Genomic DNA, 56547 nt, shown 5'->3' with positions numbered 1-56547 from the left:
CCTGGCAGGACGCTCGCGCGCGCTTCGTGCGCAACAAGGCGGCGGTGGTCAGTCTCGCGTTGCTCGCGGTCATCACGCTTATCTGCATAGTCGGACCGTGGTTCTTGCCGAATCAGTTCGATTCCGCCGACTGGAACGCCATGAGCGCCGCGCCCACGTTCGAAAACTGGCACCTCTTCGGCACCGATGAAACCGGGCGCGATCTGCTCGTGCGCTGTCTCATCGGCGGACGCGTGTCGCTCGTGATCGGCGCGCTCGCCACGTTGACATCGGTCACGCTCGGCATCGTGTGGGGCGCGCTGGCGGGATTCATCGGCGGGAAGATCGATAACGCGATGATGCGTTTCGTCGACATGATGTACGCCATTCCGTACCTGCTGATCGCCATTCTCATGGTCACGCTGCTCGGCCGCGAGTTCTATCTCGTCGTGCTCACCATCACCGTGTTCTCGTGGATGGACATGGCGCGCGTGGTACGCGGCCAGACGCTCGCTATTCGCTCGAAGGAATACGTGGAAGCGGCGCGCGCCATCGGCGTGCCGACCTCGCGCATCATCGTGCGGCATGTGGTGCCGAATCTGCTCGGCATCGTCGCGATCTATACCACCGTCACGGTGCCCGGCGTCATTCTCACCGAATCCGTGCTGTCGTTTCTCGGGCTCGGCGTGCAGGAACCGATGACGAGCTGGGGCGTGCTGATTCAGGACGGCGTAGGGGTGATGGAAACCTCGCCGTGGATTTTGCTGTGTCCGGCGGCGCTGCTTTCGATCACGCTCTATTGCATCAACTTCGTCGGCGACGGTTTGCGCGACGCACTCGATCCGAAGGACAGGTGAGTCATGCCGCTACTTCATGTCAGCGATCTTCAGGTCGAGTTCAAGACCAACGACGCCACCGTGCGCGCGGTCAACGGCGTGAACTTCACGCTGGAAGCGGGCGAAACGCTCGGTATCGTCGGCGAATCGGGTTCGGGCAAGAGCCAGAGCGTGCTCGCCATGCTTGGGCTGCTTGCATCGAACGGACGCGCAAGCGGGCAGGCGCTGTATCGCGGGGAAAATTTGCTCGGGCTGTCGGGCAAGGCGCTGAACCGCATTCGCGGCAACCGTCTCTCGATGATCTTTCAGGACCCGATGAGTTCGCTCAATCCGTACCTGAGCATCGAACGGCAGATGACCGAAGTGCTCGAACTGCACAAGAACATGACGCGCCGCGCGGCGAAAAAGCGTGCCATCGGCATGCTCGAAGCGGTACGCATCCCGGAAGCGGCGCATCGTATCGGACAATATCCGCATGAGTTGTCGGGCGGCATGCGTCAGCGCGTGATGATCGCCATGGCGCTGCTCTGCGAGCCCGAAGTGCTTTTCGCCGATGAACCGACCACCGCGCTCGACGTCACCGTGCAGGCGCAAGTGCTGCAATTGCTGCGCGATCTGCAGCGCGACTTCGGCACGTCGATCGTGTTGATCACGCACGACCTCGGCGTGGTGGCCGGTCTCTGCGAAAAGGTCATGGTGATGTACGGCGGCCGCGTGATGGAGCAGTGCGATGCGAGCACGCTGTTCGCAAAGCCGTCGCATCCGTACACCATCGGGCTCTTGCGCGCGCTGCCGCGTCTCGACAAGAGCGGCGGCGAACTGACCGGCATTCCGGGCAATCCGCCGAACATGGCGCATCCGCCCGCGGGCTGCCCGTTTCACGAACGATGCGCGCATGCCGCCGAAGACTGCGTGCAGCACGTGCCCGCGTTGCGGCCGGTCGATGGCGTGCACTGGCTGCGCGCCTGCCATCGTTCCGCCGAAGACATGATCACCCGCTATCAGGAGGCGAGCCATGTCTGATGCATCGGCCCCGACGATACTTTCCGTGCGCGATGTCCGCGTGCATTTTCAGGTGAAGTCGAAGAAGCGCTTGCCGTGGGCGCCGTCGCGCACGCTCAAGGCCGTCGACGGCGTGAGCTTCGATCTGAAGGCGGGCGAAACGCTCGGCGTGGTCGGCGAATCGGGCTGCGGCAAGTCCACGCTCTCGCGCGCCATTCTCAACCTCATTCCCGCGACCGCTGGCGATATCGTGTGGATGGGCGCGCCATTGCGCGAAGCATCGACGCGCGAATGGCATCGCGTACGCGGCGACGTGCAGATGATCTTTCAGGACCCGCTGGCATCGCTCGATCCGCGCATGACGGTCGGGCAGATCATCGCGGAGCCTTTGCTCGAACATCGGCCGGGCATGAGCCGGCACGAGATCGACGTTAAGGTGCGCGCGTTGATGTCGAAGGTGGGTCTGCGCGAACAGATGATCAACCGCTATCCGCACGAGTTTTCGGGCGGGCAGTGTCAGCGCATCGGCATTGCGCGCGCGCTGATCGTCGAGCCGAAACTCGTGATCTGCGACGAGCCGGTGTCCGCGCTCGATGTCTCCATCCAGGCGCAAATCGTCAATTTGCTGAAGTCGCTTCAGAAGGAGATGAAGCTCTCGCTGATCTTCATCGCGCACGATCTCGCCGTGGTGCGCCATATCTCCGACCGCGTGATGGTGATGTACCTCGGCCGCGTAATGGAGCTTGCCGACAAACACGCACTTTATGAAACGCCGCGCCATCCGTACACGCGCGCGCTGCTTTCGGCCGTGCCGGTGCCGGACCCGTCGGTCGAGCGCGCCAAGGTCGTGCAGATTCTTTCCGGCGATATTCCGAGCCCGATCGACCCGCCATCGGGCTGCGTGTTTCATACGCGCTGTCCCATGGCCGAGTCGCGTTGTTCGCTGGAGACGCCCACGTTGCGCGCGTTGGCGGAGGGATCCTCCGCCGCCTGCTTCTTTGCTTGATTTACATCTAAACACGTCGAATAGAGGAACCCGGAAACTCGCCCTAAAGCACTATCAATTTCGCTCGCGCGCAGCATGGCGCGTCTTCTGTTCGCCCTAGCCGTTTGCCACGTTCGTCCCGACCGTTTGTATCGCCGGACGTGGCTTTTCGCATCCGTTCGTTTCGGAATCCTTCATGGATTTCGATGGAGCAATCAACAGGTTGAGTCAGTAGTTGGAGATACTTTTCATGAAAAAACAAAAACGTTCCCTCGCGCTTTCTATTTTGCTTTTCAGCGGCTTCATGGCCGCTTCGGTCGCGTCCTACGGGCAACAAGCCCCGGCACCGACCGACGATACCGACCCGCCGTCGCGGCACACCGAGGCGCCGCCTTCATCGCCGCCCAATACCGAGGCAGATGCGCCCGTGAGCAATCAGGCGAAATCGAAAGGGCTGATCGAAGACTCGCATCTGAACTTGCTCACGCGCTCTTACACCGAGCATTTCGAAGCGAAGGGCGCGGAGAGGAAGGACGCGTGGGTGCTCGGCGAGCAAGCGGTATTCGAATCGGGTTACACGCGCGGTCTCGTCGGTCTGGGTTTCGATCTGACGATGTTCGGCGCGCTCAAGCTCAACGGCGGCAGCGGCGCGGGCAACCGCGTGCGAATTGGTGCGCCGGGCGAAGCGGGGCGCACGCAACTCGCGTGGGCGTATCCCGGCGTGTGGGACGTGAAGGCGCGTGTTTCGAACACCGTGTTCAAATACGGCCAGCAACTCTTCGATAACCCGTTCCTCGTGCCGCACGACAATCGCGCGCTGCCGCCGACATATCGCGGCTTCTCGCTTGCCAGCGACGAGATCAAGAACCTGACCTTGAAGGCCGGTACCGTGGATGGCGTGATCGCGCGCGGCATGGCGAGCGTTACGAGCCTGACCACCGAGTACGGCGGAACGCACATGTCGCAGTTCACGTATTTCGGCGGCGACTGGACCCATGGCGACGATACCGCCGTCACGCTCTACGGCAGCGTCGCGAACAACGTGTGGCAGCAGTACTACCTCTCGGCGACGCAAAGTATCGGCGACCCGAAAACCGTGCGCTGGACCGGCGCGCTGAACTACTACTACACGGGCGCGATCGGCGACAAGCGCCAAGGCTCGATCAACAACAACGCGTACAGCCTGGCGCTTGCCGGCACGCACGGCGCGCATACGCTTCAATTCGCATTTCAGCAGATTGCAAGCGATCAGTTCTTCGACTACGTGGGCCAATCCGCGGGCGACTATCTCTCGAATTCGCTGGATGTCGACTACAACGCGCCGCACGAAAAGTCCGTGAGTCTGTCGTATTCGCTCAACATGAAGGAGTACGGCGTGCCCGGCCTGAAGTTCACGCTGTGGGGCGCGTATGGCTGGGACGCGGATGCGACAGCCATGGCCAACCAATATGCCAACCCGGATAGCAGCCAGCACGGGCTTTACTGGAAGGACGGGCAGCCGGTGCATGGCACGCACTATGAAATTGGCGTGATACCGAGCTATACGGTGCCGGACGGCAAGTTCAAGAACACGTCGGTCAAGTTCTACTACATGCACCATCACGGCAGCCAATACTATTCGGACGGAACGAGCGACGTGTATCGACTCATGGTCAACGTCCCAGTGAACGTGTTCTGACGCGAAGCGAGAATCCTACAAAATCTTCTCTTTACATTACGTATAGCTTTCATATATAAAGAGAGTGCGTGTTGCGGATTGCCATGTCTCGCCCACGCCCATCGCCCGGCAGCCTCGTGACTGCCGGGCTTTTTTTCGTTCGTTCAACGCGCGGCGGTTAGCTTTCATGCGCTTACGGTATGCATTGTCCTAAGTGAAAACCCCGCCGTTTCTTTCGCTTGACTTACTTGATATATCAAATACTGTGTATATGCGATGGCGGTCGAAGCGTCATCGCAGGAGGCGCCGCTCGGCGTCCGATTACACAAGGCAAGGAGACATGCATGGGAACCGACCGGATGGATCGCGAGAAGGAGACGTCGCGCCTGGCGTCGCCGTGGGTGCAGTTGGTGTTCGGCGTGATTTGCATGGCGATGATCGCCAACATGCAGTACGGGTGGACGCTCTTCGTCAATCCGATCGACGAGAAGTATCACTGGGGCCGCGCGTCGATTCAGGTCGCGTTCACTATCTTCGTGGTTACCGAGACGTGGCTCGTGCCCGTGGAGGGGTATCTCGTCGACAAATACGGTCCGCGTCCTGTCGTCGTGTGCGGCGGCTTGCTGTGCGCGATTGCCTGGGCGATCAACTCGGTGGCGTCGTCACTGCCGCTCTTGTACTTCGCGGCGGCGGTGGGCGGCATCGGCGCGGGCGCGGTGTATGGAACATGCGTCGGTAACGCGCTCAAGTGGTTCCCCGAGCGACGCGGCCTCGCGGCGGGCATCACGGCGGCGGGCTTCGGCATGGGGTCGGCCGCGACTGTCGTGCCGATTGCGCACATGATCAAGTCGAGCGGATACGAAGCCACGTTCCTATGGTTCGGACTCGGTCAGGGACTCGTGGTGTTCCTGCTCGGCATGGCGCTTTACGCGCCGCCCGCGCAGATGCTCGCCGCGGTCAAGAGCAAGTTGAAGCGCGCCGTCTACAACGCGAGCCCGAAGCAGGTGTTGAGTTCGCCGATCTTCTGGGTGATGTACATCATGTTCGTGATGATGGCCGCCGGCGGATTGATGGCAACCGCGCAACTCGGGCCAATCGCGAAGGACTTCGGGTTGCACGATTCGCCGGTGTCGCTGCTCGGCCTGACGTTGCCGGCGCTGACTTTTGCGCTGACCATCGACCGCGTGCTCAATGGCTTGACTCGACCGTTTTTCGGTTGGGTATCGGACCGTATCGGACGCGAGAACACCATGTTCATCGCCTTTGCGATCGAAGCGGTGGGCATCGTCGCGTTATCGCGATACGGGCAGAGTCCGGTGGCGTTCGTGGTGCTGACGGGTATCGTGTTCTTCGCGTGGGGGGAAATCTACAGCCTCTTTCCCGCGACATGTGGCGATACCTTCGGCCCGAAGTTCGCGGCCACCAATGCCGGCTTGCTGTACACGGCGAAGGGAACGGCTGCGTTGCTGGTGCCGTTCTCGAGCGTGATCACATCGATGACGGGAAGCTGGCACGCGGTCTTCATGCTGGCGGCGGGCATGGCGGCAATATCCGCGCTGCTCGCGCTGTTCGTACTCAAGCCGATGCGCAATGCCCATTCGCAGAGGCATGCGCACGCGGCGGGGTTGGAGATGGGGTATTCGCCGGTGAAGGAGTAGAGCGCAAGGCGCGGGCGGGTGGCGTTAGGCGTCGCCCGTCTCGTCTCGTTGGCGCTTTATCGCATGGTGCATCAGCATGGCGGCGACGGCTTCGGGTGCCTCTCGAAGAAGCGAATGAAGCGCCAAGTCGGCGCACCCGCGCCGACGCTAGAACCGCATGCCCATGTTGCACATGCCGAAGCCAATGCCATTGGTGGCGAAGCCGGCGCATCCCAGAATGCCGCATCCGCCAAGCGCGGATAAGACTGCGAAAACCGCGGCGGCGGCAAGAAAAGTACGAACCTGCTTCATGATGTCGAAACGGAATAAACGTGGCGCCGCGATTGTCGCTCAATGGTTAGGCACGTTTGTCACAAAGCGTGAATGCCGAATGAATCACGCTTAACCGCCAGGACATCGCTCAATGCGGAATCGGCAGCTTGACCGGATCGCCGTCGCCTGCCACCGCAAAGACCAGCAGCTTCGCCGGCTTGGTCGCGCTCGCATTCTTCGATACGAGGTGATGCGCGCCGGGCGGCTCGTACCACGATTCGCCCGGCCCGTAGGTCTTCGCGGAGGACCCTTCGAGTTGTGACGTGACATGACCTTCCAGCACATACGCGAAGATCGAGCCGGGGTGCATATGCGCCTCGGATGCCTGCCCCGGCTTATACGAGACAGTCGCCATCAGCACGTTCTTGCCCGCGATCTCGGGAATCGCCTGCTTCATCACGGGCGTGACGACTTCCGCGGCTGCATCGTGCGCGAACACCCTGGACGCGCTCAACGCCAGCGCCGCCGTCAACATCATGATCTTGCGAAGGTTCATGGTTTTTACCTCACGCGGGAATCTTGCGGAACGCGATCGAAAAGCGGTTCCAGCTATTGATCGCGGCGATGAGAAGCGTCAGATCGACGATTTCCTCGTCGCTGAAATGCGGCTTCACGGCGGTCCAGACGGCATCGGGTACGTGCTCCTCGGACACGAGCGTGAGCGCCTCGGTCCATTCCAGCGCGGCACGTTCGCGGTCGGTGAAGAACGGCGTTTCGCGCCAGACGACGACCGTCGCCAGCCGGCGATCCGTTTCGCCGCCCTTGCGCGCGTCGGTGGTATGCATGTCGACGCAAAACGCGCAGCCGTTGATCTGCGATGCGCGCAGGCGCACCAGCTCGGTCAGCGATTTCTCGAGTCCGCATTTGGCGATGCGCTCTTCGACACCAACGAGCGCCTTGATCGCGGCGGGGCTGGCTTTGTAGAAGTCGAGACGTGATTCCATGATGATTTCCTCTTCGCTTGGGGTTTGAAAGAGCGTCCTGGGTGACGCAACAGATGTAGATTAGTCGCCGGATTGGTTTTATGAAATGGCCGATTTTTGGTAATTTCAGGTGACCAGCGCCGGATGAAAAAAAGCCCGAGACGATGAGTCGCGGGCTCGATGACAGCGCTCATTCCAGCGCGGAAGCCGGTCCGAAAAACTCGTAGCGGCTCTGCGCATCCGGCACGCCGAGCGTCTTCAGATGCTTTTTCACCGCCTTCATGAAAGGCTTCGGCCCGAGAAAATAGGCATCGACGTCGCGAGTCACGGGCAGCCATCGCGCGAGCAGGGTTTCATCAACGAAACCCGTGCCGTGCGCTTCCTGGTCGCCATCGCGCTGCTGTTCATAGCAGTAGAAACGCTTCAGTTGCGGATGCTGCGCCGCCAGCTCATCCACCACCTCGCGAAACGCATGCACGCCGCCGTGGCGCGCCGAATGAATGAAGTGCACCGGTCGATTCGGATTGGCGACGAGCGCGGCATGCAGCATGGCAAGCGTCGGCGTGATCCCGACGCCACCGCTGATCAGCACGAGCGGCTTCTCGTTATGTTCGAGCCTGAAGTCGCCAGCGGGCGGATAAAGCTCGATGACATCGTTTTCACGTACGTTCGCATGCAGAAAACCGGACACGCGGCCGTTCGCTTCGCGCTTTACGCTGATGCGGTACTCGCGACCATTCGGCGCGGCGGACAGCGAGTAGTTGCGGCGCATTTCTTCGCCATCGATATAAACGCGCAGCCCGATGTATTGACCCGGATGAAAGTCGAGCAGGGCGCCGCCATCTTCGGGCACGAGATAGAACGACACGATCTCCTCGCTCTCCGCGACCTTGCGCGTAACCACGAATCGCCGCGTGCCGCGCCAGCCCCCCGGCGCCTTCTCGCGTTCGCTGTACATGCCTTCTTCCAAGTCGATCAAAAGATCCGCGAGTTGCCGATACGCGGCGGACCATGCCTCGATCACGGCATCGGTGGCGATTTCCTCGCCGAGCACTTCACGGATCGACCTGAGCAGGCAGCGTCCCACGATCGGATAATGTTCCGCGCGGATATCGAGCGCGACGTGCTTATTGATGATCTGCCCGACGAGTCCGCCGAGCTGTTCCAGTTGGTCGATGTGCCGCGCGTACATCAAGACGCCGTTGGCAAGGGCACGCTGCTGCGCGCCGCTCGCCTGATGCGCCTGGTTGAACATCGGACGCACTTCGGGATTCTCGTCGATGAGCATTTTGTAGAAGTGCGTGGTGAGCGCCTCGCCGCCGCTTTCCAGAAGCGGCACGGTGGCTTTGACGATGGCGCGGTGTTCGGGTGACAGCATGGTCGGAGTCCTCGTTCCAGGGCGAAGCAGGGAGCGCTTCGTCTCGCAATTTGCAATACAGGTTCCGTGCCAGAGTAGAATGGTTGTTAAATCAATTGCTTACCTTCGTATATGGTCGATTCGACTCTAGTCAGAAAGACTGCTGAAGTAGTCGCAATGACTTCGCGTGTGTTGCTCGACGCGCTCGTTCCGCTGATCGAAGACCTGTCGCACGAGATGCCGGACACCGAGCGCTACCGTCGCCTTTTGCGTACGCTGCGCGCGCTTTTTCCGGGCGACGCCGCCGCGCTCCTGCGACTCGATGGCGACATGCTCGTGCCGCTCGCGATCGACGGATTGTCTGGCGATACGCTCGGCAGGCGCTTCCGCGTCGGCGATCATCCGCGTTTTGCCCGCATCCTCGCGCGCAGCGAACCGACGCGCTTCGCCGCCAACTCCGATCTGCCCGATCCTTATGACGGCCTCGTCAAGGGCGTGGACGGTCATCTCGAAGTACACGATTGCCTCGGCTGCACGCTTTTCATCGACGAACGGCCTTGGGGTTTGCTCACACTCGACGCACTCGATCCCGCGCGCTTCGACGACATCGACATGGCTTCGCTTCAGGCGTTTCTCAGTCTCGCGGCGGCGACCGTGAGTGTGGCCGAACGCATCGATACGCTCGCGCGCACGGGCGAAGCCGAACGGCAGCGCGCGGAGTCGTATCGGCAGGCGAACGGGACGCGTCGCCGCGAGATGATCGGCAATAGCGAGCCGCACAAGCGCTTGCTGGAAGACATCGCGATCGTCGCTACGAGCGAGCTGACCGTGCTCATTACCGGTGAAACGGGCGTCGGCAAGGAACTCGTCGCGAGCGAGATTCATGCGCTCTCGTCGCGGGCCGACAAGCCGCTCGTGAGCCTCAATTGCGCGGCGCTGCCGGATACGCTCGTCGAAAGCGAACTCTTCGGGCACGTGCGCGGTGCGTTCTCGGGCGCGTCGTCGGACCGGCGCGGCAAATTCGAACTGGCCGACGGCGGCACGCTTTTTCTCGATGAAGTCGGCGAACTGCCGCTCGTCGTGCAGGCCAAGCTCTTGCGCGTGCTGCAGAACGGGCAGTTGCAGCGCATTGGGTCGGACAGCGAGCATAAGGTCGATGTGCGGCTCATCGCCGCGACCAATCGCGATCTCGTCGAGGAAGTCCGGGCGGGACGGTTTCGCGCGGATTTTTATCATCGGTTGTCGGTTTATCCGCTCGTCGTGCCGCCGTTGCGTGAGCGCGGACGCGACGTCCTGTTGCTCGCGGGCTTCTTTCTGGAGGAGAACCGCGCGCGCCTCGGCCTTCTGAGCCTGCGCCTTTCCGCCGATGCGCAAGCCGCGCTGCTTGCTTACGACTGGCCGGGAAATGTCCGCGAACTTGAGCATCTGATCGCGCGCAGCGCATTGAAGGCGCTCGCGGGCGTGCGCGAACGTCCGCGCATTCTGACGCTTACCGCCGCCGACTTCGGTCTCGCCGACACCACGCGCACCGCGTCACCGGGCGCGCCGCCGACACCTGCCGCCGGCGTCGATTTCCGCGAAGCCGTCACCGCCTACGAACGCACGATCGTCCTCGATGCGCTCGCGCGTAACGGGCAGAACTGGGCATCGACGGCGCGTGAGCTTGGCGTCGACCGGGCAAATCTGAATCGTCTCGCGCGCCGCCTCGGGCTCAAGTAAGCGCGCAAATATTTTTCTCGAAAATCTTCACGCGGACGCGCAAAGCGTTTATTGGTGAGGCTAGGCAAGACGGCATGGCGTGGTTACGCATCTCAAAATAATGCGGTTCATTGATCTGGCGCAAACAACGATCACTCGATCCGCACGCAGCAAACGCGCGGATTGAGACAATCTGCAGGCTGGGAAAAACGGTTGGGCTCTTCTAAGATCAGAAGTGCAAAAACGACGATCCGCCGATCCAACCACCCGACAATCATCAGCAGTACGAGCATTGCATTGCACTGAACAACAAGCGCCGGCGACCGCATTGACGTGCACGTCCGGCTGATCGAACACGGCAACTCGAAACGGGGGATACGTGGGAAACGTGGGATACGTGACTAAGCGCACCGCACTCCTGTTGTCCACGCTATTGGCATTCGCGAGCATGGGCGCATTCGCGGCGGAGCCGGCGCTCGAGCGCGCCCCGGACACCATGCAGGCCCGCGTCATGGGCTGCGCCGCCTGTCACGGCGCGCAGGGCGAAGGCACCGGCAACGACTACTTCCCGCGTCTTTCGGGCAAGCCCGCAGGCTATCTGTACAACCAGTTACTCGCGTTTCGGGACGGCCGCCGCAAGTATCCGCCGATGAACTATCTGCTCGCGTATCTACCGGATGCGTATCTCAGGCAGATCGCCGATTACTTCGCGGGCGAGCGTCCGCCATTCCCGCCGCCGAGCGCCGTCACGGCCGATACGAAGACGCTCGATTACGGCAAGGCGCTCGTCACGAAGGGCGATCCCGCGCGCAACGTGCCCGCATGCGTGAGTTGCCACGGCGGCGCGATGACCGGCATGGAGCCCGCCATTCCCGGCTTGCTCGGCTTGCACGCCGACTACATCAGCGCGCAACTCGGGGCATGGCGCTACGGCACGCGCACGACCATCGCGCCCGACTGCATGCGCCACGTCGCGCAGCAGTTGAGCGAGCGCGATATCACCGCCATCGCCGCATTCCTCGCGTCGTTGCCCGCGCCGCCCGATGTGTCGCCGGTCGCGGCCGGAAGCCTCAAGATGCCGCTCGCTTGCGGCAGCGTCCACAACTAACCGAGGAACCGACGTGCTTCGATTCCGACAACTTGGGACGCTTGCCTTGGCGGTGTTCTTTGCGGCCTGCGCCGTATCGGCGGGCAACGCGTCTGCACAGACGAAGAGTGCCGATGCCGCCACGGTCCAGCGCGGCGAATACCTCGCGCGCGCGGGCGATTGCATCGCGTGCCATACGTTGCCCGCTGGCAAGACCTTCGGCGGCGGCCGTCCCATGGATACGCCGTTCGGCACGCTCTTCACGCCGAACATTTCGTCGGACAAGGAAACCGGACTCGGCAACTGGACCGCCGACGAGTTCTACCGAATGATGCACACCGGCCGCTCGAAGGACGGCTCGCTGCTCTATCCGGCCATGCCGTTCACGTCCTACACCAAGGTCACGCGCGCCGACTCCGACGCCATTTATGCGTTTCTCATGTCCACGCCGCCCGTGCATCAGCCGAACCGGCCGCATGAACTGCGCTTTCCGTTCAACCGGCGCGAACTGCTGATCGGCTGGCGCTCGCTCTTTTTCAGGGAGGCCGAATATCGGCCGGACGCGAAGCAATCGGTGGAATGGAATCGCGGCGCGTATCTCGTCGAAGGACTCGGGCATTGCTCGATGTGCCATACCGCGATCAACGCGCTCGGCGGCAATGTCGCGTCGAAGGCATTCGAAGGCGGCTTGATCCCGATTCAGAACTGGTACGCGCCCTCGCTTACGTCGAACAAGGAAGCGGGCTTGGGCGACTGGAGTATCGACGAAATCGTGGGCTTGCTGCACGCGGGCGTCTCGCATCGCGGCGCGGTGTATGGACCGATGGCCGAAGTGGTCTACGACAGCCTGCAATATCTCTCCGAAGACGACGTGCGCGCGATGGCCGTCTATCTGAAGGCGTTGCCCGCGCGCTCCGGCGATAAGTCCGAGCCGCCGACCCAGGCCGTGGTCGAACAGCGCACGAATCTCTCGCCGCTCGGCAAGAAGATTTATGACGCCCAATGCGCCGAATGTCACGCGGCCCAGGGCCAGGGCAAGCCGCCCGATTTTCCGCCGCTCGCGAACAATCAGTCCATCGTCATGAACTCGGCCGTGAACCCTATCCGCATGGTGCTGAACGGCGGCTATCCACCCGGCACGTTCAAGAATCCGCGTCCATACGGCATGCCGCCGTTCGCGCAGTCGCTGTCCGACGTGGAGGTCGCGGCGGTCGTCACGTATATCCGCACCGCGTGGGGCAATCGCGGCGCGCCGGTGACGGTGAAGGAAGTCAACGAGCTGCGCTCCGCGCCGCTTTATTGAGGATCGACGACACATGAACGAAGACCCGAACGAAGACGCGCGGCTCGATGAAATAGTCAAGAGCGGCCCCGCCGGCGCGCTCGCGCTCGCGGGTATCTCCACCGCGATCGTCATCGGACTGTGGTTCGTCTTTTACTTCGCCGTGTTCTTGCCGCGCGGGGTGATTCAGTGATCGTGATTCGTCGAGGCGGCAGATAAATGGCCATTTCCCCCGGTTCGCATGAAGTCGCCGAGCGCGTCGAAAAACGCTGGGCAATGCTTGTCATGGCGATCGTCGTCGTGCTCGTCGCGATGGTGGTCTACACCGGCATCCACTGGGCAATGATGCCGCCTTCGCGCGTCGAGACCGTGCGCCCTGAATCGCTGCATGTATCGGGCGAATTCATCGAAAGCAATCTCGGCAGCGCGCCCGAGGCGGATGGCTCGGTGACGGTGCGGATCGTCGCGCAGCAGTATTCGTTCACGCCGCAATGTCTCGTGGTGCCCGCAGGCGTGCCGGTTACGTTCCGCGCGACGAGTTCGGACGTGGTGCATGGCTTTCTGATCGAGAACACCAACATCAATTCGATGCTCGAACCCGGTTACGTCTCGACCTTCAAGACGACCTTCAACCAACCTGGCGAGCACCTGATGCCATGCCACGAATACTGCGGCACCGGGCATCAGAACATGTGGGCGCATGTGAAAGTGGTGGATCGCGCCGAGTTCATGCAGATGGCCGCGCAATTGCCGGCCAATTCGCGGAGAGTGTCCTGTGTTAAATAGCAAGCGCCTCGTCCTCGCGCATTTCTGGCTGGCGTTCATCGCCTTCGGTGTCGCGCTTTTGCTCGGCGCGTGGCAGATGCTGGTGCGCAGTCCGCTGCATCCGTGGCTACAGAATCCGGAGCTGTACTACCGCTCGGTGACGGCGCACGGCTCGGCCATGGGCTACGTGTTTCCGACCCTGATCGCCATGGGCTTCGGCTATGCGGTAAGCGAACTGGCGCTGAAGCGCCCGCTCGTCGGAAAGCGTTGGGCGTGGCTCGGCTTCTGGCTCGTCGCGATAGGCTCCGTCACCGCGATGGCGCCTGTCGCCATGGGTCTTGCGTCGGTGCTCTACACCTTCTATCCGCCGATGATCGGCAACGCGTTCTATTACATCGGCGTGGTGCTGGTGGTCGTCGGCTCGTGGATCTGGGTCGCGCTGATGTCGGTGAACCTCGCGGCGTGGAAGCGCGACAATCGCGGCAAGCCGGTGCCGCTCGCCATGTTCGCGACCGTCGCGGGCGCTTATTTGTGGGGCTGGACGGCGGTGGGCGCGGCCATCGAAGTGCTGTTCATGATTCTGCCGGTGGCGCTCGGCCTCAAGCACACCATCGACGCGGGACTTGCGCGCGTGTTCTTCTCGTGGACGCTGCACGCTATCGTTTATTTCTGGTTGATGCCGGCATATATCGCGTATTACACGATCATTCCGCGCGCCATCGGCGGGCGTCTTTACAGCGATGCGATGGCGCGCATCTCCTTCATCCTGTTTCTCGTGGTGTCGATGCCCATCGGCATTCACCATCTGTTCGCCGATCCGCAAGTCGGCTCGGGCTTCAAGTTCATGCATTCGGTGTTCACGGCACTGGTCGCGGTGCCGACGCTCTTGACCGTGTTCACCATCTGCGCGTCGGTGGAGATCGCGGCGCGGTTGCGCGGCGGCAAGGGCGCGCTCGGGTGGATCAAGGCGCTGCCCTGGTCCAATCCCATGATGCTCGCCGTCGCCTTCTCCTTCGTGATGCTCGGCTTCGGCGGCGCGGGCGGGCTCATCAACATGAGTTATCAGCTCGACTCGACCGTGCACAACACGCAGTGGGTGACGGGGCATTTTCATCTGATCTTCGCGGGCGCCATCGTCATCATGTACTTCGCGATCGCCTACGATCTGTGGCCGCATCTCACCGGCCGCGCGCTGCAAAACCTGAAGCTGATGCGCTGGCAGTTGTGGCTGTGGTTCGTCGGCATGATCGTGCTGACGTTCCCGTGGCATTACGTCGGCGTGCTCGGCATGCCGCGACGCATGGCCTTCTACGACTACACGGACCCTGCTATCGCGGCGCAGGCCGTGTCCGTGATCGTCTCGGTGATCGGCGGGTTCATTCTCGTGGTCTCGGCGGTGCTGTTCTTCATCGTGCTCATACAGGCGCATCGCGCGCCGCGCGTGACGGTCGAGGAATTCCGTTTCAGCCGCGCGTTGCATGAGCCGCGCAGCATACCGGTGGCGTTGAACAGCTTCGCGCTGTGGCTCGTGCTGATGATCGGCCTCACGCTCGTCAACTACGGTTATCCCATCGCGCAGCTTCTCTCGCGGCCGGATACCGCCGTGCCCGCGGTTCCCATCGGAGCGCAGCGATGAGCGACGAACGCCTCTTCACCTTCAGGAACCGCTGGTTCGCGACGAGCGTGCTGGGGATGATCGGCATCGCGGTGGTGTCGGCGCTGATCGGCTTCGTGTGGCTGCCGTCGGTGCATCGCGACGAGCCGTTCACGGGCGTCTGGAACGCCATCTGCAGCGCGGCGGGCGTGCCGCGTAGCTGGTACGCGGGCGAGGGCGGAAAGACCGTCGAGCCGACCGTCACGCTCACGGGTGTCGAAGTCACGCCGCAGTTGCTCGTGAACGTCAACGCGAGCGCGGTTGGACGCGGCGCGACGCTGGCTCTGCGCTGCACGATGTGTCACGGCGAGCGCGGCATGAGCGAGGCCAATTCGCCGAATCTCGCGGGTCAGTATGCGTCGGTGATCTACAAACAGTTGATCGATTTTCAGAAGGGCGCGCGCAATAACGCGGTGATGTCGCCGATGGCCGTGAATCTCTCCGATCAAGACATGCGCGATCTTGCCGCTTACTACGCGAGCTTGCCGAGGCCGCCCGCGCAGCGCAAGGTGAGCGCGTCGCTCGCGCCCTCGATCGTTTCCCACGGTGCACCGATGCGCAACATCGCGCCCTGCGCGACGTGTCACGGCGGTATCGACAGCAAGGCGGGCAGCCCGTGGCTCGACGGCTTGCCGGCCGCTTATACGAAGGCGCAGTTGACCGCTTTTGCCAATGGCACGCGCACCAACGATATCAACGAAGTCATGCGCAACGTGGCGCGCAACATGACGCCGGACGAGATCGAAGCCGCGGCGGCTTATTATGCGCGGGAGCTGGACGGGCATTGAGCGGCTGCAACTGCACGCTATCGCCGTTCGGAAAGCAGGGGTTTCGTTGCCGCGCTGGTTCGGTTTCTGTATCGTGGTCCGTTCAATGCTGCGTTTTGCGCAGCAGGCACCGGACCCCGCAATGAACGATCACGCCATCCACACCACCGACGTCCTCATCGTCGGCGCAGGCCCCGTCGGGCTTTTCGCCGCCTTCGAAGCCGGCGTGCTCGGCCTTTCGTGCCAGATTGTCGACACGCTCGGGCGCATCGGCGGGCAATGCATCGAACTTTATCCCAACAAGCCGATCTACGACATTCCCGCCGTTCCCTCGTGCACCGCGCGCGAACTCGTGGATCGTCTGCTCGAACAGATTCGTCCGTTCGACGTGCCGATCCACCTCGATCAGCGCGTGATGTCGGTGGCGCAACGCGAGGATCATCGCTGGACTGTCGAGACCGAGCAGGGCATGCGTTTCGATGCCGCCGCCATTCTGATCGCCGCGGGCAATGGCGCGTTCGTGCCGCAGCGCCTGCAAGTGCCGCAAGCGGACGCGCTCGAAGACAACGGCGTGCACTACAGCGTCGCGCGTCTGGCAGATTTCGCGGACCGCGAGGTCATCGTCGCGGGCGGCGGCGATTCCGCGCTCGACTGGGCGCTGGCTTTGCGCGGCGTCGCGAAGAAGCTCACGCTGGTGCATCGGCGTAACGGGTTTTCGGCGGCGGCGGCATCCGTGGCGGCAATGAAGCGCGCCGTGGAGGCGGGCGAGATGGCGTTCGTCGTCGGCATGATCGATTCGCTCGACGCGCCCGGCAACACCTTGCGCGGCGTGCGTATCAAGCACGTTGACGGCACCACCGATCTCGCTGCCGACAAGCTCGTCGCGCTGTATGGCCTGGTGGCGGATCTCGGGCCTATCGCCCAATGGAACCTGGATGTGCGCGGCGGACGCATTGAAGTCGATACCTCGTATTACGAGTCGTCGCGGCCGGGCATTTTCGCGGTCGGAGATATCGCCAACTATCCGAACAAGCAGAAGCTCATCTTGTCGGGCTTTCACGAGGCATCGCTCGCATTGCGCAAGGCTTACTCGTACGCTTACCCCGACAAGAAGCGCGTGCACGTTCATTCGAGTTACGACGCGAAGCTCGCACAGCGCGTGCAGTCAGGCGGCACGCACGCGGCGGAAGGGAGCTGACGGTTGCGCGTCGATCCGCTTCGACCAGGGCGCGCGTCTTGATCGGTCGATTCATCGCGTGGCTGCTGTTGGTGGCGTGCGTCGCGGCGCTCGGCTTGGGCTATGCGGTCTATGCGCGCCGCATTAGCGTACCCGCGCAATACGATCCTTTCACGCCGCTCGATGTTCGCGCGCCACCCGACTTCTTCACCACGTTCCGACGTTGGCGCACGCTGCACGACGCCGACATGTGCCGGGCCGCGCTCGAACAATCCGGGCTCGACTATCGTCCGATGGCGGATTCATCGGCCCCCGGCGGCTGCGAACTCAAGGACGTGGTGCGCGTGACGCAATCCGCCGAAGTTCGCTACAGCTCGCCGTATCTCGCCACGTGTCCGCTCGCGCTCTCGATGGCGTTCTTCGAGCATCGATACCTGCAGAGCGCCGCCGTCGAACTCTTCGGCGAACGCGTGACGCGCATCGAGCATGTTGGCAGCTACGCATGCCGCAACGTGAATCATCGGCAAGACGGCGCGCTCAGTCAGCATGCAAGCGCCAATGCCATCGACCTCACGGGTTTCGTGCTCGCCGACGGCAAGCGCATCACGCTCGCGCGCTGGGACGATTCTGCATCGCCCGAAGCGAGCTTCCTGCGACGCGTCCACGAAGGCGCATGCCAGTCGTTCGACACGACCCTCGGCCCCGATTACAACGCGCTCCACAAGACACACTTTCACGTCGACATGGGCCCGTATCGCATCTGCCGCTGATGCGTTCACGTCACGCGTGCTGATGCGCCGGATGACGGCAGGTCGAATGATCGTGAGGACCATCGCTCCATGCCGAGCCGAGGATGATGCTGCAGAAGTTCAGCCGCTTGTAGTTCGGGTCCTTCAGCGCGAGCACGTCGGCCTTCACGTTGCCAAACGTCGTTTCAGGCTTTTTGATGGTGCCTTGCGCGAACGCATCGATGATGCCTTCCTTGAAATTCGCTTCCCGCGGATGTGCCGCCACCACGAGCCGGCGCTGATCCGCCGTGAATTCGTCGTAAGCAAGCCCGAGCACGTCCATCTCGACGCCTGCCGTCACGAGCGCGACGACCGGCTTCTTGTGCTGCGGAATGCCCGGCGTCGTGTGCAGCGCGATGGCATCCCATACTTGTTCGATCTCGCCTTCGCCGATGCCGTAGCCGAGCAGGAAGTCGCGCGCCGCATTCGCGCCATCCACTTCGAAGCGGTCGTGCGCGCTGCTGTAGGCATCGACGAGTCCCATGTCATGGAACATCGCGCCGATATACAAGAGTTCCGCGTCATACTTCAGTTGCTTGCGTTCGCCCGCGAGCGCACCGAACAGGAACACGCGGCGCGAGTGGTGATAGAGCAAGTCGGGTTCCGTATCGCGCACGAGTTGCGTGGCTTCGCGCGCCATCTTGCTGTCGGGAATGCGGATGCCAGCGATGATTTCGTTCATTTCAATTACTCCTTGAAGGTTGTTTAACTGATATGGCTCGGCGAGATGGGATCGCTTGCCGGAAAAGTTTCGGCCAGCGCTTCATCGAGCAGATACTCCTGCAAGTCGGCATGCGCGCTGCGTTCGATATCGACGCGGGTGTTTGCTGATGTGTCCATTGCACTCGCCTCCGTGGCGTGAGACATTGCGTTGCATTGCGTTTCGATGAGTATCAGTGTCGGCAAAACGCGCGGTCGCGACAATGAGAACGACGCGTCGAACTCTGCCAGTCGCACGCTGTCTTCTGCCATGTGTTTTCCACGAGCTAAAAACCGCCTTCGCCGATGCCCACCGTTGCCCTCGCGATCTTTCCCGGCGTGCAGGCGCTGGACGTAGCCGGCCCCGTCGATGTCTTCGCGGAAGCCAACATGTTCGTGCCCGCCGCCGATGCCTATGCAATCACGCTCGTCGGCCCCGAAGCGCTCGCGGTGCGCGCATCGAACGGCACGCGGCTGTTGGCGGACGTCTCATGGCATGAAGCGCGCGGGCGCTACGACACGGCGCTCGTCGCGGGCAGTCCGGGTCTGCCTTTCGATGAACCCGATCCCGATCTCACCGCCTGGCTCGCCGATGTCGCCGCAAAATGCGAGCGTTACGGCTCGATCTGCACGGGCGCGTTTGCGCTGGGTCATGCCGGTCTGCTCGACGGGCGCGGAGTGACCACGCACTGGCAGAATGCGCCGCGTCTGGCCGAGCGCTTTCCACGGGCGCGCGTGGAGCTGGATCGCATCTATATGCGCGATGGGCGGCTCGTGACGTCGGCCGGAGTGACGGCGGGCATCGATGTGGCGCTCGCGCTCGTCGCGGAAGATCACGGGGCGCGCGTGGCGCTTGCGGTGGCGAAGCGCCTCGTCGTGTTCGCGCAGCGGCGCGGCGGACAGTCGCAGTTCAGCCCTTATCTGAGCGCGCCTGCCGACGAGACATCGCCGGTGGCGAAAGTGCAGGGTTACGTGATGGAGCACATCGGCGAAAGGCTCGCAGTGTCGCAACTCGCGAAGGTCGCGGGCATGAGCGAGCGCAATTTCGCGCGGGCCTTCGTGCAGCTCGCGCAGATGACGCCGCACGAGTTCGTCGAGCGCGCGCGGGTCGATGCTGCGCGCAACGCGCTCGAAAGCACGGATACGCCGCTCAAGACCGTGGCCTACGAATGCGGCTTCGGCACCGCGGACCGCATGCGCCTCGTGTTCATGCGGCGGCTCGGGGTATCGCCGAACGATTATCGGCTGAGCTTCAGGACACGCTTTTCAAAGTGATGGAACAGGCGTCGCCGTGCGTTCGTTAAAATTGGGATGACGAGGCGTGCCGCTGTTGCGGCTTTTCTTGCTGCGGGCACGCTGCATCGCAAACTAAATCGACAGACGGAAGATCGAATGACGACACAAGCGTCCCCCGTGCAGGACCCCTTCGAGCGGCGCGCATTGCTGCTGCATCTCGGCGATGTGCTGGAAACCGTGTTCTGCCTGAGTCAATGCGTCGATGACTATCCGAGCATCGCCGATGCGGTGCGTGGTAACGATGCGCTCGCGGACTTCACGCTGCTCGGCTTCGTCGCGGGCGACATGACGCCGCGCGAGTTCATCCGGCGCGCGTCGGGCGCGTTTTTCGTGTGGCCCAAGGCGCTGCTCGACGAGACGCTCAATCGGCCGATGCTCGCGAATACCGTGAGTCACGATCTATTCGAAGACAACGCGAAAGGCTGGGATGCGTATGTCGAGGAACGACGCCGCGAGGTGGTTTGGTTTGGCGAGGACTTGCCGGAGGTCGAGCAGAACACAGCGTCATTGGATGCAGCCGAGTCCGGCGATTCAGCGAAGACGTCGCGGTATGCGACTTGGCCGTGGCCGGATAAGGCGAAGGATGCGTCATAGCGTGCCAAGCAACGGTCGAGCGGGGCGAAGACATTGGCAGCCTGTTCATAATGCATCAAGGCGCGCGGGCCTATGGACATGCCCGCGTTCTGCGATCGTCCCAACCCCGCACGAAGCTCAGGGCTTCTTGCTCATACTGCCCGCGCCCGCATCCATTCCCAGGCCATTCGGCCGATCCGGCGCCGGTCCCTTTCCCGCCGAGGTCTTGCCCGGCGTCGTCTTGAGCGCATCGCTCGCCGATGCCGCCGCTGCGGCAGGTGGCGTCGAGCTGTGTTCCTGATAAGCCGGAGTACTGTCGTAGTGCAGCTTGTTCGGTTGCTGGGCGCTTGCCACGACTGCGATCGTGCCGCCGAGCAGTATCCCCGCCGTGCGGCTGAGTGCGCCGATTATCGGTTTCATGTATCGCCTCCCGTTGTTGTGCGCCCGACTGTAGCCAGCAAACAACGGACCCGCGAACATAGCTTGTTCTCGCGCAAAGTCCCCCGCAGAAGAGCAGACCACGGCGTCTTGCCTTGACGCGCATCAACGCCGGGCTGTGCTGCGCTCGGGACAATTCCTGTGCAGGACATCGATCCAGAACAGGGAAAACCAGCAATGAAAACAGTGAAAGCAGGCATTAGCGCCATCGTCATGGCATGCGCGGCATTGTGCGCGGGCATGGCACACGCGGCGGAAGATTCGTCATCGAACGTTTCGATGAGCGGCATCCATGCAGGCGACGTGCTCGTGCGGTTGCGCGCCATCAGCATCGAGCCGCAAGTGAGCGCGGGCGGCGCGCTCGGCACGCTCAACACCGACGTGAATAACTCCATCGTTCCCGAACTCGACTTCACCTACATGATTCGCGACGACATCGGCGTCGAGCTGATTCTCGCGACCTCGCGGCATCAGGTGACATCGAGCATAGGCGGGCTCGGCGGCGTGGGTGTTTTGCCGCCGACCTTGCTGTTGCAATACCACTTCAATCATGCGGGACGCGTGCGGCCCTATGTCGGCGTGGGTATCAACTACACGCTCTTCTACAACGACAAACTGAAAGCGGGCGACGCCGATGTCTCCATCAAGCACAGCAGCTTCGGCCCCGCGCTTCAGGCGGGCGTCGATGTGCAGGTCGCGAAGAATCTGTTCGTCAACGCGGACGTCAAGAAGATCTGGATGCGCACGAGCGCGTCGGCGGGCGGCGTCGATCTCGGCTCGCTCAAGATCGACCCGTGGGTGTTCGGCGTTGGCGTGGGCATGAAGTTCTGAGGGAGAAACAGGCGGCGACCGACCCGTTTTATCGAAAATTGGCGGATGAAGCCGGTGCTTCTGGCGTGGAACACTTTGCCGGCACGGTATTCTTGCAGCAGGCCCGGCGCAGACGCGCGCGGTCACCTGCCGCCTGAGGCCGGCGTGACCCCGTGCGCGCTGCAACGACTAATAACACCGCATCGGGGAAACGCAAGCCAATGAGACCTTCCACTTACGCGGGATTCGCTTTGCTCGTCAGTTGTGGCGCGGCCTTCGCGCAACAACCGCTCGCCTTGCCCGGCCGCAGTCAGAGCACGGGGCAGCAGAGCGTCGACAACGCGGCCTGCTACGCCTATGCCAATCAGACGACCAAGGTCGTGATGGCGCGCGAGCCGCAGACCGCACCCAAGAACAACGCCATCGAGACGCGCACGCTCGGGGCTCCGCGCCCGGTCGAGCCGCCGTTGCCGCCGGTTGCATCGGGCGCGCTGGCCGCGTCGGCGGCGCCGGCATCGGGCGCATCCGCGACGATGGCGGGCCGGCCCGCAGGCGCTTCGGCGACGGTTGCCGCGGGCGCATCGGCGCCGATGGGCGCATCCGGAGCCGCGGTCGCTGCAGGTGCTTCGGGCGCATCGGGCGCCGTGGCGGCTTCGGGCGCATCGGATGCAAATTACGCCGAGATGAAAATGCCGCCGATGCCGCCGCCCGAGCCGCCAATGGTGCGCTACTGGCGCGCGTACGGCGAGTGCATGCAAAATCGCGGTTACTACGTTCGCTGAAGCCAAGGGCCGTCGATGAGCGCATTCGATCGAGTGCGCTCGTTGCATCGGCTAATGCAGGGCGCTTGTCGCGCTCGTGGCTATACGGCTGAAGCAGACGGTGAAAGAGTACTCAACTCTTGCGGACGCGGCCAGACAACACGGCCCAGGCAGTCTGCATCTTGCGACCTACGCTCATAACGAACGCGCCCGAGGGCCAAGCGAATAGAAGCTCCTTGCAGCGCGAAACGGAGACTTCAGATGAACGCCATGACGTCCCTTCACGAAGGCCAATGCGCGTGCGGCGCGGTGCGCCTTGCGGTCTTCGCGCGGCCGCTGCAAGTCAATCTCTGCCACTGCATGACATGCCGCCGCATTCACGGTGCGCCGTTCGGCGTCTATGCCATCTTCGAGCGCGACGCCGTGCAGATCATGGGCGATACCGTCGCTTGGCAAAGCTCGGAGACCGGGCATCGGCATCATTGCCTGACATGCGGCTCGCCTATCTATCTCGCCTTCGACGGCGTGCCGGAAATCGAAGTGCCAACCGGCACCTTCGACGAAACCGGCCTCTTTCCGCCCACTTACGAAATCTGGTGCAAAAACGCCGAGCCGTGGCACGACGCGCAGGGCAGGCCGCGCTTCGCGCGCGGCCGACAGAACTAGTTCATCAGCACTCGACGATTGCCTTCACCACGCCCGCCTTCGGGTCGAGTAGCGACGAGAAGCGCTCGGGCACGTCGGCGAGCGTGAGCCGGTGGGTGTTGAGCGCATCGGTCGGCACTTCGCCGCGACGCATGGCATCGAGCACGGTCTCGAAGTCCTCGGGCGTTGCGTTGCGGCTCGCGAGCAAGGTTGCTTCGCGCTTGTGAAACTCGGGATCGGCGAACGAGATGCGGTCCGGCACGATGGACACCAGCACGTACTTGCCGCCATGCGCGATGAATTCGAAGCCGCGTTCCATTGCGCGCGAGTTGCCCGTGGCATCGAAGACGACATCGAAGAATTCGCCGTTGGTGAGGCTCGACAACTCTTCCTTGTCGCGCTCGCCGATTTGCACGGTCGCGTCCGCCTTCAACTCGCGGCGGCAGAAGTTCAGGCGATCTTCACGCGTGTCGAGCGCGGTCACGTTTGCGCCGCGCAGACGCGCAAAGGTGATCGCCGCCATGCCGATCGGCCCCGTGCCGACGACCAGCACGCGTTGTCCCGGTTGCACATCCGCGCGACGCACCGCATGCGCGCCGATCGCGAGGAATTCCACCATCGCGGCCTGATCGAGCGTGACGCCTTCGGCCTTGTGGACGAATTGCGCGGGGAGGTTCAGATACTCCGTGAACGCGCCGTCGCGATGCACGCCGAGCACCTGAATGTTCACGCAGCAATTGGTTTTGCCCTGGCGGCATGCAATGCACTTGCCGCACGACAGATAGGGCATGACATAGACGGTGTCGCCCGCCTTGAGTCCGCTCGATGCATCCGCCTCTTCGATCACGCCGGAGAGTTCATGCCCCATCACGCGCGGATAGGACAAGAACGGCTGATTGCCGGTGAAGATATGCAAGTCGGTCCCGCACACGCCGACGCGCTTCACGCGCAGCAGCACTTCGTTGTCGCCGCGCGCGGGCTTCTCGCGCTGTTCGGCCTTGAGGGTTCCGGGGGTTTCGCAGATGACGGTCAGCATGGCGTGTCTCTTTATGTGGTTTGTGTGGGGGCGACAGCGCATTAATTTAGCGATACGCGGCGATCTGGTCAAGCCAATTTGATATTCGATAAAGTGGTAAGGCCGGATTGTGCGTGAGCGCGGCGGCGCGTTTCGCCTTATATTCTGAGCATCTCAATAAGGTTTCAGGACGGCACGTGCTTGCACTTCAGGATTTTGTCGAGCGGCATCCGCGGCTATTCGTGCTGTCGGGCGCGGGTATCAGCACCGAGTCGGGTATTCCCTGTTATCGCGATCGCGAGGGCCAGCGCACGGGCCGTCAGCCGATTCTGCTGAAAGAGTTTCTAGGCAACGACTACGCGCGCCGCCGTTACTGGGCGCGCAGCCTGATTGGCTGGCCGGTGGTGGCGGATGCGCAACCGAACGCGGCGCATCACGCCGTGCGGGCGCTGGCGGCGCGTTCGCGGGTGCATCGGCTGGTGACGCAGAATGTCGATGGCTTGCATACGCGTGCTGGAAATCCCGATGTCATCGAGCTGCACGGCAATCTTGGCCGCGTCCGCTGCATGGCTTGCGGCGCGGCGCTTACGCGCGTGGCGGTGCAGCGGATGCTGGAAGAAGCGAACCCGGACTTTACGAATTACACGGCGCCATCGGTGCCGGATGGCGATGCGCAAATCGAGAACATCGACTTCGCTTCGTTCAATGTGCCGGGCTGCACGCGTTGTGGCGGCGTGCTCAAGCCGGACGTGGTGTTTTTCGGCGAGAGCGTGCCGCGCGCGCTGGTGCAGGACGCGGCAAGCTCGCTCGAAGCCGCCGACGCGATGCTCGTGCTCGGGTCATCGTTGATGGTGTATTCGGGCTATCGATTCTGCGAATGGGCGGCGAAGAGCGGCAAGCCGATTGCGGCGGTCAATATTGGCAAGACGCGCGCGGATGCATTGCTTGCGTTAAAGGTCGAGGCGCCTTGTTCGGAGACGCTCGAGGCGTTGATCGAGGGGTTGGATGGGGGGTGAGCGGGGACGCTCGATGCGTTGAACGAGCGTTCCCACGTGTCCACTTAGCCCGCTTCACCCGCCATCGAATCGATCCCCTCCAGCAACCTCTCCGCCTGCTCCATCCGCGTAAAAACCCCCGGCGTCACACGCACGACATCGCTTGCATCCGGAATCGGCCGCGCGACCGTGAACACGCCAAACCTGTCCTTCAACGTCTTCACGATGACATCGCTCGCCAGTCCTTCGATGCGAAACGCAGTGATACCCGCCGTCATCGATGCATCCGCTGGCGTCATGATCCGCACGCCCGGCAGCGCGCGCGCCGGTTCGGCCCAAGCGTCGCGCAAGGCCCGCAGACGCGCTTCCTTCGAGCGCGCGCCAATGCGCTGATGCAACTCCAGCGCCGCCGGCAACGTGAGCCAAGCCGCGAAGTTCGGCGAACCCGTGTGCACGCGCGAGCGGATATCGTCGGCGGGCCAGGTCGTATCGCCGAGATAGGGACTAATTGAACCGAGACACTCTTTCTTGATGTAGATCGCCCCGCAACCGAGCGGCGCGCCAATCCACTTGTGCAGATTCAACGCGACAAACGGCGCGTTGAGCGTCGGCACGTCGAAGTCGAGCATGCCCCAGGAATGCGCGGCATCGACGATCACGTCTGCGCCCGCAGCTTTCGCGAGCGCCGCGATCTCGCGAACCGGCGGCACCAGCCCCGTCGCAAAACAGACATGCGACAGCAGCACGAGCTTCGTGCGCGGATGTGCTTTCAACGCCGACGTGTAAGCGTCGAGCACGGCCTCGCGCGTGGCAGGCTCGGGCATCGTCATGCGCACTGGCTCGACGCCACGCCGTTCGCGCAGCCATTCCATCGCATCGCGTCCGCACGGGTAATCGAGGTTGCTGTAGAGCACGGTATCGCCCGGTTCGAGGCCGTTATAGCCGCTGATGAGCGCAAGCAGCGCCTCGGTCGCGTTGCGCGTGAGCTCGATTTCATCGGCGGAACAGCCCATGGCGCCAGCAAGACGCTGACGCAAGCCATCGTGGATCGTCATCCAGTGAGGACGCACGAGCAGCGTGGTTTCGTGGTTCAGGCGATCGATCCAGTAATGGAACATCGACTTGACCGGCTCGGCCATGGCGCCCCAGTAGCCGTTTTCCAGATTGATCAGGTCGTCGGACTGTCTATACAGCGCGCGCACCGCGTCCCACCAGTCTTCGGCATGAGCGATGTTCGTGGCAGGCGCGACGGGTAACGCGGCCAGGGCGGTGTTGAATTCAGGCGTGCGGAAGTCGAGATGTTCGGTCATCGGTCTTTTGATCGCGTGAGGAGCACCAAGTATCGCCGATGAAGTATCGATTGGACAAAGTTACCGCCGTTGCGACGAAGGTATGGACAAAATGCCGACTAATCGTATTTCCGCCCCTTCAGACTTCGCAACCGCCCGCCGTAATAGTTCCTAGAGCGCCAAGCCCCGGATGAGGGCAAACGTTCGCTTGTACGCCGCGTAAGGCGCACGAGTCGAACATACGACGCCGAAACAGTTCCACGAACTGACTGAGAGAACCTTCAAATGAACCTTAGAAACATCACGATCAAGAACAAACTGGTCGCCGGCTTCGGCATTCTTGCCGTCCTCGTGGTGCTCGTCGCAGGCATGTCGCTGCGCTCGCTTTCCCAGGCGACCGACGGCTTCGCGAACTACGTCAACGGCATCAACGCGCGCGCCGATGTGGCCAGTCAGTTGCGCACCGCGGTCGACCGCCGCGCCATTGCCGCACGCAATCTCGTGCTCGTCAGCAAGCCCGCCGATCTCGAATTGGAAAAAGCCCAGGTCACGCGCGCTCACGAAGACGTGCAGGCGCGCCTGAAACAACTCAAGGACATGATCGCCTCGGCGAGCGACACGAGCGAGAAGGCCCGTGGCCTTGTCGCCGAAATGGCGCGCGTGGAAGGCTTGTACGGCCCGGTGGCGACGGATATCGTCGGCCTCGCGCTCGCCGGCAAGCACGACCAGGCGATCTCCAAGATGGACGACGAATGCCGTCCGCTGCTCGCCCAACTGGTCAAGGCCACCGACGACTACGCGAGCTACACGGCCACGCGTCGCGAAGAGATCGTGCGTGATTTCGAAGCTCAGTACGAGATGCAGCGCAACGTGCTGATCGCGCTGTGCTCGTTCGCCACGCTGTTCGCGGTGGCCGCGGGCTTTGCGATCACGCGTTCGATCACCCGGCCTATCGAGGACGCAGTCGAGATCGCGCAAACCGTGGCGCGTGGCGACTTGCGCAGCACGATCATCGCCGATTCGAAGGACGAGACTGGCGACTTGCTGCGTGCGCTTGCCGAGATGAACGAACGCCTGACCGAAACCGTGAGCCGTGTGCGCGACAGCAGCGGCGCGGTGGGCGGCGCCGCCAAGGAACTGGCCACAGGCAACACGGACCTGAGCCAGCGCACCGAAGAGCAGGCGGCGTCGTTGCAGGAAACGGCGGCGAGCATGGAGCAATTGACGTCCACGGTGCGTCAGAATGCCGACAACGCGCATCAGGCGAGTTCGCTCGCGTCGAATGCCTCGAATGTCGCGCGAAAGGGCAGCGATGTGGTCGGTCGCGTGGTCGACACCATGCACGGCATCAGCAACAGCTCGTCGAAGATCGCGGAGATCACGGGCATCATCGAAGGCATCGCTTTCCAGACCAACATTCTGGCGCTCAACGCGGCCGTTGAAGCGGCGCGCGCGGGTGAACAGGGACGCGGCTTTGCGGTCGTGGCAAGCGAAGTGCGCAGCCTCGCGCAGCGCTCGTCGTCGGCGGCGAAGGAGATCAAGGAACTGATCGCCGATTCCGTCGAAAAGGTGAAGGACGGCTCGGCACTCGCGAGCGAAGCCGGTACGACCATGACCGAAGTGACACAGGCCGTGGCTCAGGTGACCGACATCATGTCGGAGATCGCGGCGGCATCGGCGGAGCAGGGACGCGGCATCGAGCAGGTGAATCAGGCGATCACGCAGATGGACGAGGTCACGCAACAGAACGCGGCGCTCGTCGAGGAAGCCGCGGCCGCATCGCAGGCGCTGGAAGAGCAGGGCCGTCGCCTGAACGAAGTCATGGCGTTCTTCGTGGTCGAAGGCGGTGGTATTGCGCCCCGGTCGTATGCGCCTGCCGCGCCCGTGGCGCGTACTGCCGCGCGCGTTGCCGCACCCGCGCGTACGCGGCGTGCCACGCCCGTGGCGACCGCTGCGGCGACGCATGGCGACGAGTGGAGTTCGTTCTGACCGATCGCGCGCAGTAGCGCGTTGAAGCTGCGTCGGACCGATGCCGTGCGTAGCGGCGTCGAACGAACGCCGCCACGGCTTTGAAGCGTGCTTACTCCGATACGACGAACTCGCAAGCGGCCTGCAGCGGCGCAAACCTCACGCCGCTGCAGGCCAAGCATCAATGATGTTCGAACTCCGCACGCGGCTTCGGCGTTGCCTTGACCTTGGTGTACTGGAATTCGGGCAGGGCCTTGATCGCGTCCTTCGTCGCGCCGGGCAGCACGAGCTTGCCGCCCTGGAAATCGAGTTGCTCGACTGGAATGGCGACGTCGTGATGCGAGACGCCGAGGAACTGGTTTGCCGCGATGATCGCGAACGAAACCGAACGGTCTGGCGCCACGATGATGTCGTGGATCACGCCGACCTTCGCGCCCTGTTCATTGAAGACGGGCTTGTTGAGAATCGACTTCCTGACGCTCCAGCCGTCGATGATGGCGGTCGATACCTCGACCGATACGCCGAGCGTCTGTGCGCCCGCAACTTGCGCGTAGGACGCGGTGGAAGTCAGGCCAATGGCCGATGCGGCGAAGAGCAGTGCCACGAGTTTCGAGTTCATCTTCCAATCCTCAAAAGATTTGGCAAATCAGTTCTTGGGAATTGCGCGAATCTAGCGCGGTAGAAGTGTGAACGTTTATTGCGAATTTTGCAGGGAACGTGTGCATGCGCACGGCGTGCACCCGCTTGGGGCGCACGCCGTGACGCGGAAATCGAAGAAAATTCAGTGTGAAATGCGTTTCAGCGCTTCCGCTTTGTGCACGGCATGCTTGCCGCTCTTGTCGCTTTCCACCTCGTAGTGCAGATCGGACTTCGATGCATTGACCGTATGGCCATCGACTGTCGTGCGTTCGTGGATCACTTTCACGACATGGCCCGTGGTCTCGCCCTGCGGCGTATTCCAGCTAACGTGATCGTGCAGCTTGAGGGATTGAGTCATCGCGTCTCTCCATCGTTGAAATGCCAACGAAAGCGCAACGGCCATGCCCACGCGCGGCTACTTCAAGCGGGCGAGCGTCCCTTCATCCTCGTGGCCATCGAAAAAGCGTTGCAGCGCGTCGTTAAAGATCGCGGGATCGGGCGCGGTGCGCGCGAAGAGCGTCATCGACGAATGAAACTTCATGTCGTCCGGATACCCAAAAATATGCTCGACGCTCAAATTCTTCACGCCATTGACGATGCCAGTCAATTCGACGAGCCGCGCGCCGAGCACAGGATGCGCGATATACGCTTCGGCTTCCGCGCGGGACTGGATAGCGTAATGCCGCGCCATGTGGCTATGGCCGAGACCTGCGATTTGCGGGAACACGAACCACATCCAGTGCGTGCGCTTGCGGCCGGCGGACAACTCGGCGCGCACGTCGTCGATGACGGCTTCTTGTGCATCGACGAAGCGTTGAAGATCGAAGGTATCGCTCATGGCATGTCCTGGCTCTCTAGTCACGCGACGGCATCCGCGATGCGCTTTCGCAGCGCCGCATCCGGATAATCGCCAATGCCCGCGCGCACGTTGTCGATCATGTACTCGCGCCGTCCGGTGCCCGGAATCACGCAAGTGACGGCAGGGTTTCCCAACACGAATTTGAGCAGAAGCTGTGCCCAACTCGTGCAGCCCAAATCGGCCGCGAACGCGGGCAGCGGTTTTGCGCGAAGCGAGGCGAGCAGCGAGCCGCCGCCGAACGGCTGATTGACGAGCACAGCGACGCCGCGCTCGGCGGCAAGCGGCAGCAGCCGTTCCTCGGCGTCGCGGTCGTTGGCCGCGTAGTTGATTTGCACGAAGTCCACACGCTCGGATCGCAGCACCGCTTCGACCTGCCCGAACGCGCTCGACGTGTAATGCGTAACGCCGATATAGCGCACGCGCCCGGCCGCTTTCCAATCGCGCAGCGTGGCGAGTTGCGTGCGCCAGTCGAGCAGATTGTGGATCTGCATGAGGTCGATGCGCGGCGTTTTGAAAAGGCGCATCGACTGTTCCATTTGCGCGATGCCCGCCTCGCGTCCATCGGTCCACACCTTGGTGGCGATGAACGCCTTGTCGCGTGCGTGCAATTCGGCGAGCAGGTCGCCCGCGACGGCTTCGGACGAGCCATACATGGGCGATGAATCGATCACCGAGCCGCCCGCCGCGAACAGCACGCGCAGCACTTCGGCGAGTTCGCGACGGCGGGCGGCGTCGTCGCCGACGTCGAATGTGCGCCACGTGCCGCAGCCGATCACAGGCAGCGCTTCGTTGCTCGATGGAATCGGGCGCTTGTGCATGGGCGTCGACTGCGAGGGCGCGATCTGCGCGATGAGCGGGTTTGTCGCTCCGGCGAGCGCCGCCGTGGCCGCGACACGCAGGAACCGTCGGCGATCCGGTGAGCGGCCGTTCATGGCAGAGAAGAACCATGACGCCGTGCATGGTTCGAGTTAGGCAAAGGCATCGTCGATCAGGCTCCTGGCGAAGACATGCAAGAACAGATGCAATGTCTGGTGCAACCCGCGTCTCGCAGCAGGATAACCCGATACCGAAACGAACGATGCCGGCGCTACTTCTTCCTGGGCTCGTCGAGACAGACTCGGAAACGGTTACCATAACCGGCGCGTTTGTTTCACGTACGTGCTCGCCTGATCGATACGCTTGCGTCTATGCTCGGAAGTCGTACCCGACAACGAAAGCTCGATCTGACATTTTTTTGCAGCTAAGGCGAACCGTGCAATTAGCATGTGCGCCCGAGCGCGGGCATTCGCGGCTTCGCTCTTCGCACCTTGCAAAACAAAAATGATTCTCCCAGACGCCCAGAACTTACGGCTCAACATAGACAGCGTGCGCGCCTTGCGCGTGGCCGGGCGCGCCGCCGAAGCGCAGGCCATGATCACTCGACTCGCCGCCTTGCCCGATCCGGGCATATGGATCGGACAACTCGGCATCGACTTGAACTATCTCGGCATGCGCGAGCTTGCGGAACGTTGTCTCAGGATAGCGCTTACGCATGACATGTCTCCCTTAGTGCGCTACCAGCTCACCGAAGAACTCGCGATGGTGCTTTACTCGAGCGGCAAGTATCACGAAGCGCATGCACTGCATCGCATCAACCGCGATGTCGGACGCGGCGAGTCGCTTCTCCACGTGCTCTTTAGCGGTGACATGCCGTGGATCGACCTGGCGCATCCCAAGCTGCTCGGCATAGACGAACCCGTTGCCGGCAAGTCGATCTTGATCTCCATCGAAGGCGGCTTCGGCGATTTCGTGCTCTATTCGCGCTACGTCGATGCCTTGCTGCGGGAAGGCGCACGCGAGTTGGTCATCGAAGTCTTCGACGAGTGGCGCGATGTCGTCCGCCCGCGCGAAGGCGTGCGTCTTGTCATCCCGACGGCCGAGCAACGTGCGCACGAGATGCAGCATCGCGACCGCATCACGTACGTGTTCAATCTCTTCGCGCGCTATCAGCATTCGCCATATTTTCCGATGGAGAATCCCGGCGGCATGATCGCATGCAATCCCAATCGCGGCTTGCCACACGAAGCGCTTGCATCGATGCAACGCGAACCGAAGCGGATGAAGGTCGGTATCGGCTGGCGCAGCGCCAGCAACGTGCGCCATGAGCCGTACCGGTCGATGCAACTCCAACAACTGGCCGCGTTGTTCGCCAATCCCGATTGCCGCTTCTACTCGCTTCAGGTCGGCGCGCTGACCGATGACGAACGTGCGTTGATGCAGGCACACGATGTCATCGACATGGCGCCGTATCTCGCGGCTTTCGGCGATACGGCATACGTGCTCGACGAACTCGATTTGTTCATCACCATCGACTCGGGGCCCGCGCATCTTGCAGGCGCGTTGAATCGTCCCGTATGGGTGCTGCTTGCAAACGCGTGCGATTGCCGCTGGTATGACTGTCAGCGCTTCACGCCCTGGTATCCGTCTATGCGGCTTTATCGTCAGACGCAACTCGGCGACTGGTCGCATCCGCTCGACGAATTGCAGGCCGATCTGGCGCAACTCGCTGCACGCTGACGCCGCTCGACCCCGGCGCGCTTCATGTACGATTGACGCAGCTCCCACATGCGCCCGCGACATGACTCGTCTATCGATCCGTTTGGTTCTCGTCCTGGCTCTCGTCTTGGCGATCGCGCTGACTGGCATTGCTCATGCAGCATCCGGCGACGACGATCCATCGACCGTTATCAGCGACAGCCACGAGTTCGTCGTGGCCGAAGACGGTTCGGTGACGGAGGACGATACCACCGTGTTGCGCGCGAACACGTCGGCCGGCATCGACGAAATTGCGCAGCGTTACGTCTGGTACGACCGCAGCGTGTCGAACGTGGAAATCGTCGAAGCCTATTCCGTCGATGCCAACGGCGCGCGTCACGATGTTTCGCCCGAGCAGATCCGTGACATCCAGGAGCCGCGTTCGGCCGGCGCGCCCACGTTTCAGGACGCCAAGCTGCGCGCGGTGATTTTTCCGGCGGTGGGCATCGGCTCGACGGTGCATCTGCGGTTTCGCAAGAGCCAGGCGAGCCCTGTCATCGCAGGGCAGTTCAACTATTACGTCGATCCGGGTTCGCGGCCGGTGCTTGCACAGCGGCTCATCTTCGATCTGCCCGCGACCAAGCCGCTCTTCGCCGATGCGCGCGGTTATGAAGCCGAGCCGCCCGTCACCGCGAATGGCCGCACGCGCTATGCGTTCGATTACCGTCGCGAACACATTGCGCGCATCGAAACCGGCTCGGTCGCTTACGCGCAATACGGCGACCGTCTGATGGTGTCGACGTTTCCCGATTACGCGAGCTTCGCCGCGAGCTATCGCGAACCTTCCGTGGACCCGAGCACGAAAGATCCCGCCGTGATCGCGTTCGCGCAATCGCTCACACGCAACGACGCCGACGCGCGCGCCAAAGCAAAGACGCTCTACGACTGGGTACGTCGCAATATCCGCTATGTCGCGATGTTCATCGGTCAAAGTCCCGCCGTGCCGCATCGCGTGACGGAGGTACTTGCGAATCGTTATGGCGATTGCAAGGACCACGTCGCGCTGTTCGGCGCGTTGCTCGATGCCGTGGGCATTCGCAACGAGCCCGCGCTGATCGGCCTGGGCGCGGTGTATTCGCTGCCTTCGGTGCCAGGCTACGGCGCGGGCGCGATCAATCACGTCATCACATGGATGCCCGATCTGAATCTATATGCGGATAGCACGGCGGCGAGCGTCGAGTTCGGCTATCTGCCACTCGCGGACATGGATCGCCCGACCGTGCTCGTGAATGCCGGCAAGCTTTCGCACACACCATCCACGCAGCCCTTGTCGCGCGCGGCGCGATTGCAGATCGACGTGGCGCCCGGAGGCGTCGCCAACTTTGCGTACTGGGTCGAGGATGCAGGATGGAGTGCCGAGATCGAGCGTATGAATCTGCGTTCGGCGAATACGGAGCGGCGCGAGCAGATCGCAACGGACCGTCTGCGTTATACGAATCTGCGTGGCGCGGGCGCGCTTACGACCAGCGATGTCGATGCCACGAGCGGCCCCTTCGCCACGACCGTGAACGGCACGCTCGACGACGTGGTCTGGCCCACTGGCACGACCGCGTTGCCCGCGTTGACGAGTCTCTCGGGCGGCATCGCGACGCAGGCGCGCAACTGGCTTGCGGAGCGCGTGCGTACGCAACCTTATCTGTGCGTAAGCGGCGTGTTCGACGAGGTATCGCAGATCGTGCTTCCTCGTACGATGCACGTGGTCGAAGTGCCCGACAACCTCGACCTCGATAGCGGCTTCTTCCGCTTTTCATCGCGCTATCTGTTCGACGCCGCGACCAACACGATTCAAATTTCGCGCACTTTCACCGCGAGTTTCGGCAAGCAGGTCTGCACGCCCGAGGACTTTCAGGCGGCGCAGCCGGTGCTTAAGAAGATCGAGCGCGATACGCAAGGGCAGATCATCGTGAAGGCGGCGTTGCGATAGTGTGCCTTCACTGCGCGTCACGCGCCACACGAAAACCGTTCTGCGATTGCCTCACGCTCGAGCTGTATTTGAATCGCGTGGCCGATTGCATATAGCTCGCGCCTTCGCGCCACGAGCCGCCGCGAATCACGCGCACTGAACATGATGGATCGTCCCACGCGTGGCCATCGGCCGGTGCGCCTTTGTAGTTGCCGTGCCAGCAGTCGGCGACCCATTCCCAGACGCTGCCGTTCATGTCGTGGAGACCATACGGATTCGCGGCAAATGAGCCTACGGGCGTCGGCGCTTCGGGACGATAAGGCTCGCCGCAATCCTTGCAGTCGGCGTTGCCTTTCTTCATTTGATCGCCCCACCAGTAAGTGCTCTGCGTGCCGCCGCGCGCCGCATATTCCCATTCGGCCTCGGTCGGCAGGCGATATGCCTTGCCGCCCACCTTGCTCAACCATTTGACGTAGACCTGCGCGTCGTCCCAACTGACGTTGCGCATCGGCGCATTGGCGGGCGGCGCGTTGCCGGCGTCGCCATCGGGTGAGATACGTGTGCAGGCGCCGGCATCGACGCATGCATTCCATTGTTCGATTGTCACTTCGTATTTGCCGATGAGATACGGCTGCGCAATGGCCACGCGATGCGGCGGCTTTTCTGCGGGATCGTCGTTGTTGCTGCCCATGTTGAAGCTGCCAGCCGAGAGCGGGACCAGCGCGGGACAAGACGGGCAGTCTTTTACTTCGGCCCCTGCGGAAGTCTTCGCTGCGGGTTTGGATGCAACTGCGACAGGGGCGGTCGTGGTTGCCGGTGCAGGCGTGGGCGCGGTTTGACGCGGCTTTTCAGCGACGATAGGCGGCGCGGGCTTCGGCGTTGGCGCCGGAGTAGGCGAAGCTGGCAACTGCGGCGATGCCGCGGGCTTCGAGCTTGCGGCGGCCGCCCGCAAGCGATCGATGCGTGCCTTGGCAAGCGTGGCGAATCGTCCGTTCGGATACGCCTTCAAATAGGCTTCGTAATCGCTTGGGTACGTGCTGTCCTTGATCGATTCCCAGAAGGTCAGTTCGTATTGCTCGCTGCTGTCCTTGGGAAGAATGCCGCGCGTACGGCTACCCGTGGCGGATTGCGTCGTATCGATGGCGTCCGTGGAAGCTAACGACATCGGTGCGAGTGTGAATGCGGCATCTAGTGTCGATGCGATCCACGGCCGTTGGCTATCGTGCGTCAACTGCGCGACATTTGCGGCGGCTATTTCGAATACCCGGGATGTGGTGCGTGCTTCGCCGGACATCGCTCGTAACAGCGCGGCGGTGTAAAGGCCGTTGCGTTCCGTCTCGGCGGCTTCGGTCGCAAAAGTAGTTGCGTACGCAACCAGTGTGTTCGCGGGCAAAGACATGCTCTCGGTGGGCGCGGCACCGAAGGGATCGTTCAGACACATGTCGAGCACGACGATGTTCGCGGCGTCCGGACGGCGCTGCACCATGCGCGCCACGACATCCTTCACCGGAATACCTTTCTCGACCAGCGTGACGGGCGCATCGGCGCGGGCATCGAGCGGGGCGAGCAGGGCATCGCCGCCTGCCTGCAGACCGTGGCCCGCAAAGTAGACGAGCGCGGTATCGTGTGGACCGAGTTGCGTGACGAACGTGTCGAGCGCGTCGCGCATGGCGGTTTCGTTGAGATCGATACGGCGCGTCACGTTGAATCCGAGCGACGTGAGCGCAACGCTCATATCGTATGCGTCGTGCTCCGCGGCCGGCAGCGGGGCGTCGCCATAGTGCGTATTGCCGATAACGAGTGCCATGCGATTCGCATGAGTGTCGGCGGCCGCGACCGAAGGTCTCTCAAGCGGTGGATCGGAAGGCGCTGCGAACGCGCCGCCCATCGTCACGAACATGCCTGCGATGAAGAGAGTCCGCCACATATTCACACCCTTTCGGTCCGGCTTGATTAGGGGCGCGCCGTTCGCGCGTCTGTCGTTGTCGCCTGGATGCTCATGCAAAGTCGGCGCATGCGAGGACCATGCATTTGCCGTCGCGCTCGTGCATCTGCAGCACAAACAAGATAGCACGCGGTCAGTCGGCACTTAAATCCCCATTAAGCAGGTATGCGTGATGAGGAGTGCGCTTCCGTTCTCTGGTAAGTATCTTTTTTAAACGTTACGTTCTAATCTAAAAACCTGACGACGGCTTGATCGCTCCACGCACGAGCGTACGACAGTATCTTCAGCGCTCGCACATTCGTCAGTCCTTCATGTGACTGTTCATCAAGAGGCATGCACAACATGTTGAGAAGAACCGTGCTTGGCGCACTGGCTTCACTCGCCGCCGTCGCCGCCGATACGTCTTTTTCCGCCGCGCGTCAGCGCACTCCCGCTCCGCCGAACGCCGAGGCATACATCATCTGGCCGCCCGACGGCGCCGTGATCTCGGGCGGCAAACTCTGGGTACGCATGGGACTGCGCAACATGGGCGTCTGTCCGAAGGGCGTGGACATGCCCAACGTCGGACATCACCACTTGCTGATCGATACGGACCTGCCGCCGCTCGATCAGGAGATTCCCTCCGACCGCAATCACTTTCACTATGGCGCGGGCGAGACCGATGCGCGCCTGGAGCTTCCGCCGGGCAAGCACACGCTACAGCTGCTGATGGGCGACTACAACCACGTACCGCACGATCCTCCTGTTTATTCCAAGAAGATCACCATCACGATGAAATGAAGCATGCACGGCAACCGCGCAGCCCAGGGGAGTGACATGAAGAACCGAACCGTCAGCGCAATCGCGCTATCACGTTTTGCATTGCTTGCCGCTGTGTTTGCGGTGCAATTCGCCGTAGCGGGGCCGACGCCGGCGCCCGCCAACGCTTACGCCTATATCGGCTATCCAAACGATGGCCAGACCTTCGCGGCGGGCAAGCCTATCAAGGTGTGGTTCGGTCTACGGTACATGGGCGTGGCGCCGCGCGGCGTCAAATTCCCTAACACGGGGCATCATCACCTGTTGATCGATACGGACTTGCCGCCGATGGATCAGGAGATTCCGTCCGACCGCAATCACTTGCACTACGGCGCGGGCGAAACGGAAACGACTATCGAACTTCCGCCGGGCAAGCACACACTTCAGCTCTTGATGGGCGATGACCGGCACATCCCGACCGACCCGCCTGTGTACTCGAAGAAGATCACGATCTACGTCAAGTAAGCGGCGCGCGCATGCCTTAAGCGCCGCCTTTCCCTGTTGATACGCCATATCCGCAGACGTTTCGCGGATGAGAGCGTTCGTCTCGGGCCCGAGAAAAGCGATGTCGTTCGATAACGGACAGTTGGAGTCCGAAGTGTTGGTAGAAGACCATCATCAGTGGGTCGAGTTTGAGAGCGCATTACGTCGACCGTGCTTATGTGCGACAAGGCTTTGCTAGATATTTTTCCGCATCGAACGACGACTGGCACACCCTATGCATTTAACAGCTCACGCAAACAAGTTGTCGCCAACCACCACCCGATGCGCAAAGCGCGAAGTCCCAAGGAGAACCGCCATGACCACGCTGACCATTCAAGACCTGCCTGTTACCGAAGAGCTCGATCGCCAGACGATGTCGGCCGTGCGCGGCGGCATGTCGTTCCTGTTTCCCGGCATCGACATCACGAAGTTCGAATCTTCGTTCAGCACGCAGCAACTGATCGGCCAGACGCAGAACACGGTGAATCAAAACGGCGTGGGCGTGGCCTTCGGCGGCAACATGATGTCGAACGTCATGCCGAAGCAGGAAGCGCAGAACATCAGCACCGTCAATCTTGGCGCCAGTCCCGTACTGAGCTAAATCAACCTTACCCAGGAGCCTCGATCATGTCCACTCTGACCATCCGCGATCTTTCCCATCAAGCCGAAATGGACCGTGACGAAATGTCGGCCGTGCGCGGCGGCATGAATTTCCTCATGCCGTTCTATAGCAGCAGCGCGTTCGATCTGAGCGGTACGACGGAACAACTCGCAAACCAGACGCAAAACACGTTCAACCAGAACGGCCTCAACGCTGCATTCGCAAGCGACATGACCTCGAACGTCAAGCCGAAGCAGGACGCACACAACGTCAGCAACATCAACGTGTTCACGCCGTTTGTTTCGTGAAGCCGGGAATAAAAGCGGCAGTGACGCGGTAAAGCATCAATGCGGTTACGCGGTAAAGGCGAGGCACGGGGAGTCTCGCTTGCAATACCCGCCCGCCGTTCGCAAGACGGCGGGCGGCCTCCGATTCGATCCGTATGGCATCCCGTTCCGCCTTGTGATTTACTCGATGAATCGACGAGCCGGGCCGCGACGCCTCCACACTCAACCTGACCGTCGGTGCGCGTTCACCGGGAGCGAGATCGTGCAAGCCTTGTTGCCATCGTTGCGCTTTGGCTCTTTGCGCTTAGGCTCTTTGCGCTCAGGCTCTTTGCGCTTTGGGCTGTTACGCGTCGGCCTTGCAAGCGGGCTTGCTCTGCTCGCCGGTTGCATCGACGTGAAGGTGCCGACTTATCAACGCCCGGACACGCCTGAGAAGACCGCCTTCACGAAAATCGACGCGCCCAAGGTCGGAGCGGCTGCCACCATTCAGCCCGACTGGTGGAAGCAGTTCCACGATCCCGCACTGGATACGCTCGTCGGCCAGGCTATCGACAACAACTTCGATATCAAGGTGCTGGCCGCGCGCATCAACGTGGCGGGCGCGCAGATCGGCGAGGCCCGTGCGGGCGCGTTGCCTTCCATGGATGCGGGTGCGGGTGCGAGCTTCGAAAAGACCACTGGCCAGATGTTTTCGAAGCAATACAACCTGGGCACGCAAGTGAACTGGGACATCGACATCTGGGGCGCGGTGGAAAAAGGCGTGCAAGCCCAGAAGGCCGAATTTCGCGCGACCGAGGCCGACTGGCGCGCGGGTTATCTCGAACTCGTCGCCAACGTTTCGACCACTTACTTCCAGATTCTTCAGTTCGACGATCAGATCGAGCAGCAGAAGAAGACCATCGCGACCAACCGGCAAATCCTGACGATCTTCGAGGGCATGGAAAAGAACGGTCTCGTGCCGCATACGCAGGTTCTGACGCAGCGCGCGGAATTGAATCGCCTGACGCGCGATCTGCTGGAATTGCGCCGTTCGCGCGATCTTGCCAATAACGCGCTCGCTACATTGACAGGCGTTCCCGCAGGCGAATTCAAGCTGCCGGAAGGGCATTTGCAAACGCGTGTGCAGGCGCCGCCGGTGCCGTCGGGGCTGCCATCGCAGTTGCTCGCACGGCGTCCCGATCTCGTCGCGGCGGAGTATCGCGTGCTCGAATCGTATGACCTCGTCGGTCAGGCGAAGCTCGCGCAATTGCCGACCATCAGTCTCACCGGGCGCGGCGGCAGCGCCAGTTTCGCGCTGACGGACCTGCTCAAAACTTTCACCTTCAGCTTTCTGCCAAGCATCAACATCCCGATTCTCGATCCGAGCGTTCGTGCTCACGTGAAGACCACCGAAGCGCAAACCACGGTCGCGGAACAGCAATATCGCAGCACCGTCATGAGCGCCTTCGAGGAAGTAGAGAATGCGCTCGTGAATCTCGATTCGCATACGAAGCAGCGCGTCGAGTTGCAACAGGAAGTAGAGCATCTGACCATCGTCGCGGCGCAGATCGACGCGCAGCTCAAGGAAGGCGTGATTTCTCAGCTGGAAGTGTTTGAAACCGAGCGCACCTTGCTCGCGGCACAGCTTGCGCTGCTCGCCAATCATCAGCAGATCCTGTCGGATACGGTGACGCTCTATAAGGCGCTCGGCGGCGGATGGCCAACGGTGAATGTTCAGAACGCATCCACGGATACGCCTCAGTGAGCAATTCTCAAGCTTTGCTAACGCTCGTTCCATATCGCCTCAAGCGGCTCGCGTATGGCGTTTTAAGCCAGTGCTGCACGATTGACTACGATAATGCGTGACTTAAACTTTCAACACCCGCCGCCACATAGCTCGGCTGGCGGGACGACCCATCCGCTCCATGCGCCGCTCGAGGCTCGTGGACTCACTTCGTGACATGGACATGGCTCCAGGCGATCCGATAGCGGAACAGCAGCCGAACGTGGGCGAAGCGTTCGATGTCGTCCTGAAGCCGCTCGCCCGCAACGGCATCGGCGAGAATCTGGCGGAGATTCGTATCGACGAAAATCTCTTCGCCATTGGCCGCGCGGAAGCACCGTTCGATACCAGCCCGCCCGAAGCCGTCGCCCAACTCTCGCGTCGTCATGCGCGTATCTTCATCGAGCATGGCCTCGTCTATATCGCCGATCTCGGCAGCAAGAACGGCACCGCCGTGAATGGCACACCCGTGCGCGAAATGCCCGTGCGCGTTCGTGCGGGCGATGAGATCGGGTTCGGCAACCGTCTCGCATACCGCGTGCAATTTGCACCGCGCAAGCGCCGCAACGTGGTCGTCAAGCCCTTGAGCATCACGCTCGTTCCGCAGCGCAACGACTTGAACTTGCAGCCCGTCGAATTGCTGCAATTCCCGTTTCTCGTGAGCAAGAGCGACGCTACGTTTGCGCGTCATCGAGAGCAGTATCCGCATCAGGTGAATTACGTATCGCGGCGGCATGCGCATGTGTTCGTCAAGGGCGCGGCGCCGTTCGTCGAAGACCTTGGCAGCACCAACGGCACCTTCGTGAATGGCGCGCGCCTAGGCGAGTCAGCAGTCGAACTGAAGAATGGCGACACGCTCGCCTTCGGAGGCACGCATTTCGTCTATGTCGTGCATCTGCATGGCGAAGAGAGCGAATCGACGCTCACGGAAATGGCTGCCTCGCATGCCGACAATAACTTCGACAGCGACAAGACGACCTTCGTCGGATCGGCGCACTCGTTCCTCGATATCTTTTGCGTCGATCAAGCTGCGGCGATCGAAGACGAAATCAATCTGGATTCGCAGCCTGTCCCCGCAAAAGAAGCCGCTCCTGAAAAGAAGCGGCGTGGCAAGACGGCGCTTTTCGTTTCCGAATTGCATTCGGCCTTCGCAGGCGATGACCGTCGTACAACGCGCCGCACGCGCATGATTGCAGCGAGTGTGCTGATCGCGATGCTCGCCGGTGGTGCGGCGCTCTTTTACAGCGGATCGAACGAACGTCAGGCGAAATCGCTGCTGGCGCAGGGCGACTATGCACAAGCTGCGAGTGTCACTAGCGACTATCTGCTCACGCATCCGCAAGACACGCAATTCGCCGCGATGAACACGGAAGCCGTGCTCAAGGGAAATGTTCCGCGCTGGCTGGCCGCGTTGCAACATGGCGACTTCGCGAACGCCGACGCCATCATCGCGCAGATGAAAGCCCTCGGTCAGAACAATCCCGATGTGCGCTCCATGATCGACGAGCTCGACTGGATAGGCAAACTGGAGAGCTTCGTGATGAGCCGCGGAGGTCCTGATGCGCCCATTCGCATGTATGACGATGAAGGGCGGATCGGCGCAATTCTGAAGCACTGGGAAGCGGATGCGTCGGGGCACCAACGCGATCTCGACCGGCTTGCGGGCTACGCGCCCGAGTTTCGCGAGCCGTATGCGCTTGCACTTAGTCATCTGCGCAAGCTGCAGAGCGACGACTCTGTCTACCTCGCGGCTATCGAGCGATTGAATGGGACCATCGTTAAAGGTCTTGCGCAAGACGATCTCGATTCCATCGACGGCGCGCTCAAGGATTATGCGGACAAATATCCGCGACTAGGCGGCCTCGATCGCGTGCGCGCCGATCTCAAGCGCTATGCGGATCTGCGCAGCGCGGCGAGCGGCACGAGCCTCGCACCGCTTGCCGCAACCATAAATACGGCGAATTTTTCGACGCCGCCTTTTCAGGAGCGGTATCAACAGATCAGTGCGGATGAACTGCCGCCACCTGAGGTGCTCAGACAATACGCTGCAATCGCCGATGCCTGGCGCGACGGCAAGACGCCGGATGCGTTGGACGGGTTGCAGAAATTGCCGCAAGGCTCATGGTCCGCGACTGCGCAAAAGGAACTCGCGCACAAGAAAGCCGTGGCCGCGCAATACGCAGATTTGCAGAAGGCGCGCGGCACGAAAGCTTATGACGAAGCGCTGCTGTCGTTCTACGAAACGCTCGATCTCGATAGCGACACGTGGTTCGCAAACAAGGTCGTGCCTGATGTCGCTTCGCTCCGGGACAAGGCTGCTGCGCGCGCGCAAAGCCTCATGTCGCAAGCACAGACGCTATGGAATCAGTATCGGACGAACGGTGGCATCGGCGGATCGCAACGGCTCGAATCGGGTGTGTCGGACACGTTCCGCAGTCAGGCGCGACTTCTCACCGATGCCGAGGATGCGGCCACACGCGGCATGCGCATCTTCCGGCAAGTGAAGGCCGACAACGGTAAGTGGGCGGCGCTTGCAAGCGAGATAGACAACGAGGCGATCCTGCAGCGCCGCTCGCTGCAGGATCTGCGCATGGTGCTCGAACCGCAGTTGCTCAAGACCAAGCTCGGCTTGATCGGTGCCAACACCATCACGACGGCAACCACGGGAGGCACGAGCGGTGAAGAAAGACGCGCACCTTAAACCTTTATCGGAAGCGCTGGTCGATCATGGCGCGGAAGGTATCGCCATACTCACGGCCGAGCCGCTGCGCCTGACGCAAGCCCTCATCTACACGATGGTCGCGCTGGTCGCGTCCGCGCTGGTCTGGTCGTTCGTGGGACATGCGGATGTCACCGTGGCCGCGCAAGGCACGCTCGCGCCGGAGTCCGAAGTGCGGCGCTTCTACGCGCCGATCGACGGCGAGCTTGCCGAGCTTTTCATCGCGGAAGGCCAGCCCGTACGCAAAGATGACGTCGTCGCGCGCCTCAATGCACGTGGTGCAATCGAAGCGGCGACCAATGCGCTCGAAGCGCAACTCAAGCTCGACGATGCGGAACGCGAATGGAAGCAGTTCCCCGAGAAGAAGCTGCTCATGCAGCGCAAGATCGTCGCGCTGAAGAATCAGATGGAAGTGGAAGAGCATCAGCATCAACAGCGCGTGAACGAAGGCACGAGCAAGCTCGCGGAAGGACAGAAGGCGCAATTGCAGGAACAACGCAGCGTGCTCGAAAACGCCCGCCGCGCACGCGATGCCGCGAAGACCGAACTCGACCGCTTCACGCGGCTCTTTGCCTTGCCGGGCGGCGGCGGGGTGTCGGAATCGCAAGTGGAAGTCAAACGCAACGCGTATCTCGAAGCCGATGGCGGATATCGCGTGGAACAGTCGAAACTCGCAGAACTGGATTTTCGTCTGAGCCATGAATTCACGCAGGCGAAGGCGCAACTCGAAACGAGCGGACAGGAATCGACCAATCTGCGCTTGCAATATGAATCCGCCATGCGCGAAGTGGCGAGCACGGAAGACAAGTTGCGTCTGCAACTACAGACCGCGCGGCTTGTGGCGGATGCTGCCGCGCGCATCAAGTTCGAAAATATCGACAAGGATAATTTCCTGCTAATACTCGCGCCGGTATCGGGCGTCGTCACCGATGTCACATCCACGCAGACCGGTGACAAGATTCAGGCAAACACGCCGTTGGGCGGCATTGCCCCCGCCAACGCCAGGCCCGTGTTAAAGATCGAAATTGCGGAACACGATCGTGCTTTTCTTCGCGAGGGACAGCACGTCAAGCTCAAATTCAACGCGTTTCCTTACCAACGCTATGGCGTGATCGACGGCACGCTCGCGTTCATCTCGCCCGCGACCAAGCCGAGCCCTGGCACGAAGCAGCCTGTCTACGAAGGACGCGTGACACTCGATCGCGACTTCTATCAGGTGGCCGACACGAAATATCCGCTGCGTTACGGCATGACCGCCACTGCCGAGATCGTCGTGCGCGAGCGCCGGCTCATCGACCTCGGGCTCGACCCCTTCCGCAATGTGGCGGGATAGGGAAGGAGGGTTACGCACGCGGAACCGGTCGGACATGCTGCGAGATGCATCCTCAAATCAACGGAGAACGACATGACGGCGATAGTGCGAATCGACGACGAAGTGGTCGATGTCGGCGAACTGATTAGGCTGTTGAAGCTCAACGGCCAGTTCGACGGCCTGCTGGAGCAACTGGTGCGCGACAAGCTGACCGTGCGCGCGGCGAAGAAGGCGGGCGTCAAGCTAAGCGACGATGAGATCCAAACGCGCGCCGACCAGTTCCGTCGTATTCGCGGGCTGCATCGCGCGGCCGACATGAACAACTATCTCGATGCGCTTTCCGTGAGTCTCGACGAATTCGAAGTGTTCATCACCGACACGCTGTATCAGGAAAAAATGCTTGAAAACATCGGTACGGAGCGCGAGGTCGAAGAATATTTTCAGCTCAATTCGCCGAAGTTCGACAGTATCGAAGTGAGCCACATTTTGCTCGATACCGAAGGCAGCGCGCGCGAGATGATCTCGTATCTCAACGACGACCCAGACAGCTTTGCGGACATGGCCCGCGAACATTCGCTCGCCGATACGCGCGAAGAAGGCGGCGTGATAGGCCGCGTGATGCGCGGGCAGCTCAAGCCGGAGATCGAAGCGAAGGTCTTCAATGCAGAAGCCGGTGATCTGCTCGGCCCGTTCATCTCCGCCGATGGCTCTTCCTATGAGATTTTCTCGGTTACGTCGAAGTATCCCGCGAAGCTCGATCAGGACGTTGCAGCCGAGATTCGCCGGCTATTACGCGAGGAATGGCTGGTGGCGCGCGCGCAGGAACATGTGATCGAAGCACGTTAAACCGAAACCAAGCCGAAACTACAACAGAGCGAACGATATGGACGCCCCTTCGAGCCTGGATGCGCCCGCCGACTTTCTCGCGACCGTGGAGATTCTTTCGCCGTTCACGCGCGAGGAGATCGCGCAACTCGCGGAACATGCTCAGTCGCGCCGCTTTGGCTTCGGTGAAACCGTGTGCAATGCGGGGGATTCCGCCGACGGGCTCTATGTCGTGAAGGCCGGTTCGGTGCGAATCTTTACTGAGGAGCACGGCAAGGAAATCAGCATGGGAGTGAAGAAGGCGAGCGAGACGTTCGCCGATATCGCCATGTTGCGCGAATATCGCCATGAATCGTCGGTGCGTTCTTCAGGCAAGACAGAACTGCTGTTCATCCCGCGCAATGCGATCGAGCCGATTATCGCAAGAAACCCGGCTGCGCTCGCGTTCGTCACGAGCTTCGTCGCGATCAGTTCGGCGGGCGGCTTCGTCGCGAAACTGTTCGATCTGCGCGGCAAATTGAACAAGGCCGAACTCGAGGAATGCGTGCGCAGCGTGGGCGTCAAGCGCGTCGGCGAAGGCAAGGAAATCTTCAGGCAAGACTCGCGCGACGACCGGCGCCTCTATGTCGTGCGGCAGGGCGAAGTGCGGATCGTGCGCGAAGACGGCAACGAAAAGCATGTGCTCGCCACGCTCGGGCCCGGTGAAATCTTCGGCGAGAAGGCGTGCGTGATGCGTCAGGAGCAGATGGCGTCGGCCATTGCGCTCACGGACACGCGCCTGCTCGTGATCCCTGAAAAGACGGTGCATTTCATCATCGAGCGCAATGTGAAGCTGCGCGAAGTGCTGGAAGAGCGCATTCGTTTCAGCGAGCGCGAACTGCAGCGTCAGAAGAAACTCGCCGAGCGTCGCAGACTGCCGTCGATGCTCGATCTCCACACCAAGCCCGAGACGGGCGAGCGCGTCATCAAGCGCTTTGCGTGGGTCGAGCAGGCCGAGGAAATGGACTGCGGCGCCGCGTGTCTTGCGATGATCTGCAAGCACTACGGCATCAACATGACGCTCGGCAAACTGCGCGAACTAGCGAACGTCACGACGCAAGGCGCAACGCTCGACAGTCTTGCGCGCGCCGGCGATGCGCTCGGCTTCACCACGCGCGGCGTGCAGTGCACGTTCGAGTCGCTACGCGGCTTCGAGATGCCGTTCATCGCGCATTGGGAGGGATATCACTACATCATCGTCTACGGTATTTCGAAAGACAACGTGTGGGTCGCGGACCCGGCCATCGGCTTCAAGAAGATGACCGTGGGCGAGTTCGAGCGCGGCTGGAGCGGCACATGTCTGCTCTTTTCTCCGGTGCAGGACATGGCGCGGCAAGCGGTATCGCGTTCGCCGTGGATTCGCTTCGTGGGGTATCTAAAGCCGTACAAGAAGGTCCTGCTGCATCTGTTTCTAGCGACCTTCGTGATTCAAGTGCTGGGCGTAATTCCGCCGCTCATCATCCAGAACATTCTCGATGGCGTGATCGTGCATCAGAACGTCAGCTTGCTGCATGTGCTGATAGGCGGGTTGATCATCTCGAACCTGTTCACTCAGCTCATGTCGACCATTCGTGCCTATCTTGCGAACTTCATGGTGCGCAACATGGACTTCGCGATGATGTCGCAGTTCTTCAGGCACACGTTCTCGCTGCCCTTCAGCTTTTTCGCCAAGCGCAAGACCGGCGACGTTTTCGCGCGCTTCCAGGAAAACCACACCATTCGCGCTTTTCTCACCGAATCCACGGTGACGACGGTACTCAATCTGCTGATGATCTTCATCTACTTCACGATCATGTTTCTCTACAACGTGAAGCTGACCTTGTTGCTGATTGCCTTCGTCATCCCGATGACGGCGCTTACCATCCTCGCCACGCCGCGCATCAAGCAGAATGCGCGCGAAGCGTTTTCTTCGGCTACAGACGCACGTTCGTTTCTCATGGAAGCCTTGGGCGGCGTCGAAACGGTGAAGGGGATGGGCATCGAGCGTGCGGTGCGGCTCAAGTGGGAAAAGAAGTACGCAAAGTCGCTCGAAGTGCAATACAAGTCGCAACGCTTCAATATCGGCGTAGGCTTGTGCAGCCAGTTGCTGAATGCAGGTACGACTATCGCCGTATTGTGGGTCGGAGCAAACCTCGTGCTTTCGCGCGAACTGAGCATTGGCCAGTTGATTGCGTTCAATGCTTTCATGGGTAGCGTGCTGTCGCCGCTCATGGGCCTCATCAACTTATGGAGTCTCGTGAACGATGCCGGCGTGGCAATGGAGCGTCTCGGCGATGTGCTCGACATAGACCCGGAGCAGAAACCTTCGGAGATGGAGCAGCGCGTGATGTTGCCCGACTTGCAGGGCGAAATCAGCTTTAACGGTGTGTATTTTCGCTATGGCGAAGGCGACACGCCTTACGTGCTGGAAAATATCAGCTTCGATATCAAGCCCGGCGAACTCATCGCGGTAGTCGGAAGAAGCGGTTCAGGCAAGACGACGCTTGCCAAGCTGCTCGTTGGTTTCTATGCGCCGAGCGAAGGCAAGATGACAGTGGACGGCTACGACCTGAGCGTCATCGACAAGGGCTTTTATCGCGCGCAGATTGGTTACGTCATGCAGAGCAACTTGCTGTTCTCGGGCACGATAGCGGAGAACATCGCGAGCGGCGAGGAGTCGCCGGATAGAAGGCGTATCGAGGAAGTGGCCAAGATGGCGGATGCGCATGCGTTCATCGTCAAGCTGCCGTTAGGGTATGAGCAGGTGGTGGGCGAACGTGGCGTGGGTTTGTCGGGTGGACAGATTCAGCGGCTCTGTATCGCGCGCGCGCTGTATCACGACCCACGTCTGCTGGTTTTCGACGAAGCCACGTCCGCGCTCGATACGCAGTCCGAGAGCAATATCCTCGGCAACATGCAGGAGATTCTCAAGGGACGCACCGCGGTCATCATCGCGCACAGGCTTTCCACCATCATGCGTGCCGACAAGATTCTGGTGCTGTATGAAGGCGGTATCGTGGAGCAGGGCAGGCATGATGAGCTGGTCGCAAGAAAGGGCATGTATTACCAACTCGTGCAGAAGCAACTGAGCGCAGCATGAAAATACTAGACCAACCGGAAAGCGACAGCGGCGTGCCCGCATCGGCCATATCGTATGCGGGCATCATCGAGAAGATCGAGATTTTGCGTTCCACCTTGCGATGGACATCGCGGCTGGAGCGGCCCGAGATAGAAAAGCTTCTGCGTCAGGCGAGTTCCTTGCGCGATGAGGTCATGCAGCTTTCGCACAAGGAGCGCTTCATTCAGGCCGCTGCTGCCGAACCTCGACGCGATATGTCACCGGGCTCGCGGCGTCAGGCCTTGATCGAACGCAGCTTCGTATTCGAAGGCACGTTCGGCGATAACCCGAAGCTGCTCGAAGCCCTGGAAATAGCGGAAAAAGCCGCGCCTACGGATCTTCCCGTGCTGATCGACGGCGAGAGCGGCACGGGCAAGGAGCTGATGGCCAAGGTCATTCATGCGAATGGCTCGCGCGCGGACAAGCCCTATATCTCCGTGAATTGCGGGGCCATTCCAGATAATCTGCTGGAATCCGAACTATTCGGGCATCGCAAGGGCGCGTTCACGGGCGCGACCAACGACCGCAAGGGCAAGTTCGAGAGCGCGCATACGGGCACCATATTCCTCGATGAAATTGGCGAGCTGCCGTTGGTTGGGCAGGTGAAGCTGTTGCGCGTGCTCGAAGCGCACGAGATTCAGCGCGTGGGTTCGGATGAAGCCATTTCGGTGGATGCGCGCATCGTCGCGGCGACGAATCGCAATCTGCGGCGCTTCTGCGATGAAGGTCGCTTTCGCGAAGACCTGTTTTATCGCTTGAGCGTGATTCATCTGACCTTGCCCGCGCTGCGTGAACGCCGCGACGAGATACCGCTCTTGCTGTCTTACTTCGGCGATGAAGCGGCGGCCACGCTCAAGCGCCGGCCCATCAAGATGTCCCCACGTTTAAGGGACTTCATGCGCAATTACGATTATCCCGGCAACATCCGCGAGTTGCGCAACATCATCTATCGCATCGCTTGTCTTGCAGGCGAGATGGCGGATATCGAGCATCTTCCGCTGGACATCCGGCCGAAGACATCGCTCTCGTTGGCGATGGGCGGTCCTGCCGCGAATGGCAACGGCATTGCGACGGCGAGTTCGCTGAGCGAAGCCAAGCGCGTTGCGAGTGACGAAGCGGAGCGCGCATTTCTGGAACGTGGGCTGCATGAAGTGGGCGGCACGGTGGCCGAACTTGCGCGGCGGTATGAGATGAACCGGTCGCATCTGCAGATGCTTTTAAAGAAACACGGGCTGCATTCGAAGGACTTCAGGCTTGCGGCGCAAAAGAGCAGGGAAGGACAGTAGCTTCAATGTAGCGATCGTCCGTGTTAGACTGTACATACAATTGTCAATACGGGTGATGCGTGCATTTCGAATGGGACGAAGCCAAGAACCAGACCAACATTCGGAAGCACGGCATTGATTTTCGAGACGCAGTAGACGTATTCAACCATCCGGTTCTGACCTGGTTGGATTCACGGGAGGACTACGGCGAGGAGCGCTGGATTGCGCTGGGCTGGATGAGCGCCACGGTGGGCGTCGTAGTGTATGTCGAGCGGTGCGCAGACGCGGTGCGAATCATCTCGGCGCGCAAGGCAACCAGACATGAGGCAAAGCGCTATGAGCAAAAAATCGGCAACTGACTGGAAGCGGCTCGAGCAGGCACGAGACGCTGATATCGACCTGACTGAAATCCCGGAGCTTGACGACACCTTCTTCGAACAGGCTCAACTGCATGTGCCGCCGAAGCAGGCCGTCACCATGCGGCTGGATGCAGACGTGCTCGAATGGTTTCGTGAGCAAGGGAAGGGGTATCAAACGCGCATCAATCGGCTTCTGCGCGCGTATATGCAGATGCATCAGCAGCGCCATTCGTAAGCGCTTACAGGCCAGGATTAACCTGCGTCCTATCCAAAGCCATCAAATCCTCCGCACGCGCGACGACAACCGAAATGTTGTCGCGCCCGCCGCGTTCCAGCGCAATCTCCAGCAGTCTCTGCGCCGCGAGCTCGCAACTGCTCAACGCAAGCTGCGCCTCCATCTCGTCCTCGCTCACTTCGTTCGAAAGACCATCGCTGCAAAGCAGGAACGTATCGCCATCGTGCAGCGTGATGGAATCTTCGTCGAGATCGAGGAAGTCGAGCGCGCCAACCGCACGCGTGATGAGATGCTGCGCCGGATGATGCAGCGCCTCTTCCGCCGTCAATTGTCCGCGCGCCTTCAGTTCTTCCACGTGACTGTGATCGCGCGTGAGTTGCCGCAGCCGCCCGCGCCGCAGTAGATAGATACGGCTGTCGCCCGCCCACAGATAGGCGCATACGCCGTCTCGCGCAGCCAGCAACACCACCGTGCTGCCGATTCGCGATACCTGCCGTCGCGCCGCTTCCGCACGCAAGCGCGCGTTGATATCGAGCAAATGCGCCCGTGCATCCGCCAGTGCGCTTTGTGCCGTCATGCTCGCCAAGCTCTCGATCACCATGCGGCTCGCCAGATCGCCGACTGCGTGACCGCCCATGCCGTCTGCGACGGCCCACAGGCCACGTTCGGGCGCATCGAGCAGCGCGTCTTCGTTGATCTGACGCACGAGGCCCGCGTCGGTGCGCGCAGCGGATGTCCATCGAAACTCGTTGCTGAAGGTCACGGCAACCTCCCAAGGTCCTGACTGGCGCGTCATGCGGTCGGCCGAGGCGCGCGGCCCCGGTCATTGTGCACCCAACCGCGGAGCTTATCCCGCGCGATTGCTGGACAGCGCGTTGGGACTGACGGTGAGCGTCGCGCCCGCGCCGGTGTTGTTCACATCGACGCTCTGATACTGGTTGACCATCTGACCGACGCTGATGTTGTTCGTGATGTCGTAGATGTTCACCACGCTGCTGCCGCCACCGCCTTGCTGACGGTCCGCGACATATGGCGTGATCCAGCCGAAGAGCCAAGGCGCGCCACCGCCGCCACTGATGGCCAACATCGCCGCGCGATCGAGTTCGCGGTCGTGATCCAGATCGGTGATGGTGATTGCGCTCATTGCGGCTCTCCTTGTTTGCTCGAATTCGATGCGGGCACTTATGCAAGGGCTATGCCGATTTGCATGCGCCTCCGCCATCGGCTTATTCGATGCGGCCTTCGCCCTATGTCGATGCCCGCGCCTTGCGCCATCAGTTGGACCGTCGCCAACAACCGCTGTTGGCAGACAACCGAACGACCAACACTACGAACCGAACGCGCACGGGCGCTCTATTGATGCTCTGGAGCCAACACATCGCCCTCCTAGACTGTTGGTTAATAATCACCAACCGCTATCGGGAATCGAACGTAAAACGGTGATTTTCTATATAAATCAAACATTTACGAAGACTGGCAAGAAACCTGCAAAAGACTCCGCAACAAGCCGCCGAACAGACACTTCGGCGCGACGAAACCAAAAATCGGAGCGAGCCATGTCGAACACCCAACCGTCCGGACCGAACGATACCCAAGCTGCCGCGTGCAGCCTGTCGTTCGATGACGAACCGGCCATAGGCGCCGAACTCATCACGCGCCGCTCGGGTTACGAACATCACGGACTCTATGCGGGCGACGGCCGGGTTATCCATTACGCGGGATTCGCCAAGTCGCTGCATCGCGGTCCGGTGGAAGAAGTCAGTCTCGCGCAATTCGCGGGCGGCCTTGACGTGACCATCCGCCAAAACCCGACCGCGTGCTTCGTCGGCCTGGAAGCAGTGCGCCGCGCCCGCAGACGGCTCGGTGAAGACCGGTATCGCTTGTTGACCAACAACTGCGAGCACTTCGTGACGTGGTGCCTGTTCGGCCAAAGCCAAAGCCGCCAGGTTCGCGCCTGCTTCGCCCATCCGCGCGTGGCGTGGCGCGCGATGACGGGATTGTTTCGCGCCTATGTCGCTGCCGATCGGCAACGCCGCCTGAACGCCGCTCTCGTCGCCTGAACGGCATGACCAGAAAGGAGACCATCATGCACACCATTCAAAACTCGCTGCACTGGGCCGTCGACAAATGGCTCGCCCCGAGCGCGGCGCATCCGGCACGCGTCGTGCGGCTGTGTCGCTCGCAGGTCACGGGCTCGCGCTACGTCTGCATCGAGGCGTGGCACGCGAACGGACCGCTTGCGATCATCTTCTTCCGGCACGACGACGGCACCTGGAACGTGTTTCCCCCGCAAGCAAGACGCCCGTCGATGAGCCCGCAACGGCTTGCCGCCTGATACAGCTAAAGCGCCCGAGCCGCGCGAAGTCCCGGCTTTGACACGATGATCGCGCTGCCGCTACTCTAGCGGCAGGTTTATCGGCCGTGAGCACAGGCAGCCATCGCTGTGGTAGTTTCACGTCCGAGAACCCGCCCGACCATTGAGGACTTTGCCGATGACCCAGCCCGACTCCACTTCCCCCGCCCGCGCGACGCCCGATTGCGAAGTCGGCGACAATCCGCTCGGCATCGCGGGGCTGGAGTTCGTCGAGTTTTCCAGCCCGGACCCGCAGGGCCTCGCCGCTTTATTCGAGCGGCTGGGCTTCGTGCCGGTCGCGCAGCATGTCAGCAAGGCGGTCACGCTGTTTCGTCAGGGCAGCATGAATTTCCTCCTGAACGCAGAGCCGGATTCCTTCGCGTCGCGCTTCGCCGAATCGCATGGTGTGGGCATTGCCGCCATCGGCATTCGCGTGGTGGACGCGGCGCTCGCTCACGAGCGCGCGGTCGAATTCGGCGCCTGGGATTTCGAAGGCGAGAAGATCGGCCCGAACGAGCTAGCCATTCCGGCCATTCAGGGTATTGGCGACTCGCACATTTATTTCGTCGATCACTGGCCAGGCAAGGATAGCGGCGTGTCCACGATCTACGACATCGATTTCCGGCCCATTGCCGGCGCGAAGGCCGAGCCAGGCGGCACCGGTCTCTTCGAAGTGGATCACTTCACGCAGACGGTTGGCGCGGGCCGCATCCGCGAATGGCTCGATTTCTACCGCGAAGTGCTGCACTTCTCGGAGATTCATCAGGTGCATCCGGACTGGCATGTGTCGCAGGACTCCGCGGTCACGGTTTCGCCGTGCGGCAACATCCGCATTCCGGTGTACGAGGAAGGCACGTATCGCACGGATCTTATGCAGCAGTATCTGCCCGATCACGAAGGTGAAGGCGTGCAGCATATCGCGCTGGCATCGCAAGACATCTTCGCTTCCGTCGATGCCCTCATGGCGCGCGGCATGCGCTTTCTGAATCCGCCGCCGCGTTACTACGATCAGATCGACGAACGCCTGCCCGGACACGGACTCGATATCGACAAGCTGCGTGCGCGCGGCATTCTCGTGGACGGCGAGATTCTGCCGGACGGCACGCCGCAACTCTTCCTGCAAACCTTCGCCGAGCGCGAACCGGGCGACATGTTCTTCGAGATCGTCGAGCGTCGCGGGCATCACGGCTTCGGCGAAGGCAATCTGAGCGCCATCGCGAAGGCACGCGGTTGAGCGTCAGGCGAACGTGCCCGCGCGCTCATTGCACGACGATCGTCCCCGTCATATGCGGATGCAGCGAGCAGAAGTACTTGTAAGTGCCGGGCTTGTCGAACACATGCGAGTAGCTTTGGCCGCTGTCGAGCGGGTCTGACTTGAATGACTTCGCTTCGTCCGCGACCGTATGCAGCATGTCGTCATGATTCACCCACGTCACCTTGGTGCCGACCGGCACGGTGACGCTCGGCTGGCTGAAAGCGAAATTGTCGATGCTGATGGTCGGCGTATTCATCGCCACCATCTGCTGCGCGGGTTCCTCCGCGCACGCCGAGGGAATGATGCCGACGAGTCCCTTGACGACGAGCGCAAGCGCGGCCTGACGCGCGACGCGTCCGGCAAGAGGACGCAATCTGGAGGGCGAGACATAGCTCGCGAGCGTGGCGACGTTCATGCCTTATCTCCTGCAAGCGGGGTATCGACGACGGCGAGATATTCGCGGCCCTGCACATGCGTGACTTCGCGCAGACCGAGCATGGAGCGCAGCTTGTCCGCGCCGACTTTCATCGGTCCGGGCCCCGATGCGGCGCCGGGCGCAGGCTGCGGAAACGCGGTGGACATGGCCGAATAGAAGCGCATGTCGCCTTCCACTTTTTGCGCTACCTGATGCACATGGCCGTTGAGCACCGTGACGGACCCGAAGCGTTTGAAGAGCGCGAGCGCTTGTGCGCTGTCGTCGGTGCCCCAGCCCCATTGCGGATAAAGCGCCCACAGCGGGATATGCGCGAACACGACGATCGGCGTGCTGCTCGAGCGTCCTTGCAGATCGGCCTTGAGCCAGGCGAGTTGCGCATCGCCGAGAAAGCCGAGACCGCCGCCCTTGAGGTCGATGACATTGGTCAGGCCGATGAAATGCACGCCGCTTTCGTCGAAGCTGTACCAGTGCCGGTCGCCGCTCCTGCCGTATTGCGCGGGAAGACGCGAGAAGAACGGGTTGCCGTCCTCGACCAGCACGTCATGCTCGCCCGGCACGTAGTGCACCTGCATGCCCGCCTTGCGGATGATCTGGTCGGCGGTATCGAATTCGGCGGGCTTCGACAGATGCGTGACGTCGCCGGTATGAATCATGAACGCGGGCTGCTTCGGCATGGCGCTTACGCGATTGATCGCTTCCTCCAGCGTGCTCGTCGGTTCCGTGTTCGGGTCCTTGCTGAAGCCAATGTGACTGTCGCTGATCTGCACGAAGCTGAACGAACTCGTCTTCTTCTCGGCCGCCTGCGCCGATGAAATGATGCTCGACACCGGCACGCCGCCGCTCACCGTCCACAGCACGCCCGCGCCGGCCCAGGCCATGCAGGACAATGCAGTGCGCCGGCGCTTGCCGTGGTCGTCGAGTTCCTGCGCGTCGGGCAGGTCTTTCGGGTCGTGTGTCATGCGCACTCCTTGAATACGAACAATGCGGCCGCGTTTCATGGTTTCCTGAAGCTCACGCGCATGGCGGCACGATGCATGGGCGTGAAGCCGGCGCGTTCATGTTCGAGTGCTGAAGCTGCGCGGCATCCGTCCATCGAACCGGCGAGAGCGTCGCGATATTCCCGATTCGTCTCGTCGATTTTATTTTTTCGATTACGCCGCTTCGGCGGGAATAAACCGCGCCCAGGGCGAGTACATGTGACGAGGGCGTTGCAAGGTAACGAAAACGTCGAACCCTGTTCCCAAGGAGACCCGCGCGATGTGGCCCAGGTCGAAAGCAGATAAGTCCGCGGAAAGCCGAACACAGGCGGCGGGCGTGGACGCGCGTTTCGAGGCGACATTCATGCCGCATCTCGATGCCGCGTACAACCTCGCGCGCTGGCTGTCCGGCAGTCCGAGCGACGCCGACGATGTCGTGCAGGAAGCCTATCTGCGCGCCTTTCGTTTCTTCAGCGGCTTCGAGGAGGGCGAGGAAGCGAACGCGCGTGCATGGCTCTTTGCCATCGTGCGCAATACGTGGTTCACGGAATGGCGCCGCCGCGTGCAGCTCGCCGACGCGACGCCCTACGACGAAGAAATCGCCGGGGAGCAAGCGCTGCCCGGCTGGTCCGAGGAAGCGGGCGTAGACCCGGAAACGCTTGCGGTACGCAAGGACGAGGTGCATATCGTGCATCGCGCACTCGAAACCTTGCCCATTCCGTTTCGTGAAGTGCTGGTCCTGAGAGAGCTGGAAGACATGAGTTACAAGGAAGTGGCCGCCGTGACGGGCGTGCCGATAGGAACGGTGATGTCACGGCTCGCGCGCGGCCGCAAGTTGCTGGCGCTCGCCGTGCACGCCGCGCAGGACAAACCGGGCATGCGGCTCGTGCGTCGCACGGGGCCGGGTCTTGAGGAGTCGGGCAATGGACAATAACGACACCGCCTCGCTCGCAACGAGGCTCATCGACGGCTCGCTGACTCATCGCGCGCCCGCGCATTTGCGTGCTCAGGTGCTTTCGCGCATCCGGGCCGAAGCGGAAGACGTCAAGGTGCGGGAACGCGCGCGCGAACGAAACCAGCAGGACGAGCAGGGCGAACGCTCGGCCCGTTCGTGGCGATGGTTCGCCACGCCCGTGCCGTTCTTCGGCGGCGCGTTCGCGGGCGGCACGCTGGCCGCGCTCGTGCTCGGCGCGATGCTGTGGTTTCAGGCCGTGCCGCATGGCGTGAGTGGTGCGGGCGATCCGCTCGCACAGGAGATCGTCGCGAGTCACGTGCGTTCACTGATGTCGGACCGGCCTATCGACGTGCTGTCGAGCGACAAGCATACGGTGAAGCCGTGGTTCAACGGACGTATCGACTATGCGCCGCCCGTCATCGATCCGGCCGGGCCGGGCTTCGCGCTGGTCGG

Annotated in this window: 57 protein-coding genes (2 of these 57 only partly in view); 40 read left to right on the top strand and 17 right to left on the bottom strand. The window is 61.8% G+C overall.

Annotation, left to right across the window (positions count from 1 at the left end):
- The 5 genes from NCT03_RS18815 to oxlT form a co-directional block, all read left to right on the top strand.
- Positions 1-836: the 3' portion of an ABC transporter permease subunit gene (locus NCT03_RS18815; protein ID WP_250493453.1), read on the top strand. Its footprint begins 55 nt before the window's first position; the window shows 836 of its 891 coding nt (coding positions 56-891); its start codon lies off the left edge, out of view; its stop codon occupies positions 834-836.
- 3 nt (positions 837-839) lie between these two features.
- The gene (locus NCT03_RS18810; protein WP_250493452.1) at positions 840-1838 is read left to right on the top strand and encodes an ABC transporter ATP-binding protein; all 999 of its coding nucleotides are present in this window, start codon (positions 840-842) and stop codon (positions 1836-1838) included.
- Positions 1831-2823 carry a murein tripeptide/oligopeptide ABC transporter ATP binding protein OppF gene (gene oppF, locus NCT03_RS18805; RefSeq protein ID WP_250493451.1) on the top strand — a complete coding sequence of 331 codons (993 nt, stop codon included), beginning with the start codon at positions 1831-1833 and terminating at the stop codon, positions 2821-2823. The genes NCT03_RS18810 and oppF overlap by 8 nt, the downstream gene beginning before the upstream one ends.
- 229 nt (positions 2824-3052) lie before the next feature.
- Positions 3053-4480, top strand: coding sequence for an OprD family outer membrane porin (locus NCT03_RS18800; protein ID WP_250493450.1), 1428 nt, complete (start codon positions 3053-3055; stop codon positions 4478-4480).
- Between the two features lie 323 nt (positions 4481-4803).
- Positions 4804-6117: an oxalate/formate MFS antiporter gene (gene oxlT, locus NCT03_RS18795; protein ID WP_250493449.1), complete on the top strand. Its 1314-nt coding sequence runs from the start codon at positions 4804-4806 to the stop codon at positions 6115-6117.
- A gap of 400 nt (positions 6118-6517) precedes the next feature.
- Here the strand turns inward: oxlT and NCT03_RS18790 are convergent, their stop codons facing one another.
- The 3 genes from NCT03_RS18790 to hmpA form a co-directional block, all read right to left on the bottom strand.
- Positions 6518-6925, bottom strand: a complete 408-nt coding sequence (locus NCT03_RS18790; protein WP_244829591.1) for a cupin domain-containing protein — start codon at positions 6923-6925, stop codon at positions 6518-6520.
- Between the two features lie 10 nt (positions 6926-6935).
- A complete protein-coding gene (locus tag NCT03_RS18785; protein WP_244829592.1) occupies positions 6936-7373 on the bottom strand; it encodes a carboxymuconolactone decarboxylase family protein in 438 nt (145 codons plus the stop codon).
- Between the two features lie 169 nt (positions 7374-7542).
- Positions 7543-8730 carry an NO-inducible flavohemoprotein gene (gene hmpA / locus NCT03_RS18780; RefSeq protein ID WP_250493448.1) on the bottom strand — a complete coding sequence of 396 codons (1188 nt, stop codon included), beginning with the start codon at positions 8728-8730 and terminating at the stop codon, positions 7543-7545.
- 111 nt (positions 8731-8841) lie between these two features.
- Here hmpA and norR point away from each other — a divergent pair, with 111 nt between their 5' ends.
- The 9 genes from norR (at position 8842) to NCT03_RS18735 (ending at position 17909) form a co-directional block, all read left to right on the top strand.
- Positions 8842-10428, top strand: coding sequence for a nitric oxide reductase transcriptional regulator NorR (norR, locus tag NCT03_RS18775; protein WP_250467149.1), 1587 nt, complete (start codon positions 8842-8844; stop codon positions 10426-10428).
- A gap of 427 nt (positions 10429-10855) precedes the next feature.
- A complete protein-coding gene (locus tag NCT03_RS18770; RefSeq protein ID WP_250493649.1) occupies positions 10856-11515 on the top strand; it encodes a c-type cytochrome in 660 nt (219 codons plus the stop codon).
- Between the two features lie 13 nt (positions 11516-11528).
- The gene (locus tag NCT03_RS18765) at positions 11529-12797 is read left to right on the top strand and encodes a c-type cytochrome (RefSeq protein ID WP_502800388.1); all 1269 of its coding nucleotides are present in this window, start codon (positions 11529-11531) and stop codon (positions 12795-12797) included.
- A gap of 13 nt (positions 12798-12810) precedes the next feature.
- Positions 12811-12969 carry a hypothetical protein gene (locus tag NCT03_RS18760; protein ID WP_250493447.1) on the top strand — a complete coding sequence of 53 codons (159 nt, stop codon included), beginning with the start codon at positions 12811-12813 and terminating at the stop codon, positions 12967-12969.
- 26 nt (positions 12970-12995) lie between these two features.
- Positions 12996-13562 (top strand): cupredoxin domain-containing protein, encoded by a 567-nt coding sequence (locus NCT03_RS18755; RefSeq protein WP_244829597.1) that lies wholly within the window; start codon positions 12996-12998, stop codon positions 13560-13562.
- Entirely contained in the window at positions 13552-15177 is a 1626-nt protein-coding gene (locus NCT03_RS18750; protein ID WP_244829598.1) for a b(o/a)3-type cytochrome-c oxidase subunit 1, read from the top strand. Before NCT03_RS18755 ends, NCT03_RS18750 begins: the two co-directional genes overlap by 11 nt.
- Entirely contained in the window at positions 15174-15983 is an 810-nt protein-coding gene (locus NCT03_RS18745; RefSeq protein ID WP_250467147.1) for a c-type cytochrome, read from the top strand. The genes NCT03_RS18750 and NCT03_RS18745 overlap by 4 nt, the downstream gene beginning before the upstream one ends.
- 121 nt (positions 15984-16104) lie before the next feature.
- The gene (locus tag NCT03_RS18740) at positions 16105-17160 is read left to right on the top strand and encodes an NAD(P)/FAD-dependent oxidoreductase (RefSeq protein ID WP_250493446.1); all 1056 of its coding nucleotides are present in this window, start codon (positions 16105-16107) and stop codon (positions 17158-17160) included.
- A gap of 38 nt (positions 17161-17198) precedes the next feature.
- Positions 17199-17909, top strand: coding sequence for an extensin-like domain-containing protein (locus NCT03_RS18735; protein WP_250493445.1), 711 nt, complete (start codon positions 17199-17201; stop codon positions 17907-17909).
- A gap of 10 nt (positions 17910-17919) precedes the next feature.
- On the opposite strand, the gene NCT03_RS18730 is transcribed toward NCT03_RS18735, so the two are convergent.
- Together NCT03_RS18730 and NCT03_RS33835 are read right to left on the bottom strand one after the other, a co-directional pair.
- Positions 17920-18609: an HD domain-containing protein gene (locus NCT03_RS18730; protein WP_250493444.1), complete on the bottom strand. Its 690-nt coding sequence runs from the start codon at positions 18607-18609 to the stop codon at positions 17920-17922.
- A gap of 23 nt (positions 18610-18632) precedes the next feature.
- Positions 18633-18767, bottom strand: coding sequence for a hypothetical protein (locus NCT03_RS33835; RefSeq protein ID WP_255784629.1), 135 nt, complete (start codon positions 18765-18767; stop codon positions 18633-18635).
- 165 nt (positions 18768-18932) lie between these two features.
- Here NCT03_RS33835 and NCT03_RS18725 point away from each other — a divergent pair, with 165 nt between their 5' ends.
- Both NCT03_RS18725 and NCT03_RS18720 read left to right on the top strand, forming a co-directional pair.
- A complete protein-coding gene (locus NCT03_RS18725) occupies positions 18933-19901 on the top strand; it encodes a GlxA family transcriptional regulator (RefSeq protein ID WP_250493443.1) in 969 nt (322 codons plus the stop codon).
- A 117-nt stretch (positions 19902-20018) separates the two neighbouring features.
- On the top strand, positions 20019-20516 hold the full coding sequence (locus NCT03_RS18720) for a hypothetical protein (RefSeq protein ID WP_250493442.1): 498 nt from the start codon (positions 20019-20021) through the stop codon (positions 20514-20516).
- Between the two features lie 117 nt (positions 20517-20633).
- Here NCT03_RS18720 and NCT03_RS18715 read toward each other — a convergent pair whose 3' ends face one another.
- Positions 20634-20915, bottom strand: coding sequence for a hypothetical protein (locus NCT03_RS18715; RefSeq protein ID WP_244829605.1), 282 nt, complete (start codon positions 20913-20915; stop codon positions 20634-20636).
- 231 nt (positions 20916-21146) lie between these two features.
- Between NCT03_RS18715 and NCT03_RS18710 the strand changes: the two genes are divergently transcribed.
- The 3 genes from NCT03_RS18710 (at position 21147) to NCT03_RS18700 (ending at position 23170) form a co-directional block, all read left to right on the top strand.
- Complete coding sequence (locus NCT03_RS18710; protein ID WP_250493647.1) at positions 21147-21764, top strand: OmpW/AlkL family protein; 618 nt, start codon at positions 21147-21149, stop codon at positions 21762-21764.
- Positions 21765-21964: 200 nt separating this feature from the next.
- Positions 21965-22525 (top strand): hypothetical protein, encoded by a 561-nt coding sequence (locus NCT03_RS18705; protein ID WP_244829606.1) that lies wholly within the window; start codon positions 21965-21967, stop codon positions 22523-22525.
- A gap of 240 nt (positions 22526-22765) precedes the next feature.
- A complete protein-coding gene (locus NCT03_RS18700) occupies positions 22766-23170 on the top strand; it encodes a GFA family protein (protein ID WP_250493441.1) in 405 nt (134 codons plus the stop codon).
- Between the two features lie 4 nt (positions 23171-23174).
- On the opposite strand, the gene NCT03_RS18695 is transcribed toward NCT03_RS18700, so the two are convergent.
- Entirely contained in the window at positions 23175-24185 is a 1011-nt protein-coding gene (locus NCT03_RS18695; protein ID WP_250467130.1) for a zinc-binding alcohol dehydrogenase family protein, read from the bottom strand.
- A 113-nt stretch (positions 24186-24298) separates the two neighbouring features.
- On the opposite strand from NCT03_RS18695, the gene NCT03_RS18690 reads away from it, so the two are divergent.
- Positions 24299-25180 carry an NAD-dependent protein deacetylase gene (locus tag NCT03_RS18690; protein ID WP_350030157.1) on the top strand — a complete coding sequence of 294 codons (882 nt, stop codon included), beginning with the start codon at positions 24299-24301 and terminating at the stop codon, positions 25178-25180.
- A 44-nt stretch (positions 25181-25224) separates the two neighbouring features.
- On the opposite strand, the gene NCT03_RS18685 is transcribed toward NCT03_RS18690, so the two are convergent.
- Positions 25225-26469 carry an aminotransferase class V-fold PLP-dependent enzyme gene (locus tag NCT03_RS18685; RefSeq protein WP_250493439.1) on the bottom strand — a complete coding sequence of 415 codons (1245 nt, stop codon included), beginning with the start codon at positions 26467-26469 and terminating at the stop codon, positions 25225-25227.
- Between the two features lie 264 nt (positions 26470-26733).
- On the opposite strand from NCT03_RS18685, the gene NCT03_RS18680 reads away from it, so the two are divergent.
- The gene (locus NCT03_RS18680) at positions 26734-28437 is read left to right on the top strand and encodes a methyl-accepting chemotaxis protein (protein WP_250493438.1); all 1704 of its coding nucleotides are present in this window, start codon (positions 26734-26736) and stop codon (positions 28435-28437) included.
- Positions 28438-28597: 160 nt separating this feature from the next.
- Here NCT03_RS18680 and NCT03_RS18675 read toward each other — a convergent pair whose 3' ends face one another.
- From NCT03_RS18675 to NCT03_RS18660, 4 genes are all read right to left on the bottom strand, one after another.
- On the bottom strand, positions 28598-29035 hold the full coding sequence (locus NCT03_RS18675; protein WP_244829612.1) for a PRC-barrel domain-containing protein: 438 nt from the start codon (positions 29033-29035) through the stop codon (positions 28598-28600).
- Between the two features lie 162 nt (positions 29036-29197).
- The gene (locus NCT03_RS18670) at positions 29198-29413 is read right to left on the bottom strand and encodes a hypervirulence associated TUDOR domain-containing protein (protein ID WP_250493437.1); all 216 of its coding nucleotides are present in this window, start codon (positions 29411-29413) and stop codon (positions 29198-29200) included.
- Between the two features lie 57 nt (positions 29414-29470).
- A complete protein-coding gene (locus NCT03_RS18665) occupies positions 29471-29893 on the bottom strand; it encodes a DUF1810 domain-containing protein (RefSeq protein WP_250493436.1) in 423 nt (140 codons plus the stop codon).
- Positions 29894-29913: 20 nt separating this feature from the next.
- Positions 29914-30846, bottom strand: coding sequence for an aldo/keto reductase (locus tag NCT03_RS18660; protein ID WP_250467122.1), 933 nt, complete (start codon positions 30844-30846; stop codon positions 29914-29916).
- 388 nt (positions 30847-31234) lie between these two features.
- Between NCT03_RS18660 and NCT03_RS18655 the strand changes: the two genes are divergently transcribed.
- Both NCT03_RS18655 and NCT03_RS18650 read left to right on the top strand, forming a co-directional pair.
- On the top strand, positions 31235-32470 hold the full coding sequence (locus NCT03_RS18655; protein WP_250493435.1) for a glycosyltransferase family 9 protein: 1236 nt from the start codon (positions 31235-31237) through the stop codon (positions 32468-32470).
- 61 nt (positions 32471-32531) lie between these two features.
- Complete coding sequence (locus tag NCT03_RS18650; RefSeq protein ID WP_250493434.1) at positions 32532-34412, top strand: DUF3857 domain-containing transglutaminase family protein; 1881 nt, start codon at positions 32532-32534, stop codon at positions 34410-34412.
- Between the two features lie 7 nt (positions 34413-34419).
- Here NCT03_RS18650 and NCT03_RS18645 read toward each other — a convergent pair whose 3' ends face one another.
- Positions 34420-36318 (bottom strand): SUMF1/EgtB/PvdO family nonheme iron enzyme, encoded by a 1899-nt coding sequence (locus NCT03_RS18645; protein ID WP_250493433.1) that lies wholly within the window; start codon positions 36316-36318, stop codon positions 34420-34422.
- Positions 36319-36678: 360 nt separating this feature from the next.
- Between NCT03_RS18645 and NCT03_RS18640 the strand changes: the two genes are divergently transcribed.
- The 12 genes from NCT03_RS18640 to NCT03_RS18585 all read left to right on the top strand — a co-directional run bounded on the left by NCT03_RS18640 (position 36679) and on the right by NCT03_RS18585 (position 50118).
- Positions 36679-37116, top strand: coding sequence for a DUF4399 domain-containing protein (locus NCT03_RS18640; protein ID WP_244829619.1), 438 nt, complete (start codon positions 36679-36681; stop codon positions 37114-37116).
- Between the two features lie 36 nt (positions 37117-37152).
- Complete coding sequence (locus tag NCT03_RS18635; protein ID WP_244829620.1) at positions 37153-37599, top strand: DUF4399 domain-containing protein; 447 nt, start codon at positions 37153-37155, stop codon at positions 37597-37599.
- 334 nt (positions 37600-37933) lie between these two features.
- Complete coding sequence (locus NCT03_RS18630) at positions 37934-38218, top strand: hypothetical protein (RefSeq protein ID WP_250493432.1); 285 nt, start codon at positions 37934-37936, stop codon at positions 38216-38218.
- 26 nt (positions 38219-38244) lie between these two features.
- Positions 38245-38526 (top strand): hypothetical protein, encoded by a 282-nt coding sequence (locus tag NCT03_RS18625; RefSeq protein ID WP_250493431.1) that lies wholly within the window; start codon positions 38245-38247, stop codon positions 38524-38526.
- A 154-nt stretch (positions 38527-38680) separates the two neighbouring features.
- Positions 38681-40249, top strand: coding sequence for an efflux transporter outer membrane subunit (locus NCT03_RS18620; RefSeq protein ID WP_250493646.1), 1569 nt, complete (start codon positions 38681-38683; stop codon positions 40247-40249).
- A gap of 202 nt (positions 40250-40451) precedes the next feature.
- Positions 40452-42968 (top strand): FHA domain-containing protein, encoded by a 2517-nt coding sequence (locus tag NCT03_RS18615; RefSeq protein WP_250493645.1) that lies wholly within the window; start codon positions 40452-40454, stop codon positions 42966-42968.
- Positions 42946-44319: a beta-barrel domain-containing protein gene (locus NCT03_RS18610; RefSeq protein WP_244829623.1), complete on the top strand. Its 1374-nt coding sequence runs from the start codon at positions 42946-42948 to the stop codon at positions 44317-44319. The genes NCT03_RS18615 and NCT03_RS18610 overlap by 23 nt, the downstream gene beginning before the upstream one ends.
- 72 nt (positions 44320-44391) lie before the next feature.
- Entirely contained in the window at positions 44392-45144 is a 753-nt protein-coding gene (locus tag NCT03_RS18605; protein ID WP_250467109.1) for a peptidylprolyl isomerase, read from the top strand.
- Positions 45145-45181: 37 nt separating this feature from the next.
- On the top strand, positions 45182-48241 hold the full coding sequence (locus tag NCT03_RS18600) for a peptidase domain-containing ABC transporter (RefSeq protein ID WP_250493430.1): 3060 nt from the start codon (positions 45182-45184) through the stop codon (positions 48239-48241).
- A complete protein-coding gene (locus tag NCT03_RS18595) occupies positions 48238-49545 on the top strand; it encodes a sigma-54 interaction domain-containing protein (protein ID WP_250493429.1) in 1308 nt (435 codons plus the stop codon). Before NCT03_RS18600 ends, NCT03_RS18595 begins: the two co-directional genes overlap by 4 nt.
- A 59-nt stretch (positions 49546-49604) precedes the next feature.
- Positions 49605-49883, top strand: coding sequence for a BrnT family toxin (locus tag NCT03_RS18590; protein WP_250467103.1), 279 nt, complete (start codon positions 49605-49607; stop codon positions 49881-49883).
- On the top strand, positions 49861-50118 hold the full coding sequence (locus tag NCT03_RS18585; RefSeq protein WP_250467102.1) for a BrnA antitoxin family protein: 258 nt from the start codon (positions 49861-49863) through the stop codon (positions 50116-50118). Before NCT03_RS18590 ends, NCT03_RS18585 begins: the two co-directional genes overlap by 23 nt.
- Before the next feature lie 4 nt (positions 50119-50122).
- On the opposite strand, the gene NCT03_RS18580 is transcribed toward NCT03_RS18585, so the two are convergent.
- Together NCT03_RS18580 and NCT03_RS18575 are read right to left on the bottom strand one after the other, a co-directional pair.
- Positions 50123-50881, bottom strand: a complete 759-nt coding sequence (locus NCT03_RS18580) for a PP2C family protein-serine/threonine phosphatase (RefSeq protein WP_250493428.1) — start codon at positions 50879-50881, stop codon at positions 50123-50125.
- An 84-nt stretch (positions 50882-50965) separates the two neighbouring features.
- Positions 50966-51262 carry a hypothetical protein gene (locus NCT03_RS18575; protein ID WP_244829628.1) on the bottom strand — a complete coding sequence of 99 codons (297 nt, stop codon included), beginning with the start codon at positions 51260-51262 and terminating at the stop codon, positions 50966-50968.
- 412 nt (positions 51263-51674) lie between these two features.
- Between NCT03_RS18575 and NCT03_RS18570 the strand changes: the two genes are divergently transcribed.
- The 3 genes from NCT03_RS18570 (at position 51675) to NCT03_RS18560 (ending at position 53705) form a co-directional block, all read left to right on the top strand.
- A complete protein-coding gene (locus NCT03_RS18570) occupies positions 51675-52178 on the top strand; it encodes a lecithin retinol acyltransferase family protein (RefSeq protein WP_250493427.1) in 504 nt (167 codons plus the stop codon).
- A 26-nt stretch (positions 52179-52204) separates the two neighbouring features.
- The gene (locus NCT03_RS18565) at positions 52205-52453 is read left to right on the top strand and encodes a hypothetical protein (protein WP_244829630.1); all 249 of its coding nucleotides are present in this window, start codon (positions 52205-52207) and stop codon (positions 52451-52453) included.
- Between the two features lie 157 nt (positions 52454-52610).
- On the top strand, positions 52611-53705 hold the full coding sequence (locus NCT03_RS18560) for a 4-hydroxyphenylpyruvate dioxygenase family protein (protein ID WP_250467096.1): 1095 nt from the start codon (positions 52611-52613) through the stop codon (positions 53703-53705).
- A gap of 25 nt (positions 53706-53730) precedes the next feature.
- Here NCT03_RS18560 and NCT03_RS18555 read toward each other — a convergent pair whose 3' ends face one another.
- Together NCT03_RS18555 and NCT03_RS18550 are read right to left on the bottom strand one after the other, a co-directional pair.
- Positions 53731-54141: a cupredoxin domain-containing protein gene (locus NCT03_RS18555; protein ID WP_250493426.1), complete on the bottom strand. Its 411-nt coding sequence runs from the start codon at positions 54139-54141 to the stop codon at positions 53731-53733.
- Entirely contained in the window at positions 54138-55121 is a 984-nt protein-coding gene (locus NCT03_RS18550) for a metallophosphoesterase family protein (RefSeq protein ID WP_250467092.1), read from the bottom strand. Before NCT03_RS18550 ends, NCT03_RS18555 begins: the two co-directional genes overlap by 4 nt.
- A 298-nt stretch (positions 55122-55419) precedes the next feature.
- On the opposite strand from NCT03_RS18550, the gene NCT03_RS18545 reads away from it, so the two are divergent.
- Together NCT03_RS18545 and NCT03_RS18540 are read left to right on the top strand one after the other, a co-directional pair.
- On the top strand, positions 55420-56073 hold the full coding sequence (locus NCT03_RS18545; RefSeq protein ID WP_250493425.1) for an RNA polymerase sigma factor: 654 nt from the start codon (positions 55420-55422) through the stop codon (positions 56071-56073).
- Positions 56063-56547, top strand: partial view of an anti-sigma factor family protein gene (locus NCT03_RS18540; protein WP_250493424.1) — the 5' portion only. Its footprint extends 271 nt past the window's final position; only the first 485 of its 756 coding nucleotides appear in the window; the start codon lies at positions 56063-56065; its stop codon lies off the right edge, out of view. Before NCT03_RS18545 ends, NCT03_RS18540 begins: the two co-directional genes overlap by 11 nt.

Source organism: Caballeronia sp. GAWG1-1, assembly GCF_023631465.1.
In the GTDB taxonomy this organism is placed as follows: Bacteria; Pseudomonadota; Gammaproteobacteria; order Burkholderiales; family Burkholderiaceae; genus Caballeronia.
The sequence above is the reverse complement of the archived record's forward strand: the minus strand, read 5'-3'. Positions and strand labels throughout refer to the sequence as shown.

Bases quoted from the DNA above. Each gene is read 5' to 3' on its own strand.
- NCT03_RS18560 (WP_250467096.1), top strand. From the start codon at position 52,611: ATGACCCAGCCCGACTCCACTTCCCCCGCCCGCGCGACGCCCGATTGC.
- NCT03_RS18665 (WP_250493436.1), bottom strand. From the start codon at position 29,893: ATGAGCGATACCTTCGATCTTCAACGCTTCGTCGATGCACAAGAAGCC.
- NCT03_RS18705 (WP_244829606.1), top strand. From the start codon at position 21,965: ATGAGACCTTCCACTTACGCGGGATTCGCTTTGCTCGTCAGTTGTGGC.
- NCT03_RS18680 (WP_250493438.1), top strand. From the start codon at position 26,734: ATGAACCTTAGAAACATCACGATCAAGAACAAACTGGTCGCCGGCTTC.
- NCT03_RS18785 (WP_244829592.1), bottom strand. From the start codon at position 7,373: ATGGAATCACGTCTCGACTTCTACAAAGCCAGCCCCGCCGCGATCAAG.
- NCT03_RS18740 (WP_250493446.1), top strand. From the start codon at position 16,105: ATGAACGATCACGCCATCCACACCACCGACGTCCTCATCGTCGGCGCA.
- NCT03_RS18645 (WP_250493433.1), bottom strand. From the start codon at position 36,318: ATGTGGCGGACTCTCTTCATCGCAGGCATGTTCGTGACGATGGGCGGC.
- NCT03_RS18605 (WP_250467109.1), top strand. From the start codon at position 44,392: ATGACGGCGATAGTGCGAATCGACGACGAAGTGGTCGATGTCGGCGAA.
- NCT03_RS18640 (WP_244829619.1), top strand. From the start codon at position 36,679: ATGTTGAGAAGAACCGTGCTTGGCGCACTGGCTTCACTCGCCGCCGTC.
- NCT03_RS18650 (WP_250493434.1), top strand. From the start codon at position 32,532: ATGACTCGTCTATCGATCCGTTTGGTTCTCGTCCTGGCTCTCGTCTTG.
- NCT03_RS18670 (WP_250493437.1), bottom strand. From the start codon at position 29,413: ATGACTCAATCCCTCAAGCTGCACGATCACGTTAGCTGGAATACGCCG.
- NCT03_RS18595 (WP_250493429.1), top strand. From the start codon at position 48,238: ATGAAAATACTAGACCAACCGGAAAGCGACAGCGGCGTGCCCGCATCG.
- NCT03_RS18565 (WP_244829630.1), top strand. From the start codon at position 52,205: ATGCACACCATTCAAAACTCGCTGCACTGGGCCGTCGACAAATGGCTC.
- NCT03_RS18615 (WP_250493645.1), top strand. From the start codon at position 40,452: ATGGCTCCAGGCGATCCGATAGCGGAACAGCAGCCGAACGTGGGCGAA.
- NCT03_RS18625 (WP_250493431.1), top strand. From the start codon at position 38,245: ATGTCCACTCTGACCATCCGCGATCTTTCCCATCAAGCCGAAATGGAC.
- NCT03_RS18760 (WP_250493447.1), top strand. From the start codon at position 12,811: ATGAACGAAGACCCGAACGAAGACGCGCGGCTCGATGAAATAGTCAAG.
- NCT03_RS18755 (WP_244829597.1), top strand. From the start codon at position 12,996: ATGGCCATTTCCCCCGGTTCGCATGAAGTCGCCGAGCGCGTCGAAAAA.
- NCT03_RS18695 (WP_250467130.1), bottom strand. From the start codon at position 24,185: ATGCTGACCGTCATCTGCGAAACCCCCGGAACCCTCAAGGCCGAACAG.
- NCT03_RS18745 (WP_250467147.1), top strand. From the start codon at position 15,174: ATGAGCGACGAACGCCTCTTCACCTTCAGGAACCGCTGGTTCGCGACG.
- oxlT (WP_250493449.1), top strand. From the start codon at position 4,804: ATGGGAACCGACCGGATGGATCGCGAGAAGGAGACGTCGCGCCTGGCG.
- NCT03_RS18725 (WP_250493443.1), top strand. From the start codon at position 18,933: ATGCCCACCGTTGCCCTCGCGATCTTTCCCGGCGTGCAGGCGCTGGAC.
- NCT03_RS18800 (WP_250493450.1), top strand. From the start codon at position 3,053: ATGAAAAAACAAAAACGTTCCCTCGCGCTTTCTATTTTGCTTTTCAGC.
- NCT03_RS18575 (WP_244829628.1), bottom strand. From the start codon at position 51,262: ATGAGCGCAATCACCATCACCGATCTGGATCACGACCGCGAACTCGAT.
- NCT03_RS18685 (WP_250493439.1), bottom strand. From the start codon at position 26,469: ATGACCGAACATCTCGACTTCCGCACGCCTGAATTCAACACCGCCCTG.
- NCT03_RS18555 (WP_250493426.1), bottom strand. From the start codon at position 54,141: ATGAACGTCGCCACGCTCGCGAGCTATGTCTCGCCCTCCAGATTGCGT.
- NCT03_RS18570 (WP_250493427.1), top strand. From the start codon at position 51,675: ATGTCGAACACCCAACCGTCCGGACCGAACGATACCCAAGCTGCCGCG.
- norR (WP_250467149.1), top strand. From the start codon at position 8,842: ATGGTCGATTCGACTCTAGTCAGAAAGACTGCTGAAGTAGTCGCAATG.
- NCT03_RS18675 (WP_244829612.1), bottom strand. From the start codon at position 29,035: ATGAACTCGAAACTCGTGGCACTGCTCTTCGCCGCATCGGCCATTGGC.
- NCT03_RS18655 (WP_250493435.1), top strand. From the start codon at position 31,235: ATGATTCTCCCAGACGCCCAGAACTTACGGCTCAACATAGACAGCGTG.
- NCT03_RS18715 (WP_244829605.1), bottom strand. From the start codon at position 20,915: ATGAAACCGATAATCGGCGCACTCAGCCGCACGGCGGGGATACTGCTC.
- NCT03_RS18700 (WP_250493441.1), top strand. From the start codon at position 22,766: ATGAACGCCATGACGTCCCTTCACGAAGGCCAATGCGCGTGCGGCGCG.
- hmpA (WP_250493448.1), bottom strand. From the start codon at position 8,730: ATGCTGTCACCCGAACACCGCGCCATCGTCAAAGCCACCGTGCCGCTT.
- NCT03_RS18585 (WP_250467102.1), top strand. From the start codon at position 49,861: ATGAGCAAAAAATCGGCAACTGACTGGAAGCGGCTCGAGCAGGCACGA.
- NCT03_RS33835 (WP_255784629.1), bottom strand. From the start codon at position 18,767: ATGGACACATCAGCAAACACCCGCGTCGATATCGAACGCAGCGCGCAT.
- NCT03_RS18790 (WP_244829591.1), bottom strand. From the start codon at position 6,925: ATGAACCTTCGCAAGATCATGATGTTGACGGCGGCGCTGGCGTTGAGC.
- oppF (WP_250493451.1), top strand. From the start codon at position 1,831: ATGTCTGATGCATCGGCCCCGACGATACTTTCCGTGCGCGATGTCCGC.
- NCT03_RS18630 (WP_250493432.1), top strand. From the start codon at position 37,934: ATGACCACGCTGACCATTCAAGACCTGCCTGTTACCGAAGAGCTCGAT.
- NCT03_RS18730 (WP_250493444.1), bottom strand. From the start codon at position 18,609: ATGAACGAAATCATCGCTGGCATCCGCATTCCCGACAGCAAGATGGCG.
- NCT03_RS18710 (WP_250493647.1), top strand. From the start codon at position 21,147: ATGGCATGCGCGGCATTGTGCGCGGGCATGGCACACGCGGCGGAAGAT.
- NCT03_RS18720 (WP_250493442.1), top strand. From the start codon at position 20,019: ATGACGACACAAGCGTCCCCCGTGCAGGACCCCTTCGAGCGGCGCGCA.
- NCT03_RS18770 (WP_250493649.1), top strand. From the start codon at position 10,856: ATGGGCGCATTCGCGGCGGAGCCGGCGCTCGAGCGCGCCCCGGACACC.
- NCT03_RS18600 (WP_250493430.1), top strand. From the start codon at position 45,182: ATGGACGCCCCTTCGAGCCTGGATGCGCCCGCCGACTTTCTCGCGACC.
- NCT03_RS18550 (WP_250467092.1), bottom strand. From the start codon at position 55,121: ATGACACACGACCCGAAAGACCTGCCCGACGCGCAGGAACTCGACGAC.
- NCT03_RS18545 (WP_250493425.1), top strand. From the start codon at position 55,420: ATGTGGCCCAGGTCGAAAGCAGATAAGTCCGCGGAAAGCCGAACACAG.
- NCT03_RS18810 (WP_250493452.1), top strand. From the start codon at position 840: ATGCCGCTACTTCATGTCAGCGATCTTCAGGTCGAGTTCAAGACCAAC.
- NCT03_RS18635 (WP_244829620.1), top strand. From the start codon at position 37,153: ATGAAGAACCGAACCGTCAGCGCAATCGCGCTATCACGTTTTGCATTG.
- NCT03_RS18660 (WP_250467122.1), bottom strand. From the start codon at position 30,846: ATGAACGGCCGCTCACCGGATCGCCGACGGTTCCTGCGTGTCGCGGCC.